Source organism: Agrobacterium sp. 5Ca50 (assembly GCF_055381905.1).
Window position 1 is genome coordinate 739022 of the sequence record NZ_AP026438.1, and the last position, 56362, is coordinate 795383.

At 54.3% G+C, this 56362-nt stretch carries 56 protein-coding genes and 1 tRNA gene (2 of these 57 cut by a window edge); 27 read left to right on the forward strand and 30 right to left on the reverse strand.

What is annotated here, in order from left to right:
- On the reverse strand, positions 1-493 hold the start of the coding sequence (gene pepN, locus ACZ5FM_RS03530) for an aminopeptidase N (RefSeq protein ID WP_464039736.1). Its footprint begins 2156 nt before the window's first position; only the first 493 of its 2649 coding nucleotides appear in the window; it begins with the start codon at positions 491-493; its stop codon lies off the left edge, out of view.
- A 569-nt stretch (positions 494-1062) separates the two neighbouring features.
- Between pepN and ACZ5FM_RS03535 the strand changes: the two genes are divergently transcribed.
- Together ACZ5FM_RS03535 and ACZ5FM_RS03540 are read left to right on the forward strand one after the other, a co-directional pair.
- The gene (locus ACZ5FM_RS03535; protein WP_250983025.1) at positions 1063-2001 is read left to right on the forward strand and encodes a DMT family transporter; all 939 of its coding nucleotides are present in this window, start codon (positions 1063-1065) and stop codon (positions 1999-2001) included.
- A 282-nt stretch (positions 2002-2283) separates the two neighbouring features.
- Positions 2284-3168 carry a hypothetical protein gene (locus ACZ5FM_RS03540; protein WP_464039737.1) on the forward strand — a complete coding sequence of 295 codons (885 nt, stop codon included), beginning with the start codon at positions 2284-2286 and terminating at the stop codon, positions 3166-3168.
- 143 nt (positions 3169-3311) lie between these two features.
- On the opposite strand, the gene ACZ5FM_RS03545 is transcribed toward ACZ5FM_RS03540, so the two are convergent.
- The 3 genes from ACZ5FM_RS03545 to ACZ5FM_RS03555 form a co-directional block, all read right to left on the reverse strand.
- Positions 3312-3503, reverse strand: a complete 192-nt coding sequence (locus ACZ5FM_RS03545; RefSeq protein ID WP_192487344.1) for a hypothetical protein — start codon at positions 3501-3503, stop codon at positions 3312-3314.
- 152 nt (positions 3504-3655) lie between these two features.
- Complete coding sequence (locus ACZ5FM_RS03550; RefSeq protein ID WP_464039738.1) at positions 3656-4528, reverse strand: uracil-DNA glycosylase; 873 nt, start codon at positions 4526-4528, stop codon at positions 3656-3658.
- A gap of 52 nt (positions 4529-4580) precedes the next feature.
- A complete protein-coding gene (locus ACZ5FM_RS03555) occupies positions 4581-5873 on the reverse strand; it encodes an Hsp70 family protein (protein WP_259145512.1) in 1293 nt (430 codons plus the stop codon).
- A 268-nt stretch (positions 5874-6141) separates the two neighbouring features.
- Between ACZ5FM_RS03555 and blaOXA the strand changes: the two genes are divergently transcribed.
- Entirely contained in the window at positions 6142-6957 is an 816-nt protein-coding gene (blaOXA, locus tag ACZ5FM_RS03560) for a class D beta-lactamase (RefSeq protein ID WP_464039739.1), read from the forward strand.
- Between the two features lies 1 nt (position 6958).
- Here the strand turns inward: blaOXA and ACZ5FM_RS03565 are convergent, their stop codons facing one another.
- The 4 genes from ACZ5FM_RS03565 to ACZ5FM_RS03580 form a co-directional block, all read right to left on the reverse strand.
- Complete coding sequence (locus tag ACZ5FM_RS03565; protein ID WP_464039740.1) at positions 6959-7162, reverse strand: hypothetical protein; 204 nt, start codon at positions 7160-7162, stop codon at positions 6959-6961.
- Positions 7163-7239: 77 nt separating this feature from the next.
- The gene (locus ACZ5FM_RS03570) at positions 7240-7980 is read right to left on the reverse strand and encodes a hypothetical protein (protein ID WP_464039741.1); all 741 of its coding nucleotides are present in this window, start codon (positions 7978-7980) and stop codon (positions 7240-7242) included.
- Positions 7981-8160: 180 nt separating this feature from the next.
- Positions 8161-8949, reverse strand: a complete 789-nt coding sequence (locus ACZ5FM_RS03575; RefSeq protein WP_464039742.1) for an SDR family oxidoreductase — start codon at positions 8947-8949, stop codon at positions 8161-8163.
- 86 nt (positions 8950-9035) lie between these two features.
- The gene (locus ACZ5FM_RS03580) at positions 9036-10430 is read right to left on the reverse strand and encodes an FAD-binding oxidoreductase (protein ID WP_464039743.1); all 1395 of its coding nucleotides are present in this window, start codon (positions 10428-10430) and stop codon (positions 9036-9038) included.
- A gap of 337 nt (positions 10431-10767) precedes the next feature.
- Here ACZ5FM_RS03580 and ACZ5FM_RS03585 point away from each other — a divergent pair, with 337 nt between their 5' ends.
- From ACZ5FM_RS03585 to ACZ5FM_RS03595, 3 genes are all read left to right on the forward strand, one after another.
- The gene (locus ACZ5FM_RS03585; protein WP_464039744.1) at positions 10768-12432 is read left to right on the forward strand and encodes an electron transfer flavoprotein-ubiquinone oxidoreductase; all 1665 of its coding nucleotides are present in this window, start codon (positions 10768-10770) and stop codon (positions 12430-12432) included.
- Between the two features lie 127 nt (positions 12433-12559).
- Positions 12560-13084 carry a GNAT family N-acetyltransferase gene (locus tag ACZ5FM_RS03590; protein ID WP_464039745.1) on the forward strand — a complete coding sequence of 175 codons (525 nt, stop codon included), beginning with the start codon at positions 12560-12562 and terminating at the stop codon, positions 13082-13084.
- Positions 13085-13191: 107 nt separating this feature from the next.
- A complete protein-coding gene (locus ACZ5FM_RS03595) occupies positions 13192-13944 on the forward strand; it encodes a pentapeptide repeat-containing protein (protein WP_250983014.1) in 753 nt (250 codons plus the stop codon).
- 44 nt (positions 13945-13988) lie between these two features.
- On the opposite strand, the gene ACZ5FM_RS03600 is transcribed toward ACZ5FM_RS03595, so the two are convergent.
- The gene (locus ACZ5FM_RS03600; protein ID WP_464039746.1) at positions 13989-15005 is read right to left on the reverse strand and encodes a zinc-binding alcohol dehydrogenase family protein; all 1017 of its coding nucleotides are present in this window, start codon (positions 15003-15005) and stop codon (positions 13989-13991) included.
- A gap of 102 nt (positions 15006-15107) precedes the next feature.
- Here ACZ5FM_RS03600 and ACZ5FM_RS03605 point away from each other — a divergent pair, with 102 nt between their 5' ends.
- Positions 15108-15500 (forward strand): winged helix-turn-helix transcriptional regulator, encoded by a 393-nt coding sequence (locus ACZ5FM_RS03605; protein ID WP_464039747.1) that lies wholly within the window; start codon positions 15108-15110, stop codon positions 15498-15500.
- A gap of 16 nt (positions 15501-15516) precedes the next feature.
- On the opposite strand, the gene mgtE is transcribed toward ACZ5FM_RS03605, so the two are convergent.
- Positions 15517-16890: a magnesium transporter gene (gene mgtE / locus ACZ5FM_RS03610; RefSeq protein ID WP_259145501.1), complete on the reverse strand. Its 1374-nt coding sequence runs from the start codon at positions 16888-16890 to the stop codon at positions 15517-15519.
- Positions 16891-17182: 292 nt separating this feature from the next.
- Positions 17183-18415, reverse strand: a complete 1233-nt coding sequence (locus ACZ5FM_RS03615) for an MFS transporter (RefSeq protein WP_409515523.1) — start codon at positions 18413-18415, stop codon at positions 17183-17185.
- Between the two features lie 226 nt (positions 18416-18641).
- On the opposite strand from ACZ5FM_RS03615, the gene ACZ5FM_RS03620 reads away from it, so the two are divergent.
- Complete coding sequence (locus ACZ5FM_RS03620) at positions 18642-19559, forward strand: diacylglycerol/lipid kinase family protein (RefSeq protein WP_259145500.1); 918 nt, start codon at positions 18642-18644, stop codon at positions 19557-19559.
- Between the two features lie 3 nt (positions 19560-19562).
- On the opposite strand, the gene ACZ5FM_RS03625 is transcribed toward ACZ5FM_RS03620, so the two are convergent.
- Positions 19563-20921 carry a glutamine synthetase family protein gene (locus tag ACZ5FM_RS03625; protein ID WP_259145499.1) on the reverse strand — a complete coding sequence of 453 codons (1359 nt, stop codon included), beginning with the start codon at positions 20919-20921 and terminating at the stop codon, positions 19563-19565.
- A 132-nt stretch (positions 20922-21053) separates the two neighbouring features.
- On the opposite strand from ACZ5FM_RS03625, the gene ACZ5FM_RS03630 reads away from it, so the two are divergent.
- Complete coding sequence (locus ACZ5FM_RS03630) at positions 21054-22424, forward strand: aspartate aminotransferase family protein (protein ID WP_464039749.1); 1371 nt, start codon at positions 21054-21056, stop codon at positions 22422-22424.
- Positions 22425-22488: 64 nt separating this feature from the next.
- On the opposite strand, the gene amn is transcribed toward ACZ5FM_RS03630, so the two are convergent.
- The 4 genes from amn to ACZ5FM_RS03650 all read right to left on the reverse strand — a co-directional run bounded on the left by amn (position 22489) and on the right by ACZ5FM_RS03650 (position 25041).
- Positions 22489-23994 carry an AMP nucleosidase gene (gene amn, locus ACZ5FM_RS03635; RefSeq protein ID WP_192487360.1) on the reverse strand — a complete coding sequence of 502 codons (1506 nt, stop codon included), beginning with the start codon at positions 23992-23994 and terminating at the stop codon, positions 22489-22491.
- Positions 23995-24115: 121 nt separating this feature from the next.
- Positions 24116-24292 carry a hypothetical protein gene (locus ACZ5FM_RS03640; RefSeq protein ID WP_275640764.1) on the reverse strand — a complete coding sequence of 59 codons (177 nt, stop codon included), beginning with the start codon at positions 24290-24292 and terminating at the stop codon, positions 24116-24118.
- A 15-nt stretch (positions 24293-24307) separates the two neighbouring features.
- Entirely contained in the window at positions 24308-24478 is a 171-nt protein-coding gene (locus tag ACZ5FM_RS03645; protein WP_259145496.1) for a hypothetical protein, read from the reverse strand.
- 230 nt (positions 24479-24708) lie between these two features.
- The gene (locus ACZ5FM_RS03650; protein ID WP_250983005.1) at positions 24709-25041 is read right to left on the reverse strand and encodes a DUF2147 domain-containing protein; all 333 of its coding nucleotides are present in this window, start codon (positions 25039-25041) and stop codon (positions 24709-24711) included.
- 508 nt (positions 25042-25549) lie between these two features.
- On the opposite strand from ACZ5FM_RS03650, the gene ACZ5FM_RS03655 reads away from it, so the two are divergent.
- The gene (locus ACZ5FM_RS03655; RefSeq protein ID WP_192487364.1) at positions 25550-25816 is read left to right on the forward strand and encodes a sel1 repeat family protein; all 267 of its coding nucleotides are present in this window, start codon (positions 25550-25552) and stop codon (positions 25814-25816) included.
- Between the two features lie 240 nt (positions 25817-26056).
- On the opposite strand, the gene ACZ5FM_RS03660 is transcribed toward ACZ5FM_RS03655, so the two are convergent.
- Together ACZ5FM_RS03660 and ACZ5FM_RS03665 are read right to left on the reverse strand one after the other, a co-directional pair.
- Positions 26057-27169, reverse strand: coding sequence for a pyridoxal phosphate-dependent aminotransferase (locus ACZ5FM_RS03660; RefSeq protein ID WP_464039750.1), 1113 nt, complete (start codon positions 27167-27169; stop codon positions 26057-26059).
- 198 nt (positions 27170-27367) lie between these two features.
- Complete coding sequence (locus ACZ5FM_RS03665; RefSeq protein ID WP_246787643.1) at positions 27368-27721, reverse strand: hypothetical protein; 354 nt, start codon at positions 27719-27721, stop codon at positions 27368-27370.
- 259 nt (positions 27722-27980) lie between these two features.
- On the opposite strand from ACZ5FM_RS03665, the gene ACZ5FM_RS03670 reads away from it, so the two are divergent.
- On the forward strand, positions 27981-29198 hold the full coding sequence (locus ACZ5FM_RS03670; protein ID WP_464039751.1) for an NAD(P)/FAD-dependent oxidoreductase: 1218 nt from the start codon (positions 27981-27983) through the stop codon (positions 29196-29198).
- Between the two features lie 10 nt (positions 29199-29208).
- A complete protein-coding gene (locus tag ACZ5FM_RS03675; RefSeq protein WP_464039753.1) occupies positions 29209-30012 on the forward strand; it encodes an aldolase/citrate lyase family protein in 804 nt (267 codons plus the stop codon).
- A gap of 58 nt (positions 30013-30070) precedes the next feature.
- Here ACZ5FM_RS03675 and ACZ5FM_RS03680 read toward each other — a convergent pair whose 3' ends face one another.
- From ACZ5FM_RS03680 to ACZ5FM_RS03700, 5 genes are all read right to left on the reverse strand, one after another.
- Positions 30071-30265, reverse strand: coding sequence for a hypothetical protein (locus tag ACZ5FM_RS03680; RefSeq protein WP_312943572.1), 195 nt, complete (start codon positions 30263-30265; stop codon positions 30071-30073).
- A gap of 81 nt (positions 30266-30346) precedes the next feature.
- Positions 30347-30682 carry a hypothetical protein gene (locus ACZ5FM_RS03685; protein ID WP_464039754.1) on the reverse strand — a complete coding sequence of 112 codons (336 nt, stop codon included), beginning with the start codon at positions 30680-30682 and terminating at the stop codon, positions 30347-30349.
- A gap of 187 nt (positions 30683-30869) precedes the next feature.
- Positions 30870-31796 carry a tyrosine-type recombinase/integrase gene (locus ACZ5FM_RS03690; RefSeq protein ID WP_464039755.1) on the reverse strand — a complete coding sequence of 309 codons (927 nt, stop codon included), beginning with the start codon at positions 31794-31796 and terminating at the stop codon, positions 30870-30872.
- A gap of 289 nt (positions 31797-32085) precedes the next feature.
- Complete coding sequence (locus ACZ5FM_RS03695) at positions 32086-33126, reverse strand: porin (protein ID WP_464039756.1); 1041 nt, start codon at positions 33124-33126, stop codon at positions 32086-32088.
- A gap of 190 nt (positions 33127-33316) precedes the next feature.
- A tRNA-Ser gene (locus tag ACZ5FM_RS03700) sits at positions 33317-33407 on the reverse strand.
- Positions 33408-34026: 619 nt separating this feature from the next.
- On the opposite strand from ACZ5FM_RS03700, the gene ACZ5FM_RS03705 reads away from it, so the two are divergent.
- The gene (locus ACZ5FM_RS03705; RefSeq protein ID WP_275640771.1) at positions 34027-35055 is read left to right on the forward strand and encodes a porin; all 1029 of its coding nucleotides are present in this window, start codon (positions 34027-34029) and stop codon (positions 35053-35055) included.
- Positions 35056-35360: 305 nt separating this feature from the next.
- Here the strand turns inward: ACZ5FM_RS03705 and ACZ5FM_RS03710 are convergent, their stop codons facing one another.
- The gene (locus ACZ5FM_RS03710; RefSeq protein ID WP_464039757.1) at positions 35361-37439 is read right to left on the reverse strand and encodes a lytic transglycosylase domain-containing protein; all 2079 of its coding nucleotides are present in this window, start codon (positions 37437-37439) and stop codon (positions 35361-35363) included.
- A 277-nt stretch (positions 37440-37716) separates the two neighbouring features.
- On the opposite strand from ACZ5FM_RS03710, the gene dapA reads away from it, so the two are divergent.
- Both dapA and smpB read left to right on the forward strand, forming a co-directional pair.
- Positions 37717-38601: a 4-hydroxy-tetrahydrodipicolinate synthase gene (gene dapA, locus ACZ5FM_RS03715; protein WP_464039758.1), complete on the forward strand. Its 885-nt coding sequence runs from the start codon at positions 37717-37719 to the stop codon at positions 38599-38601.
- A gap of 135 nt (positions 38602-38736) precedes the next feature.
- Entirely contained in the window at positions 38737-39219 is a 483-nt protein-coding gene (smpB, locus tag ACZ5FM_RS03720; RefSeq protein WP_192487374.1) for an SsrA-binding protein SmpB, read from the forward strand.
- 97 nt (positions 39220-39316) lie between these two features.
- Here smpB and ACZ5FM_RS03725 read toward each other — a convergent pair whose 3' ends face one another.
- The gene (locus tag ACZ5FM_RS03725) at positions 39317-40816 is read right to left on the reverse strand and encodes a methyl-accepting chemotaxis protein (RefSeq protein ID WP_464039759.1); all 1500 of its coding nucleotides are present in this window, start codon (positions 40814-40816) and stop codon (positions 39317-39319) included.
- A 449-nt stretch (positions 40817-41265) separates the two neighbouring features.
- On the reverse strand, positions 41266-41835 hold the full coding sequence (locus ACZ5FM_RS03730) for a LabA-like NYN domain-containing protein (RefSeq protein WP_250982992.1): 570 nt from the start codon (positions 41833-41835) through the stop codon (positions 41266-41268).
- A 293-nt stretch (positions 41836-42128) separates the two neighbouring features.
- Between ACZ5FM_RS03730 and rpoZ the strand changes: the two genes are divergently transcribed.
- The 11 genes from rpoZ to recO all read left to right on the forward strand — a co-directional run bounded on the left by rpoZ (position 42129) and on the right by recO (position 51002).
- Entirely contained in the window at positions 42129-42524 is a 396-nt protein-coding gene (gene rpoZ / locus ACZ5FM_RS03735) for a DNA-directed RNA polymerase subunit omega (protein WP_192487377.1), read from the forward strand.
- A 134-nt stretch (positions 42525-42658) separates the two neighbouring features.
- Positions 42659-44893 (forward strand): RelA/SpoT family protein, encoded by a 2235-nt coding sequence (locus ACZ5FM_RS03740; RefSeq protein ID WP_192487378.1) that lies wholly within the window; start codon positions 42659-42661, stop codon positions 44891-44893.
- Between the two features lie 189 nt (positions 44894-45082).
- Complete coding sequence (locus ACZ5FM_RS03745; protein WP_192487379.1) at positions 45083-45229, forward strand: DUF3563 domain-containing protein; 147 nt, start codon at positions 45083-45085, stop codon at positions 45227-45229.
- A gap of 124 nt (positions 45230-45353) precedes the next feature.
- Positions 45354-45887 (forward strand): DUF2062 domain-containing protein, encoded by a 534-nt coding sequence (locus ACZ5FM_RS03750; protein ID WP_464039760.1) that lies wholly within the window; start codon positions 45354-45356, stop codon positions 45885-45887.
- Positions 45884-46288, forward strand: coding sequence for a holo-ACP synthase (acpS, locus tag ACZ5FM_RS03755; RefSeq protein WP_192487381.1), 405 nt, complete (start codon positions 45884-45886; stop codon positions 46286-46288). The genes ACZ5FM_RS03750 and acpS overlap by 4 nt, the downstream gene beginning before the upstream one ends.
- Positions 46289-46413: 125 nt before the next feature.
- Positions 46414-47157: a signal peptidase I gene (lepB, locus tag ACZ5FM_RS03760; protein ID WP_192487382.1), complete on the forward strand. Its 744-nt coding sequence runs from the start codon at positions 46414-46416 to the stop codon at positions 47155-47157.
- On the forward strand, positions 47154-47873 hold the full coding sequence (gene rnc, locus ACZ5FM_RS03765; RefSeq protein ID WP_192487383.1) for a ribonuclease III: 720 nt from the start codon (positions 47154-47156) through the stop codon (positions 47871-47873). The genes lepB and rnc overlap by 4 nt, the downstream gene beginning before the upstream one ends.
- Before the next feature lie 9 nt (positions 47874-47882).
- Positions 47883-48830, forward strand: a complete 948-nt coding sequence (gene era / locus ACZ5FM_RS03770; RefSeq protein ID WP_250982991.1) for a GTPase Era — start codon at positions 47883-47885, stop codon at positions 48828-48830.
- 91 nt (positions 48831-48921) lie between these two features.
- Entirely contained in the window at positions 48922-49674 is a 753-nt protein-coding gene (locus ACZ5FM_RS03775) for a Crp/Fnr family transcriptional regulator (RefSeq protein WP_192487385.1), read from the forward strand.
- Positions 49675-49790: 116 nt separating this feature from the next.
- On the forward strand, positions 49791-50177 hold the full coding sequence (locus ACZ5FM_RS03780; RefSeq protein WP_250982990.1) for a response regulator: 387 nt from the start codon (positions 49791-49793) through the stop codon (positions 50175-50177).
- A 72-nt stretch (positions 50178-50249) separates the two neighbouring features.
- Complete coding sequence (gene recO, locus ACZ5FM_RS03785) at positions 50250-51002, forward strand: DNA repair protein RecO (protein ID WP_192487387.1); 753 nt, start codon at positions 50250-50252, stop codon at positions 51000-51002.
- On the opposite strand, the gene ACZ5FM_RS03790 is transcribed toward recO, so the two are convergent.
- Positions 50999-52213, reverse strand: a complete 1215-nt coding sequence (locus tag ACZ5FM_RS03790) for an MFS transporter (protein ID WP_464039761.1) — start codon at positions 52211-52213, stop codon at positions 50999-51001. The two genes, recO and ACZ5FM_RS03790, sit on opposite strands and share 4 nt — an antisense overlap.
- Before the next feature lie 159 nt (positions 52214-52372).
- Here ACZ5FM_RS03790 and ACZ5FM_RS03795 point away from each other — a divergent pair, with 159 nt between their 5' ends.
- Positions 52373-52813, forward strand: a complete 441-nt coding sequence (locus tag ACZ5FM_RS03795; protein ID WP_464039762.1) for a GNAT family N-acetyltransferase — start codon at positions 52373-52375, stop codon at positions 52811-52813.
- Between the two features lie 3 nt (positions 52814-52816).
- Here ACZ5FM_RS03795 and ACZ5FM_RS03800 read toward each other — a convergent pair whose 3' ends face one another.
- From ACZ5FM_RS03800 to ACZ5FM_RS03810, 3 genes are all read right to left on the reverse strand, one after another.
- Positions 52817-53662 (reverse strand): MOSC domain-containing protein, encoded by an 846-nt coding sequence (locus ACZ5FM_RS03800; protein WP_464039763.1) that lies wholly within the window; start codon positions 53660-53662, stop codon positions 52817-52819.
- 10 nt (positions 53663-53672) lie between these two features.
- Positions 53673-54314: an HD domain-containing protein gene (locus ACZ5FM_RS03805; RefSeq protein WP_464039764.1), complete on the reverse strand. Its 642-nt coding sequence runs from the start codon at positions 54312-54314 to the stop codon at positions 53673-53675.
- Between the two features lie 61 nt (positions 54315-54375).
- Positions 54376-56362 carry the 3' portion of a DUF2339 domain-containing protein gene (locus ACZ5FM_RS03810; RefSeq protein ID WP_464040415.1) on the reverse strand. The gene runs 845 nt beyond the window's last position, so the window shows 1987 of its 2832 coding nt (coding positions 846-2832); its start codon lies beyond the right edge, outside the window; the stop codon is at positions 54376-54378.

A 56362-nucleotide genomic window follows, 5' to 3' on the forward strand; every position in this document is an offset into this window, starting at 1 on the left:
TCGACAGCAATAGGGGATTGCCCTCTTTTTGCGAGATGATGGTGATCGTGTAAGGTGCCAATACATCCGGACGATCCGGGAAATAGGTGATGCGACGGAAGCCTTCTGCTTCACACTGCGTGCAATAAATGCCGCCAGTGCGGTAAAGGCCCATCAACTGGGTATTGGATGTCGGGTTGATATAGTTGGTGACGCAAATCTCGAACGGTTCGCTTTCCGGCAGATCACGGATTGTCAGGCTTTCCGGAGTTGCGTCATATTGTGCAGCAGGAACATCGATCTGATCCAGAAGCAGACCGGACAGAACAAGCTCGTCACCATCCAGTACCAGCGGCGCTTTTTCATCGACGCCTTCGCGCCGGTGAAAAATCAGACGCGCTTCGACTTTGGTGTTTTCAGGGTCGAGTTCAAAGGTGAGATCCACCCGTTCCAAAACAAAATCTGTTGGGCGGTAATCTGCCAGGTGAACGATCTGGCCCGTGTCTGTTCGCATGACTATTCCTGAATGAACTTATGTCTGCCGCTACCGGACATCATGGAACATGCCGCCCGAATGTAAAATTAATTTTGAGATTCACAATCATGTGAAAGGCGAAAAACATAATGTCCTTCGTAGTAGCTGCCAGACAATCTGTTCACGGAAAACCAGTGAATGTGCCTCGCATTGGCACATATTCACATCAAATGTTGAACGATTACTGAAATTATGTCTTTGCCCGAATAATAATTTGGCAAATCTATATGGAAGAGTAAGTCGAAGCAGACTTGACCTCTCAGGTAGCAAGTTCTTCGCGAAGCTTACTTCATTTTCGCTGTGTTGGCGGAGACAATATCCTGGCCATAGCATCGAACTTATGTCGCGCTGGAAAATGCCTTGAAAGCGACGATCAAAACACGCACCGCAACAGTTGCCGTAAATTTCCAAGCCTATTCATGGTTCGATAACACGTTTTGATGAAAGTGCGATCAAATATGGGTTATAGGTAAAATCCATTTCCGTGCGCCGCCGTCTCTGCTTGCTTCGATAGCGCGTTTTTTCCAGATGTCCTGAGTGCAATTCCGATGAGCGTGGCAGCAATAAATCCAATTCGCGGTATCAGTTTCAAGGTGCTGTCGGTGATGCTGTTTTTGATGATGCAGACCTGCATCAAATCGGCAGGCGCGGATATTCCGGCGGGACAGATTACCTTTTTTCGCTCGGCCTTCGCGCTGGTCCCCATTCTTATCTATCTTGCCTGGCTGAAGGATCTGCCAGGTGCCTTTTATACCCGTCATCCCTTCGGTCATTTCAAACGTGGCGTTCTCGGCATCCTGTCAATGGCCTGTGGTTTTTATGGCCTTGTGCATCTGCCAATGCCGGATGCCATCGCGCTTGGTTATGCCTCCCCGCTGATGGCGGTCATTTTTGCCGCCGTGTTGCTGCGTGAACAGGTGAGGGTCTATCGCTGGACGGCCGTTTTCGTCGGCATGATCGGCGTTATTGTTATTCTGTTTCCCAAGCTGACTTTGCTGCGGGAAGGTGGCTTTGGCAGCAGCGAAGGCATGGGCGCTCTCTCGGTCATGGCGGCGGCAGTGCTGGCAGGCATGGCGATGATCCAGGTGCGTCAGTTGGTCGTCAGTGAAAAGACCGCCACCATCGTTGTCTATTTCTCGATAACCGGAGCTGTGCTGTCGCTGTTCACCCTGCCATTCGGTTGGGTGTCACTCAGCGCCACCGATACGACGCTGCTCATCGCCTGTGGTATATTTGGTGGCGTGGCGCAGTTGTTCCTGACTGAGAGCTACCGCCATGCCGAGGTTTCGACCATTGCGCCGTTTGAATACAGCTCCATCATCATCGGGATCGGGATTTCCTATGTGATGTTCGGTGATATCCCGACATTCACCATGCTGGTGGGAACAGCTATCGTCATCTCGGCCGGTATCTTCATTATTTACCGCGAACATCGTCTCGGCCTGAGCCGCAAGGCAAGCAAGAAAGCCTCAACCCCACAGGGCTGATTTTCTTCACATAAATGCGTGGAGTTGTAACATAACTGTCTATTGCACCTGTTACCCGTTGTCCTGGTTGTTAAAATTTAGTTAAAAGATAATTCTAGGGTAATGCAATTTTGCTAATGCTTGTGTTGCAGGCTGGCAAAAGCGGGAAATGGGGTTGAGCGTGGTGAAGTGCACTCCTGCTTTTGCAGGCGGTGTAGTATCCTGTACGCTCATGATTGCGATGCATGCTTCAATCAGTGATTACGGTGAAACTGCCAGGTTCGTTGATGTCGGGAGGATATCTTGAAAAGATATACGCCCGCTGAACTTGTGGAGCATCCGGCATTCGTTAGCGGCTTGAGTGATCTGGCGCAGGTTTTGCGTACCGTCTTCGCGGAAGGTCCACGGATGGCCAAGATGCTGGCCGCCCACCAACGCTGGTTGTTAAGCCAGGCCGGAATGGCGTTGCATCTGGAAAACGGCGAGGCGGGCCTGACGATTGCCTCCCTGCGCGATCTGATCACGCCCCATGGCATTGCCAGCCGTAACACCGTTCAGAACTTTCTCGAGCAGTTGGAAATCTACCGCTTCATCGAAGTCGTCGGTAAAAATGGCCGCTATTATCCGCGTCGTTACCGCGCGACGGAAACCACCGAAGGCGCGATGTTCCGCTGGTACGCCAGCAATCTGATGGTGGTAGATGGCATGGATGGCGGCATGCGTGCGGCGCGGCTGATCAGCCAACCGCAATTGTTCCGGCTTGCTCATCCACGCGCCATTCGCAGTTGCATCGGATCCAAGGAATGGCGCGAACCGCCCGAAAACGTCGCAATGTTCATGTGGACGGAAGGCGGCGGTCTGGTGGTCGATGATTTTATCGCCCGCATCAAGAATGCCGATATAACCCAGAAACGCATCGATATCGGCTACGTCAACATTCCCGAACTGGCGACCGAGTTCATGATGTCGCGCACCCATTTCCAGCGCATGATGCGCAAGGCCATGGATATGGAGCTGGTCGGCTGGTCAGACGATGCGCCGCGTTCCGGCATGTGGATATCGAAGCAGTTTCTGCATGACTATGCCGGCTGGCAGGCTGTGAAGATCGCCCATGTCAACAATGCATTCGTAACGGTCGTGGAAAGCCACGGTGATGAGATGACTGTGCCGCAAGTAAATCGTGATTGACTGTGCGGTCTTGCTGGCCGTCGACGGTGCCAGTGCGCCAATGGCGCTTTATTCCTCAAAAAAGGTCCATAAAAACCAAAAGAGCGTCTTTCTGTCGAAAAACGCTCACGGTACCGCAATTTTTAAAACATGACGCCTTTAGATCAGCGTGCACGAAAATCCGCAAAAACCTGCGAAGGGCGCGTTACACCATGCTGAACAGCATAGGCACGGGCGGTAATCTGTTCGTTCGTTGCCGAACCGAAACGGTGGTAACCCTGACTGGAGCGGGGACCAACCCCTGCGAGCCTGAGTGTTTCAAAACCGGAGTGAACCGGACGAAAGCGAGTTGTCATAGCCTTGGTTCCTTAAACCTATTTCCTCCCAAGACATGAGGTGCTTATGACAGCGGTCGTCGGATTCGACAATCAGGGTAAATGCGGCGCTGTTATGCGTTAACCGCATGGCTATTTTCATAAAACATTTACAATGGTCAAAAACCAAGCATTTACATTTGAGCGAGGCGAGATTTAAAAGACAATAAATCCTGCCAGGCCAATGCTTTACTGGCTGGAGCGTTGAGCAATTCCTGCGGATGCAGGCTGGCAAGTGCCGGAATAATCACGCCACCAACGGGCACTTCACGCCACTGACCGCGCATTGTGTGGATGGTGCCGGTGCCGCCAAAGAAGAATCGCGCGGTGACGTTGCCTAAAAGCAACAGCAGTTTCGGCTCAAAAAGCGCGATCTGCCGCTCGATGAAGGGGCGGCAAATGTTCATTTCCGGCCCGGAAGGGGCGCGGTTGCCCGGCGGGCGCCATGGCACGGTGTTGGCAAGTGCGATCTGATTGCGGTCGAGATCGATCGCTGCCAGCATACGGTCGAGCAGCATGCCTGCCTTGCCAGAGAAAGGCAGACCATCGCGGTCGTCATCCGCATCCGGCATCGGGCCAATGATCATGACCTTGGAGCCCGGGGTACCCGTTGCAAACACGGTATTGCGCGCCCCGTTTTTAAGATTGCATCCGTTGAAGCTTTCAAGGGCAGTTTTCAACTCTTCCAGGGAACGGGCACTTTCGGCCGCAAATCGGGCCGCAGCCACCGCCTGTTCGTCTGGCACCGCCATATTAGGCATGGGGGGGGCCGCCGCTGCCGGACGTCCACCGGTCGTGGCAGATGGTTTGCCGGCATCGCTCCGTCCTGCCGTTTGGCCGGAGCGTGCGTTGTCCGTCTGCCGTACCTGCTGTTTGGCACGGCTTGCCTCAAACTCCGCAAACCGGTCAATGGCTGTATCCTCCAGCAACCAGTCAACGCCCGCATCTGCGTGAAAATGCAGAAGCGCGGCGAGTTCGGCAGGGGATAGGTCATTTGCGGATATCATGAGGTCAACATAATGATCTGGCGGCGTAGATCAAAGTAAAAAGCGTCTTTGGTTACGCCGTCCAACGCTCAATGTCGCCACTCTCGCCAATCATGGCCAGACCGTGCGCAATCGACAGCAATTCTCCGCCGCTTTCAATCTTATCGGCGTCGAAACGCTGCGTGAAGATTTTACGTACCGCAGGAACGAAGGATGTGCCGCCTGTCAGAAAGACCTTGTCGATGCTGGATGCATCGGTGTTGGTCTTGGTCAGGACTTCGTCGAGCGCATCTTCGATCTTGGCGAGATCGTCGCTGATCCAGGTGTCGAAATCGGCGCGGCGCACGGTCTTGCGGCCGGACTTTCCAAGCGGCGAGAAATTGAACTCCGCCTCTTCATGCTGCGACAGTGCCATCTTGGTGGCCGAAATGGCCTGATAGAGCGGATAACCTTCGTCATGTTCAACCAGATCGATGAACATTTCCAGCTTTTCCGGCTCTAGCGCAGAACGCACCAGTGATTTCAGATCGGTGAATTCTTTTGACGTTTTGAAGATCGACAGCTGGTTCCAGCGGCCGAAATTGACGTAGTAGCCGGCCGGTACATCGAGAACCTTGTCAAAGCTCTTGAACTGGCTGCCTTTGCCGATCTCTGGCGAGACCAGATTGTCAATCATGCGAAAATCGAAATGGTCGCCGGCAACACCGACACCGGAGTGACCGATCGGTTTTGCCGAAAGCTGGCCGCCATTGGTTTCAAAACGAATGAGTGAATAGTCGGTTGTACCGCCGCCGAAGTCGGCGACCAGAACATTCGCATCTTTCTTGAGGCTCTGGGCAAAATAGTAGGCGGCTGCCACCGGCTCGTAAACATAGTGGATGTTTGGGAAACCCATGCGAGTCAAGGCTTCATTATAGCGCTGCAGGGCAAGGTCTTCATTTGGGTTGGAGCCGGCAAACCGCACGGGACGACCAGCTACAACGGTGCCGATATCACCGTTCCAGTTATCGCCTGCATAGGTCTTCAGCTTGCGTAGGAAAACCTCCATCAAATCTTCGAAGGTCTGGCGCTTGGCGTAGATCAACGTGCCCTGGAAAAGCGAGGAGGCGGCAAATGTCTTGATCGACTGCAGGAAACGGCAATCACCGGCGTGATCGATGAATTGGCGAATGGCGGCCTGACCGGCTTCCACGTGCAATGCCGCAGCACCAAGCGACGGATCTTTCATAAAGGAAAGTGCGGTTCGCATGCTGTCTGTGTCACCGGCCATGCTGCTGAATTGCATGGAACGGCTCTGCGTGCCGTTTTCAGAGAGAGCCATGACCGTGTTGGTCGTGCCGAAGTCGAGGCCGAGCGCCCGTGCCATTGCGGTATCCTTTGTCGATAAAATAGCTGGCCGGACTGAACGATGTCAGTCCCGCAAATAAAAAGGCGTCAATTGACACCTGTGATTTTTGAAGAGGGCGGGTGATCGCATAGGAGATTGTGAATGGCAAGCATGGCGCATGCGTTTTCTTAAGTCATGCCGCAATAAAGCCACGGGGGTTGGCGCAATACGAAGATGGGGATGGACATGATTTGATGAAACGCACGGCGCTTGTTGTTTTGAGTAAAGCGCATCAGGAGGGCGACGTATGACGCAAACACTTTATAGTTCGGCATTGTTTTTTGGTTTGGTATCAGGCGTTTGTCTGAGTTTTGGTGCGGCCGGCGCGGCAGAACCGGTTCACTGCACGGTCATTCTGGATGTGGCGAGCCGGCAGGCTCTGCACCGCGAGGGGGATTGCGACAAGGCCTATGCACCTCAATCGACTTTCAAATTTCCTCTGGCGATCATGGGTTATGATGCCGGCATTCTGAAGGACGCCACAACGCCGCGATGGGACTACAAGGTCGAATGGAAAAGGCCGAAGCGCGAACAGCAATCGGTCGATCCGACGATTTGGGAAAAGGATTCCATCGTCTGGTATTCGCAGGAAATCACCCGAAAGCTCGGCAAGCAGAAATTCGCCGAATACGTCAAGGATTTTGAATATGGCAATGCCGATGTCAAAGGCGTACCCGGTCATACGGATGGGCTGACGGAATCCTGGCTAATGTCATCGCTGAGGATTTCTCCTGATCAGCAGGTCGATTTCATGCGCCGCTTCGTGAGTGGAAAAATACCGGCCTCCAAACAAGCCTATGACAATACAAAGGCGATCATCCCGCAATTTACCGCCGCTGATGGCTGGTTGATCCACGGTAAAACCGGTTCCGGTCGTATTCGCAACAAGGTCGGCAAGGCGGATGGTAATAACTGGCTTGGCTGGTTTGTCGGCTGGGCAGAAAAGGGCGATCAGCGGGTGGTCTTTGCCACGCTGAATGTCCGGGAATGGACAACCAAGGAACCGATCAGCTTTGCGACCCGTGACGCGCTGATTGCCGATCTGCCAAAGCTGGTAAAATAATTTAGCGGATAAAGCGCCGTGCCACGAAGATCATGGCCAGCCCGGCAATCGCCAAAAGTGCGCCGCGCAACATCCATGGGCTTTGATTGATCATGAAGCTGGAGGCGGGGTAGGGGAAATAACCGCTACCCTGCCCAATCCAGATTGCGCCGATAAGCGTTAGAAGAACCCCAAGGACGGTCAGCGAAATTCGAAGCACCTTCATGATAAACCCCGAAAGAGACAAGGTCTCTATCATAACCTGAAGCGGTCTATCGCGCCATGGTCACAATCTCCCGTCGTTTACGCTTCAGCGTAATAACGAACGATCAGATTTGTTTCGTTTTCAGTGTGGGTATCCTGCGAAGCCTTTGACGCCGTTCCTTCAAACGTGCTTTTTTCGATCGCGTCCAAAACACCACGAATGATCTGGTCTTTCTGGGCGGCGATTGCACGATTGCGCAAGGCTGTGAATGCGGCGTCATTAACCGCTCTGAAACTGCGCTCCAGCGCGGCGTCATTTTTCAAAACCAGTGTGTGAGAGGTGGGCGCTGACACAGACGAAACGGCTGTTGGTCTTGACTGAACCGGCGCGGCTTGCTGTTGCGGATTAGGGCCCGCTGCGGCAGGTGCCGTGGTGGCACTGTCAGCCTTGCTATCATTCTGCGCGCTATCGGTCTCGACAGTCGACGAGGGCGCTGCGTTGACCTGTTCACTGGGCTGAGATGCATCGGTCGGTTCCGGCGCTGAACCGGCGCTATCACCGTCTTCCGATATGTCGTTATCATCGACGGCGGAAGGCGGTTCCCCAGCCGCAGCTCCAGCGTCTGCCTCTGTGTCGCCATCGGGCTGAGTAGGCGCCGCAGAATAGGTGCCATCATCATCTTGTGCTGCGGTCTCTAGTGCCGTGTTTTCACCGGTTTGTGCATGTGTGCCCGGCGGCGTTTGCGAAGCCTGATTGCCGGAAGAGGAATTTGTGTTGCCGCTGTTGCCAAGAGACGTGTGCCCACTTGAAGAGGTGGGCGGCAGAAGTGTTTCGAGCATGAAAGGGGTACCAGAACTATGAATGCCCCCCGTCTAACCTCCCACCCCCCAAAATTTAGTGGAATTGGGTAGCGTTATTTTATTAAAATACTGAGGTAATTGCGTTTTCCACAGCACAAAACAAAAGCGCGCCACAACCATGCCGTGGCGCGCTTCAAAGGACTTTGAACGGATTTATCGTTAGATGGAGCTTGCCGCACCGCCATCAACCCGCAACATGGTGCCGGTAATGTAGCTTGCTCCCTGCGAGCACAGAAACGCACCTGCTGCACCAAACTCCTCAACCGTGCCAAGACGGGCAGCCGGGATAGTCTTGACGGACGATGAGCGGATTTCCTCGATGCTCTTGCCGGTGCGCTTGGCATTGGCGCCATCCAGTTCATCGATACGGTCGGTGTGAATACGGCCGGGCAGCAGCATGTTGGATGTGATGCCGAAACCTGCCACTTCGCTCGACAATGTCTTGCTCCAGCCAACCAGCGCGCCGCGCAATGTGTTGGACAGCGCCAGATTGGGGATCGGTTCAAAAACGCCTGACGAGGCGACGGTGACAATACGGCCCCAGCCTTGTTCCTTCATCTGCGGCAGGAAAGCGCCGGTCAGTGTGATGACGCGCAGCACCATCGACTGGAAGAAAGTCTCGAGCTTTTCGGCTGTGATTTCTTCGGCAGTGCCGGGTGTCGGGCCGCCGGTATTGTTGATCAGGATGTCGATGCCGCCGAGTTTCTGTTTAACGGCATCAACCATCTCCGCCACAAAATTTGCCTCGGAAATGTCACCACGAACCCAATCGGCTTTGCCTTTGCCAAGCGCGTTGAGAGCCTGGCAATTTGCTTCCAGCTTTTCGCTGGTGCGACCAACCAGCAATACATTAACGCCTTCCTTGACCAGCGCAGTGGCAATGCCAAGGCCAAGACCGCGTGAAGAGGCGAGAACCAGTGCGCGTTTGCCGGAAATACCGAAATCCATGTGTCATTCCTTATGAAATCGAGACGTCATTGTTTGTATAGGCTGCGCAGGTCACGATTTGAAGGTCGAGACCTGCTTTGGTGCATTTAGGCAAATGGCACTTTGCCGGGATTGAACAAACCATCGGGATCGAGAGCCCGCTTGATCTGTTTTGCCAGACTGCGTTTTACCGGGTCGGCATAATTTTCGTAACCATACCGTTTCTCAAAACCCACGCCATGTTCGGCCGAGAAGCTGCCGCCAATTTCGCGCACATCGGTATAGATCGCATCCTGAATGCGAATGAGTTCCGCTTCGTCTGGCTCATCACATTTGACCGTCAGATGCAGGTTGCCATCGGCAATATGGCCGTAGACATAAAGTTCGTAGTGCGGGTTGAGCACCTGAAACCGAGCATGTAGATCCGCGACATAGGCATCCAGCAGGGCAGGCGGTAAGGATACGTCGAAGGAGGGTGGATGGTTGTAGAACTGGTAATAGAAACCAGACTCCTCGCGCAGTACCCAGATTTGTTTGGCCTGGGTGCTGGACTGCGCGACGATGCCATCGAGAATACCGATTTCCTCCCAGATGTCGGCAAGGGCCGCTTCCAGATTGCCGCGAGCCGTTTCTGCATCTGTGGACGAAATCTCAACGATAAAGGCGCAGGCGCTCTCCGGCAGCCAGGAAAGGTCAAAATTGCGCAAGGCGGCATGGTCACGGATAAACAGCGGCCACATCATTTCTGCCGCTTCCAGCTTGAGGCCGGTCATGTCAGTGAGACGTTCGGCAATGGCCAGCGCGCTTTTGGCATTATTGACTGCCAGCATGGCGGTGGCGCGGTATGGCCGCAAAGTTTCAAGTTTCAGCACGAGGCGTGTGATGATACCGAACGCGCCTTCGCTTCCGATCAGTAACTGCTTGATGTCAGGCCCGGCACTGACTTTGACTACGCGGGTCAGGTCACTGAATATCGTACCATCAGGCATGACGGCCTCGATACCGAGTATCTGATGGCGCATGACGCCGTTGCGAAATGCCAGCAGTCCGCCTGCATTGGTGGCCGCCATGCCGCCAATTGTTGCCGTTCCGCGCGAAGGAAGGTCAATGCCGGTGGTAAGGCCGTATGCCGCTACCGCTTCTTGAAGGGCCTGCAACGTCATGCCCGCCTGCACTGTGACGGTCTTTTCTTCGATATTGATGCTATCAACGGCGTTCAGCCGTGATGTCGAGATGGCGATCTGCCCTTCATGGCTGACGCAACCACCAGCGAGACTGGTGCGCCCGCCATGAGGCACAATGTTGACGCCCTGTTCGCGACACCATGTCACCAGCGCAGCGAGGTCCACTGCACTAGAGGGAGACACCAGAATGCCAGCGCCAAAATTGTCTGGGTGTTCTCCGGGGTCGCGTCCTTGCAAGTCGGTATGTGTGGCTATGTGCATATCGGGGAACGCAAATTTCAGCTTCGCTGCAAGGGTGAGGGCGGACGTGTCTGACATTGGCGGTTCGCTTCGCGGCGTGAATTCAGTTGGCAAATCAATAGCAGCCTGCGGTCAGGCGTCCAATGCAGTTTGAAGAACCCACCGATTTTGATGGCGGGAAAGCTAATAGGCTGGCGTGATCATTTGCTTAAACGCGCCTTGACCGACGCTAAAACCGACCTTATTTGTATATTACGTGAACGTAAAAGTAATTTAATCGTCAGGTTGTCTGACAATAATGTGTGAATCGACATGACTTGCCGCATTCAGCGCTCGACAAGTGCTGTTTGCTTTGCCAAGAAAGAACCGAAAGACAGGGACGGGGTGGTCAACCCGGCGGGATTGAGAGGCTGATATGACAGAGCAACATGAACTTCCTGAACGCGAGTCGATGGAATTCGACGTTGTGATTGTGGGTGCAGGTCCTGCGGGTCTGTCGGCAGCAATTCGTTTGAAGCAGGTTAATCCGGACCTGTCGGTGGTTGTTCTGGAAAAGGGCGCCGAAGTTGGAGCCCATATCCTGTCCGGCGCGGTGGTTGATCCTATTGGTATCGACCGCCTGTTGCCCGGCTGGCGTGAGGAAGAGGGTCATCCGTTCAAGACCGAGGTGAAGGACGACCAGTTCCTGTTCTTGGGACCTGCGGGCTCAATTCGTCTGCCAAACTTCATGATGCCACCGCTGATGAGCAATCACGGCAATTACATCGTGTCGCTTGGTCTGGTCTGTCGTTGGCTGGCGGAAAAGGCGGAAGCTCTCGGTGTCGAGATCTATCCCGGTTTTGCTGCCAGCGAGGTTATCTATGGTGATGATGGCGCTGTCATTGGCGTTGCAACCGGTGACATGGGCATTGAAAGAAACGGCGAACCTGGCCCCAACTTCACGCGCGGCATGGCCCTGATGGGTAAATATGTGCTGATCGGTGAGGGTGTGCGTGGTTCTCTGGCCAAGCAGCTTATCTCGAAATTCGACCTGCAGAAGGACCGCGATGTCCAGAAGTTCGGTATTGGCATCAAGGAACTGTGGCAGGTAAAGCCTGAAAAGCACAAACAGGGGCTCGTGCAGCACTCGTTCGGCTGGCCGCTGGGCTTTAAAACCGGTGGCGGATCGTTCCTGTATCATCTGGAAGACAATCTGGTGGCCGTTGGTTTCGTGGTACACCTCAACTACAAGAACCCGTATCTCTATCCGTTTGAAGAGTTCCAGCGATTCAAGACCCATCCGGCAATCAGCGAAACCTTCGAGGGCGGTAAGCGCCTGTCCTATGGCGCCCGCGCCATCACCGAAGGCGGCTACCAGTCGGTGCCAAAACTTTCCTTCCCCGGTGGCGCACTGATCGGTTGCTCAGCCGGTCTGGTCAACGTGCCGCGCATCAAGGGCAGCCACAATGCCGTGCTGTCTGGCATGCTGGCGGCAGAAAAGATCGCCGACGCGATTGCCGCAGGCCGCGCCAATGATGAAGTTGTCGAGATCGAAAATGAATGGCGCCTGGGCGATATTGGCAAGGACCTGAAGCGGGTTCGCAACGTCAAACCACTGTGGTCCAGGTTCGGCACGTTGCTGGGCATTGGCCTGGGTGGTCTCGATATGTGGATCAACCAGATTTTCGGCTTGTCAATCTTCGGCACCCTGAAGCACGGAAAGACCGATGCGGAAAGCCTTGAGCCTGCTGCGAAACACAAGCCGATTGCCTATCCGCGACCAGATGGCGTGTTGACCTTTGATCGCATGTCATCGGTGTTTCTGTCTTCCACCAATCATGAGGAAGACCAGCCGGTGCATCTGCATGTCAAGGACATGGATTTGCAGAAGCGCTCCGAGCATGATGTCTATGCAGGTCCTTCGACACGTTACTGTCCGGCAGGCGTCTATGAATGGGTCGAAAAGGATGGCGAAGAAGTCTACGTGATCAACGCGCAGAACTGCGTTCACTGCAAGACCTGTGACATCAAGGACCCTAACCAGAATATCAACTGGGTTCCGCCACAAGGCGGCGAAGGGCCGGTTTACGCCAATATGTAAGATGGCCCGGCCCGCACGGACCGCCGCCAGCGAGGATGTTCGGCGAAGGGCCGGTTTACGCCAATATGTAAGATGGCCCGGCCCGCACGGACCGCCGTCAGTAAAGACAGAAGGCCAAGGTGTGAAAATGGATGATCTTGTCTCGTTTTCCACCCGGCCTGCGCGACGCGATGAAATAGAGACTTTGAGACAGATTGAGCTCGATGCCTTTTTTGCGCTTCGCGATGCTGGCGGTATTCCGGGCGAACCAAGCGCCACATCGGCTGACAGCCTTCGCGTCATGCTTGAAAATGGTCTTCTTGTCGTGGCCGCAAACAGTGAAGATCGCCCCTTGGGTTTTCTCGGTGCAACGCAGATCGGTGATGAACTCTACATCAATGAAATCGATGTCTGGAGGGCAGTGCAAGGCAAGGGGCTGGGCAAGGCTCTGATTGTCTGGGCTATCGAAGAGATGGAGCGACGCCGACTGCGACGTGCCACGCTGACCACCGACCGGTTTGTGCCGTTCAACGCACCGTTTTATGCCCGAAAGGGTTTCCGTGTGCTGGCAGATGATGAACTGTCGTCTCATCTGCGGCAAACACTGGATCACCAGATCGAATGTGGTCTTGATCCTGCCCGCCGGGTCGCCATGGCTTGGGATAACCACTAAATCCACAACAGCGTGCAACGGCCTGTTGAATTCCCTGCGTTTAACCATGACATGTGGGGAGGTGCTGATATAATGGTGTGGCGCATATCGCGTCCTGGGGTGGTGTTATGGACTTTGGTGTTAAATGCGGCGTTATCTCCTCTGGCCTTAAAAGCAGATGGCTATGGTCTGCTGTTGCGGCATGCGGTTTTCTATCGGTTATGACCTCAGCGCATTTCACTGCCGCAGCCGATTGCCGGTCTGATCCGGCCCCTGGCGTGGACTGGAGCCAGTGCAACAAGCGACTGCTGATGCTCGGTGGAAGCAATTTCGAAGGTGCCAACCTGCAGGGCACTGATTTCACCTATACAGACCTGCGTGAGTCGATTGTGAAATCGGTGAACTTCACCAAGGCGAAGCTGGTCAGAACTTCACTCGCAAATACCGATCTTGCAGGCGCAACCCTCAACAAGATTGAAGCCTACCGCAGCGATTTCACCAATGTGAAGGCCGACAAGGTGCCATTCGTGAACGCGGAAATGCAAAGAGCCGATTTTACCGGCGCACATCTCGCTGGCGCGGATTTTTCGAAGGCCGAACTCGGCCGGGCAAATTTTGAGAACGCGGTGCTGGATGACGTGCATTTCAGCATGGCAAACTTGTCTCGCGCGCGCTTCATCGGTGCAAAGCTTGGCGGCGCGGTGGATTTGCAGAACGCTTTTCTTTTCTTGGCACGTTTTGAAGGCGTCGACCTGTCGAAGGTCTCTGGATTATCTCAAGGCCAGCTTGATCTCGCCTGTGGTGATGCAAACACCAAGCTACCTGAAGGCCTTACGGCATCTAAAGAGTGGCCCTGCCATCCAGACGAAGACCCTTCATGATGTAAAAAATCCCCCTGACCAAAGGCTAGGGGGATTGAAGATCATCAGAAGCCGGACAGGACGATCTTGCCCTTTGCCGTACCGCTTTCAATCAGCGCATGGGCTTTTTTCATGTTGGCGGCATTGATGCTGCCATAGGTTTCCGTCAGCGTTGTTTTGATTTTCCCTGCATCGACAAGTTCTGCGACATGGCTCAACAGCTTGTGCTGCTCGATCATGTCAGGTGTCTGGAAGACGGCGCGTGCGAACATCATTTCCCAGTGCACCGACAGGCATTTACGCTTGAACGGCATGACGTCGAACCCGCCTTTGGGATCATCAATCAACGCAAAACGGCCCTGTGGTGCCAGCAAGGTCACGCTTTCGCCGCCATGAAGATCGCTCTGTGTGGTGGAAAACACGAAGGAAGGCGCGCCTATTCCAAGTGCCTCGACCTGCTTGGCTATCGGCTGGCTATGGTCGATGACATGGTGAGCGCCAAGTTCTTTTGCCCATTCTTTCGTTTCCGGACGTGACGCCGTTGCGATAACCGTCAGATCGGTCAACTGCCGCACCAGTTGGATGGCAATCGAGCCAACACCGCCGGCGCCACCAATGATGACGATGGCGTTAGCGCCACCGGAAACCGGCTCATTGATATCAAGGCGATCAAACAGGGTTTCATAGGCGGTGATGGCTGTCAGGGGCAGGGCAGCCGCCTCTTCAAAGCTCAGGCTTTTAGGCTTTGCGCCGACAATGCGCTCATCCACCAACTGAAATTCACTGTTGGAGCCCGGCCGGTTAATGACGCCAGCGTAATAGACCTCGTCTCCGGGCTTGAACAGGCTGACCTTGTCGCCGACCGCCTTGACCACACCCGCCGCATCGAAGCCGAGCACGCGGTGCTGGCCATCTTCAGGAACAGCACTTTTGCGTACCTTGGTATCAACGGGGTTCACCGATACCGCCTTGATCTCGACAAGCAGGTCGTGACCGGTGGCGACAGGAACTGGCAATTCAATGTCCAGAAGGGACGTTTCGGCAGTGATGGGTTGAGGGTTCAGATAACCGACGGCACGCATGTAAAGCCTCCTTGCTTGTTTGCATGCATGGTAATTGATACATATGAAATGAAACCGCAAGAATGCACAAATTCTGTATATACGCACAAAAAGGATACTGTGATGTCTCGTCCTCGTGCAAAATTGACTGGCAACTTTCCCGGCTGTCCCGTTGAATCCACGCTGAGTTTTCTCGATGGCAAGTGGAAGGGCGTCATCCTCTATCACCTGCTGAATGGCGGTACGCTTCGCTTCAACGAACTGCGTCGCCACATTCCAAGCGTCACCCAGCGCATGCTGACCAAGCAGTTGCGTGAGCTGGAAGAAGCAGGTCTGATTTCTCGCAAGGTTTTTCCCGTCGTGCCGCCTCGGGTGGACTATACGCTGACGCCACTGGGCCTCAGCATGCAGCCGGTTATCGCCGCCCTGAAAACCTGGGGTGATAGCCACGTCGTTTGCGAGAATGGCACGAAATACATCCGCACACCGGATGGCAGGAAGGAACTGGCAGCCTGAGCTGCCAGTCTTTTGATCAGAGCACGGTGCCGCTGAGGATCAGCAGCGCGACACTGAAGTAGATGACCAGACCCGTGACATCGACAAGGGTTGCCACGAAGGGTGCCGAGGCGCTTGCTGGATCCAGACGCAGTTTCTGCAGGATGAATGGCAGCATGGAACCACAGATCGAACCGAAGCTGACGATGCCTACCAGCGCGGAAAATACCGTGAAGCCAACCAGCAGCCAGTGTTCGCCGTAATCGTAAAAACCTGCCTTCTGCCATACGGTCAGCCGCAGGAAACCGATTGCTCCGAGTATGGTGCCCAGCATCAGGCCGGTTGGCAGTTCACGCAGCAGAACACGCCACCAGTCGGAAAGCTTTAGCTCTCCCAGCGCCAATGCACGAATGATCAGTGACGTTGCCTGCGAACCGGAATTGCCGCCGGAGCTCATGATCAGCGGAATGAACAGTGTCAGCACGACAGCCTTTTCCAACTCACCTTCAAAATGCTGCATGGCGCTTGCCGTCAGCATTTCACCGATAAACAGCGCAGCCAGCCATCCGGCACGTTTGCGGATCATCTCTGGAAAGCCGATTTTCATATAGGGCTTTCCAAGCGCCTCCATGCCACCGAATTTCTGGGCATCTTCGGTCGTATCGGCAATCATCGTGTCGATCACATCATCGACGGTCACAATGCCAAGAACATGTCCGTGCTCATCAACGACGGGCAGGGCCAGCAGGTTGTGCTTGCGGATCAGCTTGGCGACCACTTCCTGCGAGGCCAAGGGATCGATGAAAACAACACTTTCTGCCTGGGCGACCGACAGGATCGAGGCTTCTGGCTGACCGGTCAGCAGGCGGCGCAGTGTCACGACATTTGTCAAAACGCCGTCATGGCTCAGCACATAGATGGCGTAGACCGTTTCGCGCGAACGACCGACTGTGCGGATATGATCAAGCGTCTGCTCAACGGTCCAGTCATCAGGGACGCTGACAAACTCCGTGGTCATGATGCTGCCCGCAGTGCGGGGCGGATAGTTCATCAGATGCTGTATGGCGAGTGCCGTTGTGCGGTCCAGCCGTGAAGACAGCCGGGCGCGCTCACCGTCTTGCATTTCCTGCAAAAGGTCTGCGACACGATCGTTTGCCATGGTGTTCAGCAGGCGAACGGCAACGTCGACCGGCATCGCGTTGATGATGGCGGCGGCGTGATGCAGTTCTGGCCGAGCCAGAATGGCCACGGCTTTTGGCTGTGCCATGGTGGAAAGGGCAGATGCAGCCTGTGCTACGTCAAGCGTGTTCAGCTGGTCTACACGTTCTGCAATGGTGAGGCCTGTTGCATGGGTGCCGCGAAAGAGGCGTGCAGCCTTGCTGGCTCTCTGGGAGAGGGTGTGAAAGTTCATGATTGCTCACCTTTGTATCGATCCGCCGATTGCGGCAGATCGTGGTGAGCCGACAGGAGTCAGATCAGTGCACGAACGCCGTTCTCGGCAAAGGCAATCGACTACTACTGTCGCTAGACATCTAATGATGCTCCGGTTGAAATCCGCGCGATGAAAAACCATGCGCGTAAGGCATGTGTTGCGCCTGAAAAGGCCAATAGTCAAGAAGAGAATAATTACGTTTTTGCAAGGCTGCTTTGCTTTGGCACGCGTTTCGAAAAACGGTGCCAAAGCAATGCGCTAAGGGGTCAGTTCAGGCCGCTTTTGCGCGTTTGTCGATGGAGACGGAAATCGCAAAAACCACAAGGCCAGCGGCTGAGAGTGCAGCGCCGACATAACCGGTTGCAGCGTAGCCGTAGCCCCACGCAATCACCAGACCGCCGAGCCACGCGCCAAGCGCATTGGCGATGTTGAAGGCGGAGTGGTTGGAGGCGGCGGCCAGCGTCTGTGCATCCGCTGCAACGTCCATCAGGCGGGTCTGAGCAGCCGGGCCAGCTGCAAAGCTACAGCCAACAAGGAACACGCAAAGGCAAAGCATGAACCAGTTATCAGCTGTCAGCGAGAACAGTGTCATGACCAGAATGTTGAACACCAGCATGCCACCAATCGTGCCGGTCAGCGAAATATCGGCAAGGCGTGAACCGATGATGTTACCGACATTCATGCCGATGCCGAACAGCGCCAGAACGATGGAAACCGAAGCAAGAGGCATCATCGCAACATCCGTCGTTGTTTTGGAGATGTAGCTGAAAATCGAGAACATGCCGCCGAACCCGACCGAAACGATCAGCAGAGTCAGCCAGACCTGAACGCGTTTGAATGCACCAAGCTCACGCGCAATGCTGGCGCCTTCGGCAACCGTGTCGCGGGGCTGGAACAACCACACCAGGCCAACCGTCAAAAGCCCGATACCACCCACCAGCATGAAGGCTGCGCGCCAGCTCATCAACTGGCCGATAAATGTCGCCAGAGGTGTGCCAAGCAGTGTTGCAATGGTCAATCCCAGCATTACACGCCCGACAGCTCGGGTTCGTTTGTGAACGGGTGCCATGGAGGCGGCGACCAGAGCGGCAACACCGAAATAGGCGCCATGTGGCAAACCGGTTATGAATCGCAGTGCGGTGAAGGAGGCAAAGTCCGGAGCTACGGCACTCAGGATGTTGCCGATGGTAAATAGTCCCATCAGACACAGCAGCAACGTACGACGGCTGAGGCGTGCCGACAGAACCGCAATGATCGGAGCACCGACCACAACACCCAGTGCATAAGCGGTAATCACATATCCGGCCTGCGGAATGCTGACCCCATAGGTGCTGGCCACTTCCGGCAGCAGACCCATAATTGCGAATTCACCGGTACCGATACCAAAGCCGCCGGCAGCCAACGCAATTTCGATAAGCGCGATTGCAAGGGGCGATAACTTGGCCGCGTCACTCGCGGAACCGGATGATTGCGCACGTGTATCGTGCATGACGGACTCGGTCATGAGGAAACCTGATATGTGAACTGTATTCGGTGCGGGAGCTGCAACGATGCGCAGGGACTGGAAACTGGTCACCAAAATGACCTGATCTGACGTTTATCATTTGATTGTGCGGTGCGGTAGAGGTTTCGCATCAAAAATGGCATCAGACGATTTTTATCTGGAACAGAATTTCAAATTGGGTGTTTTCTCGCCGCGGCAACGGGCGGCCCGTCTGTGGGGAACAGAGATGAAGTTGATTGCTATATTCAACCGCGACGGCGGTACGTTCAAAACAACTGACATGACTGAATATTGCTCTCTGGTACAGACAACGTTCCGTGGGGCAGGGCATGATATTGAATGCCGCCTTGTCGAAGGCCCCAATATTGTCGAGGAAATGGAAAAGGCAGCGGCAACACCAGGGCTCGATGGCCTGATTGCCGGTGGCGGCGATGGCACCATCTCGGCTGCTGCCGGTATTGCATGGAAAAATGGCCTTGCACTCGGTGTCGTTCCCGCCGGTACCATGAACCTGTTTGCCCGTTCGCTAAAGCTGCCGCTTGATATAAGGGCGGTCGTTGACGTGCTGGCGGAAGGTAATGTGCGTGACGTGGACATTGCCAGCGTCAACGGACGCCCTTTTGTACACCAGTTTTCCGCTGGTCTGCATGCCCGCATGGTGCGTTATCGCAACAACATGGCCTTTGCCTCAAGGCTCGGCAAAATACAGGCGAGTGCCCGTGCGGCGCTGGGTGTCGTGCTCAATCCACCGGTCTTCGATGTCGAATATATGGTCGATGGCGTGACGCGCCACCGGGAGGTCTGCGCCATTTCTGTCTCCAACAATGAGTTTGGCGAACATCCCTTTCTGGTACCGGATGATGTTGCCGGTGGTCATCTGGGTTTTTATCTGGCCGACGTCATGACGCCACCGGGCGTCGTACGGCTGGCCTTTGATATCTTGCGAGGCAAGCTGAAGGAAAATGCTGCGGTCACCTCAATGACCACGCCGGAACTGGAGCTGCATTTTCCCAAACGCCGCCGCGATGTGCGCTGCGTTATCGATGGCGAGTTGCTGCCGATGGAACGGGATGTGCTGATCAAGCTGCATCCCGGGGAATTGAAGGTGTTCACGTCCCCGGTTATCCAGCAGGCTGCTGCCTGACGATCATAGTCTCGGCAGGTAAGTCCGGTAATCGAAGTCCGATACCGTCTGAAGATAGGTGATGGCTTCCTTGCGTTTGGTATCGGCAAACAGCTTTTGATAGGCCGCGCCAAACGTATCGGCGATAAAAGCCGATGCCGCAAAATCCTCGACGGCTGTCAGAAAATCGTGGGTCAGCTTGCTCTGGGATTGTGCTACGCCGCCGGGTTCGGTTGCCGGACCGGGATCAAGATCATTTTCGATGCCGCGTAACATTCCCCCTAGAATGGCCGTCAGTAGCAGATGCGGATTGGCGTCTGCACCGGCAACCCGGTGTTCAATGCGCGCTGCCGGACCGTGCGTATCGGGGATACGAACAGAGGTACCACGATGGGCAAAGCCCCAGTCAATATCGACCGGTGCGAATGAGCCGGGCTGGAAACGCCGGTAGGAATTGGCAAAAGGTGCAAAGATCAGTTGCGCATCCCGCATGGTTTCCAACATACCGGCACAGACGGATTTCAGCCGTGTTGGCTCACCGCCTTTCGCGTCGAGTATGTTGTTTCCTTCTCCATCAAGAATGCTGATGTGGACATGCAGCCCTGATCCGGCCTGATCCGAATAGGGCTTGGCCATACATGTCGACTTCAGGCCATGATGTTTGGCAGCCTGTTCGGCAATCCGCTTCAGATAAATGCAGTCGTCGGCGGCCGCCAATGCATCCGGCCTGTGCAGCAGGTTTACTTCAAACTGGCCAGGGCCGAATTCTGCTGTTGTTGCATCAGCGGGCAGTCCTTGTATCTTGGCCCAGGCATTCAGCGTTTGCAGATAATCGTCCATAATGTCTGTGGCGCCCATATCGTAGAGCTGCGCACCGGTCGCTTCGCCCTTGTAGGCAAGCCGGGCAGGCGGGCGCGGTTTGCCGGTTGCACGCCAGTCATCCTCAACAAGATAAAATTCAAGCTCGGTCGCGACAACCGGTGTGAGGTCAAGCTGCGCGTAACGTTCCAGCATGCGTGACAGGATGGCGCGCGGGTCCATGAAGCTTGGTCCACCATCCATGTCGTGCATGGTGGCCAACACCTGCGCTGAACCCTCTGGTGCCCAAGGCATCGGCGCCAAGCTGCGCTTGTCTGGCACACACACGCCATCAGGATCACCCAGCGTTAGCGACAGGCCAGTAAATTCGTCATTGTCATCACCCCAGATATCCAGCGACTGCGTGGAGGCGGGAAGTCGGACGGAGCCTTCCCATATTTTTTTCTCGGCTTTGAGCGGAATGCGTTTGCCTCTGAGATCACCATTCATGCCAACAAGCAGCAGCTCTATGCGTGGCTGCATTTCAACAAAATGGCTAGGGAGTACGGTTTCTCTGCGGGTCATTTTGGTATTTCGGCTTTCTCGTCTGATCGTAGAACGTGCAACGATAAGCTTAAACACACCGCCTTGCCAAACGCATTTCATAACGCCATGCTCGCTCCAGCAACATGACTGGGAAAATCGGTGGTAACTGGCATGAATGAAATGAGTAAAACCCTTTCCAACCTCGCAGCCGTCGATGCTGCTCACCATCTTCATCCTTTTTCAGACATGGGTAAGCTCAACGAGGCCGGAACTCGGATTATCGAGCGTGCCGAGGGCGTCTACATCTTTGACAGCAACGGCAAGAAATATCTCGATGCCTTTGCTGGCCTGTGGTGCGTGAACATCGGTTACGGCCGCAAGGAAATGGCGGAGGCGGTTTCTCGCCAGATGAACGAGCTACCCTATTACAACAGCTTTTTCGGTACCACGACCCCGCCAACCACCTTGCTGGCGCAGAAGATCGCCTCCCACACCGGCGGTCATATGAACCATGTGTTCTTCACCAATTCCGGCTCGGAAGCCACCGATACCTGGTTCCGCATGGCACGTGTTTACTGGAAGGCACTGGGCCATCCACAAAAGACCAAGATCATCGCGCGCCGCAATGGTTATCACGGTTCCACCGTGGCCGGTGCCTCGCTTGGCGGCATGAAGTGGATGCACGAGCAGGGCAACCTTCCGATTGAGGGCATCGCCCATATCGGCCAACCCTACTGGTATGCTGAAGGCGGTGATCTATCTCCCGCCGAGTTTGGCTTGAAAATGGCCAGCGAACTTGAAGCGAAGATCGATGAGCTGGGCGAAGACAATGTCGCAGCTTTCGTTGCTGAACCCATTCAGGGCGCGGGCGGTGTTATTGTGCCGCCAGATACCTATTGGCCGGAAATTGCCCGCATCTGCAAGGCGCGCAACATTCTGCTGGTATCCGACGAGGTCATCTGCGGTTTCGGCCGGCTCGGTTCATGGTTCGGTTTCCAGCATTTCGGTTACCAACCGGACCTCGCGCCGGTCGCCAAGGGACTGTCTTCTGGCTACCTGCCGATTGGCGGTGTGTTGGTGTCGGACCGTGTGGCGGAAGTGATGATCAAAGAAGTCGGTGACTTCAATCACGGCTTTACCTATTCCGGTCATCCGACATGCGCGGCGGCTGCGTTGGAAAATATCCGCATTCTGGAAGATGAGGGTCTGGTTGAGCGCGTTAGAGACGACATTGGGCCTTATTTTACTAAGGCATGGCAGAGCCTGGCCGATCATGAAATCGTCGGTGAGGCGGTCAATGTCGGTTTGATGGGCGGTTTACAGCTTGCTGTCGATAAAACCACGCGCCAGCGTTTTGCCAAACCGGACGATGTCGGCATTGTCGTGCGCAATCACTGCCTTGAAAACGGGTTGGTCATGCGTGCCACCGGCGACCGCATGCTGGCCTCACCAGCATTGACAATCAGCCATTCGGAAGTGGACCGCATTATCGAAACACTGCGCAAGGGGCTGGACCACCTTCGCGATACCGTCAAGGAATAAGACATTCCTTCTGGCGCTTAAGGAAAACCCCGCTTCATTGAAGCGGGGTTTTGTCTTTCTGGAATTATTGGAAGGCCGTTTCATAGAAACTGCGCAGCTTGCGGGAGTGCAGTTTTTCCGGCGGCATGGCCGCCAGCTTCTGCACCGCACGAATGCCGATCTGAAGATGTTGGGCAACCTGCGTTTTATAAAATGCGGTTGCCATGCCCGGCAGTTTCAACTCGCCATGCAGCGGTTTGTCTGAAACGCAAAGCAAGGTGCCGTAGGGAACACGGAAACGGAAACCATTGGCGGCAATGGTTGCCGATTCCATATCCAGTGCGATGGCGCGCGATTGCGAAAGCCGTTTGACTGGACCAGCCTGATCGCGCAGTTCCCAGTTACGGTTGTCAATCGTGGCAACGGTGCCGGTCCGCATGATGCGCTTCAGCTCAAAACCTTCGTAACCGGTAACTTCGGCCACAGCTGCCTCGAGTGCAACCTGCACTTCCGCCAATGCCGGAATTGGCACCCACACTGGGATATCATCATCCAGAACATGGTCTTCGCGCACATAGGCATGGGCCAGCACATAGTCGCCGAGGCGCTGGCTGTTGCGCAGGCCAGCGCAGTGACCAACCATCAGCCATGCATGCGGACGAAGGACGGCAATATGGTCGGTAATCGTCTTGGCGTTGGATGGTCCAACCCCAATATTGACCAGCGTGATACCAGCATGCCCCTTCTTTTTCAGATGGTAGGCAGGCATCTGTGGCAACCGCGACAGGGTCATGTCGGTTTCCGGGCGGTCTGAACCGGCATGGGTGATGATGTTGCCGGGTTCGACGAACTCCGTATAACCTTCACCGCCCTTGGCCATCAGGTCGCGCGCCCAGTTGGCAAACTCATCAATGTAGAATTGGTAGTTGGTGAACAGAACGAAGTTCTGGAAATGGTTTGCGCTCGTGGCCGTATAATGACTCAGACGCGCCAGCGAATAATCGACACGCTGTGCGGTGAACGGCGCCAGCGGCGCAGGCTCGCCGGATACCTGATCATATTCACCATTGGCGATCAGGTCGTCTGTATTGTTGAGATCCGGCGTATCGAACAGATCGCGCAGCGGCACATCGGAAAGAGACGATGTGGCGGAGGCCTCGACATGGGCGCCTTCGCCAAATGCGAAATGCAGCGGAATGGGCGTGGCCGATTCCGATACTGTAATCGGAACATTGTGGTTGCGCATCAACAGCTCAAGCTGCTCTTTCAGATAATGCCTGAACAGATGCGGACGGGTGATTGTTGTGGTGTAAATGCCGGGCGAAGTGACATGGCCGTAGGACAGGCGGGAATCCGCATGGCCAAAGCTGGTCGTTTCCATGCTGACCTGCGGATAGCAGGCGCGGTAACGGCCGGTTATCGGCGCACCCGCCGCAAGTGCGGTAAACGCATCAATCAAAAATTTGGTGTTGCGTTCGTAAAGCGCGGTCAGGGCCTCGACCGCCTCTTTGTGATCTGTAAAGACCTGCGGCGCATAGGGCTCAGGGCTTATGAAAGTAAGGGCTGATATAGAAGGGATTCGTGTGCTCATGAGGCATTATAGATACGCTATTGAGACACGCAAGCGACAGCACGCAGCAATGAAGTACAACGAGACTGTTATTTTTTATCTGTGAGTCCGGCGATCTCCACGGCCTGCAAACCCTGATGTTTTAGCCGAGTGCGCCGCGCTGCAGGCTCATCAAAAGAACAAAGCCAGCGCCTTTGTTCATCGCGCTACGTTCATTTTCTTTCATGGCGGCAAGCCCGGCAATGGGGCCGAGAAACATGGTGGCGATGAGAGCCAGACGAACACTGCTGTAAACCGCGCCGGAGAAGGTCTTGGTCATGGTATTTCGTCCTTCTCACAGAATGGTCGTGCAGTTGGTCTGGATGGATTGGGTGCAGGGCGTAATGGTGCCAATTTGCATACGCTGGAAATTACGGTGCGGATTGATGGCAAGTGCCGCAAACGACATCGCAAAAATGGCCATCAGCAAGGTAATGATCGTTAGACGCCGTATCAGAATTGCCATTGTCCGCTCCCCTTTGCGAATGTGATGCTATGGTTTTGCCACATTCGGTCTGAACCATTGCTGAGAGCCAAATTCATCTCGCGTTCAGAAGCATTAACAGGGCTGATAAGTGCAGATGTGCGCTTAACCATAAGGATTGCGCGGGCAATTTTCGGGGACTTTAAGCAAAGTGAGCCAGAATGGCAGGCGGTGCCATCCTGGCTCTTTCCCGTTATTGAACAGAAAACGTTCTAAAGCCTTGTCCAGGTCTGCGACTTGCACAGAACCTTTAGAACGCATCCTTTCATTTTCAGGGAATTGCCGGAAACACTGCCTGAACCACTATAGGTCTTGTCATTTGCAGGATCGGTGATTTCGCCGGAATACTCATTGCCGCTGCCGCTCATACGGCCAATCTGCTTGCCCGCATGTTTTCCAGTTTTCAGCGTTACGCAGAAAGCAGAGCCGCAAGAAGCGATCGTTGCCGTTTCACCGCTTTGGGTTTTCCAGTTTCCTTCGATATTTTCAGCCGCTAATGCCTGACCCGAAATCAGCAGTGCAGCAAGAAGTGCAATCCGTTTCATAAATCCTCCTCCGGTGTTTGACGGCCAAGCGCGCGCACGTGCCATCAACATCGTGTTCCTCCACACGAGTGGGCAATTTATAGTTTACGTTCACGTAAAAGGAAAGAAGGTTTGCTGCCGCTGACAGTGGTTTTCCACCCAGATAAACGCGGTGATTTATGCAAACGGAAAAATGGATGCTGTTTTTAAAGTTAGCAAAGGGTTGAAATCGGCCGGTAAAATTTTCGTAAAATTTTCGCGAAATCCCTTAATTCTCAGGCATAGCCATATTTAACAAAAACTCAAATTTACCAACTGTTTGGACTTTGTTTGTCTCAAATTAATCATGCATTTTAAGCGTCCGTTGAAGCGGCTTTGGCATAGTAAGCCCATCAAACGAGCAGGGAATAACCCGCCAAACCGGAAGGATACGCAAAGCCGCAGAAGACGGCGCGATCCTTTCGGAAGCCCGGATAAGGGGCAGCACAACGACTGAACCAAAACAGGCTTTAACAGGGATAGAAAAACAATGGCACGCTTTGAAATTCGCGATATCGAAACAGCAGCAATGGGCGGTGAAGCCCGCGCCGATGTGTTTTGCAATCTGGGTCTTATCTATGCCACAGGGCGCGGATGTGACGTTGATGTGGTTGCAGCCCACAAGTGGCTGAACATTGCAGCAATCAAAGGATCCGAGCGCGCAGCAAGCCTGCGTGCCGACCTGGCCCGCAATATGAGCAAGGCCGACCTGGCTGCGGCACTGCGTGCTGCACGTGAATGGATGACCATTCATTAATTGATCAGGCCAGAAAGGCCAAAACGAGATACCCAAGGGAGGGTAGAACGAAGATAACTCGCAAGAGGAACGCGGCGGGGAATTTGGGACGGACTGACAACACGCAAATGCTGAAGGGCAAATCCATTTGCGAAAATGTTGCAGAAAACCGAAGCTTGGCTGACACATCAAACCGCGACTGGCAGGAACAAGGCCAGCGCGGTTTTTTCTTGTTCAATGTTGCGTATGGAGCTGGCCGTATCAGGCCAGCTTTTTCAGCACTTTCGGCAGTGCTTCTTCGAAGAGATCAAGCGACGATTGAATGCCAGCGCTGACGCGAATGCAGCGGTTAAGCGGTGCAACTCCCGGCATGCGGATGAACACGCCGTGTTCCATCAGGCCATCAACGATAGCCTTGGCATAAACGCCGTCGCGACCACAATCGATGGTGACAAAATTGGTGGCGGAGGCCAGCGGCGACAGGGCATTGGCCTTGGCAATTGCCGAGATACGCGTGCGAGCCCCATCAATTTTCTGCACGACCTCATGCAGATAGGCCTGGTCATTCAGCGCGGCCAGTGCTGCGGCGACGGAAACCCGTGCCATGCCGAAGTGGTTGCGAATTTTGTCAAATGCCTGCACGTTTCCAAGTGTGCCGATCGCATAACCGACCCGGGCACCTGCCAGGCCATATGCCTTTGAGAACGTGCGCATTCTCAAGATATTCGGCAGGCCGATAAGTGCTTTAACGTCAGGCGTTGCACCCTTGGGTGCGGTTTCACAATAGGCTTCATCTAGAATGAGAAGACAATTGTCCGGCAAGGACTTCGCGAAATTCTCGACCTCGTTTGCGTTCCACCAGCTGCCCATCGGGTTATCTGGGTTGGCGAAGTAGACCAGCGGTGCGTTTTCACGCTTCACGGTATCAAGCAGACCATTTAGATCTTCGCGGTCATCCACATAAGGTGTTGTGACCAGGCGTCCGCCAAAACCGTTGATGTGGTAATTGAAGGTTGGGTACCCGCCAAATGACGTGACGACAGGGGTGCCGGGCTCAACGATAAGCCGGGCAATCTCACCCAACATACCATCCACGCCGCTGCCGACCGCAATATTGTCGCGCGATACGCCATGATGGATGGCCAGCGCTTCCTTCAGTTCAAAATTTTCCGGGTCGGCATACATCCACGTTTCAGTTGCCGCATTGCGCATAGCCTCCAGAACAGACGGCGCCGGGCCGAAGCTGCTTTCATTGGCGCCGATACGGGCTTTTACGGCCAAATGGCGATTACGCTCTATGGCTTCAGGCCCAACGAAGGGAACGGTTGATGGTAGGCTGGCGGCGAGGGGCGTAAAGCGGGAAAATGCGGACATTACAGACTATTCCGGTATCGATTTGAAATCGATGACACAATAGGTTGAAAACCATCCCGTGCAAGCCAAGTTTTTGTTGAAACTGTACGGACGTCAATGACTTTTGCGTCATACGACACCGCACAAATTTGCCCAAAATACAAAAAGCGAAGGTCATCAGGAATGACCTCCGCCTTGATCTTTTCAATGTGTCTGCACTTACAGGCTGGCGTCGAAACTCAGTCTCTGCACGTGGTGCAGGAATTCAGGATCGATCAGCATATTGAAGCCGATCACCGCTTTTTCTTCTTCGCGGCGGATCAGAGTGCAGCCAATTTCATCACGAATTCCGAGCAATTCGAGGAAGAAGTTATTGGGAATTTCCACCTCAGGGCTGACTTCGAGTTCAGCGCCGTAGAGTGAAATCGTCCTGACCAGGCAACGTACGCTGTCCTTGGTGCTCAGGTGGCGGCCGAGTACCACGATCTTGCCGGGGCGATCGATCGTGAACTTCTCGTACATCTCATCCTGAGGAACCGATTGCCGTGGATCAATTGTTACGTTCAATGGCATGACAACCTCCCATGATTGCCCATTATTTATATATGAAGGTACGCCCCAAGCATTGCTCCAAGCTTAATTGAATTTCTAAAATACAAAACAATGTGCATGATTTTGCCACACAACGACGCTCAGAATTGCTTCTGCGCAGTTGTTCTGTGTGGTTGGCTCCACGGGAGTTGACGCAAGGCGTACGCAGCGTTACGCCTTTGTCATGTAAGAAGCATGCGGTTCTGTTGAGGCCGAATCGTGATGTGGGGGAGTTGGTGTTGTGAGTGGCAGATTGGTCATTGTGGGGGCAGGGCAGGCGGCCTTCGCACTTGCTTCTAAACTGAGAGGGTTAAAGGATGATCGGCCCATCACAATCCTCGGCTCAGAAGATGTCCTGCCTTACCAACGTCCACCCTTATCCAAGAAATATCTTCTCGGTGACATGACCTTCGATCGGCTGCTATTTCGCCCTGAGCATTGGTACGCCGACCATAATGTTGAAATCAGAACGTCGGCGTGGGTTGAGGAAATCGACCGCACTGCAAAGACCGTTCGTCTGCAGGATGGCAGCACCGTAGTTTATGAAACACTGGTTTTGGCAACCGGGGCCGAACCGCGCAGTCTGCCACCTGGCATCGGTGGTGATTTGCAAGGCATTTTTACGGTTCGCGACAAGCACGACGCGGATCGCCTGATGAAAGAGATGCGTCCCGGCCGCCGCCTGCTGATTGTTGGAGGCGGTTACATCGGACTTGAGGCTGCGGCTGTTGCCCGCCATCTCGGCCTTGACGTCACATTGATTGAAATGGCGGATCGTATCCTTCAACGCGTTGCGGCGCGTGAAACTGCCGATGCCATCAGGGGAATCCACGTCTCGCATGGTGTTTCCATCAGGGAAAAAACCGGTTTGGTTCGTCTGAATGGCGACAACGGTCACGTGAAAACCGCGGAACTGTCAGACGGTTCTGTCATTGATGTGGATTTTGTGATTGCCGGTATCGGCGTGACGCCCAATGACCGCCTGGCGCGCGAAGCCGGGCTGGATGTCGCCAATGGCGTGGTTGTGGATGCCTTTACCCGCACATCGGACAGTTCAATTCATGCATTGGGCGATTGCGCAGTCTTGCCTTGGCAGGGCACGCAGATCCGGCTTGAATCCGTACAGAATGCAGTTGAGCAGGCAGAAGCCGCTGCTATCGTCTTGACCGGTGAGGATCGTCCCTATGATCCAAAACCGTGGTTCTGGTCCGATCAGTATGATGTAAAGCTTCAGATCGCCGGATTTAATGCTGGTTATGACGAAACCCTGGTGCGTGTCGGCACACGTGAGGGTAGTCTTTCCATTTGGTATTTCCGTCAGGGCCAGTTCATCGCCGTCGATGCGATCAATGATGCCAAAGCCTATGTCACTGGTAAAAAGATGCTCGAAAGCGGCATCAATCCGGACCGTATGATTCTTGCCGATACCTCAGCTGATCTCAAGCAGCTTCTTGTTTAAAGGAAAGTGCATGCCCGTCTCTGAAAATCGTTTCAAAACAGCCATTAAATCCGGAAAACCACAGATTGGTCTGTGGCTGGACACGGGTGAGGCAATCGCTGCCGAGATTGCCGGAACCTCAGGATTTGACTGGCTTGTCATTGATGGTGAGCACGGTCCGAATGACCTGCGCAGCATTATCGAACAGCTAAGGGCACTCTCCAGTTCTCCCGCAGAGCCCGTCGTACGTGTTCCCGTCGGTGACACCTGGATCATCAAGCAAATGCTCGATGCTGGCGCTCGCACACTTCTGGTGCCGATGGTTGATTCGGCGGAGCAGGCGAGAGAACTTGTGCGTGCAATTCATTACCCGCCCCACGGCATTCGTGGAGTAGGGGCAGCAGTTGCGCGTGCGTCAGCTTTCAACACGATTGATGACTATGCTGAAACGGCGGCTGAAGGTCTGTGTCTGCTGGTGCAGGTTGAAACCCGTGCAGCCATTGCCGATCTCGATAATATTCTCGCTATTGAAGGTGTCGACGGTGTGTTTATCGGCCCCGCGGACTTGGCAGCGGATCTTGGATATCTTGGTCGGATGGATGCACCGGAAGTGCAAGAGGTGATTGAAAATGCCATTACCAAGATTGTCTCAGCAGGTAAGGCGGCTGGTATCCTGACCTTCAATGAGACTTTCAACCGCCGTTACCTTGAACTCGGCGCGACTTTCGTTGCTGTTGGCGCGGATGTGTTCGAGTTTGCTACTGCGCTTAGAAACCTGTCTGCTCGCTATAAGGCGGGCTCTTCAGCGACAAAAAGCCCGGCCAAGGGATATTAAAGGACGAGACGGAGTATAAAATGACTTCGTCAACTGCCCCCCGATAGGGGTTTCTGCTTCAGTCATCATTGCTGGCGTTCAGTTTTTCCGGTGGAATGCCCTGATCGCCAGAATGCAAATAGCCCTCATTTAACAGCCAGTTGCGCAGGATCTGCCGTATAGCGTCATCTCGGTGCATCTGCCGCGATGACGCAAAGGACATCAATGCTTCCTCGAGTTCCGGCTCGAATACTTTCGTCTTGTCCGTTTGCATGATTGGTATTCCTCCCCGCTTTCTAAATCCCAACGTCAAAAAGGGGCGGTAAACGCCCCTTTGATATCGTGTCTTGCGGTCTTACGGCAGACGCCAGCGCGATGTAGGCTGGTTCGAGTTGCTGTTGGCGATAAAATAGCCAAGCGCAAATCCGATAACGCCAACTGTCGTCAAAAGCGATGTCGCTGTACCTGGGTTTTCCTTGACCGCTTCGACGACATTGTAGCCTTGTTCACGTACATTCTGGGCTGCTTTGCGCACCCGGCCGCTGGCGTCGTCAACGACTTCAGCAGCGGTTTCAGAAAAACTTCCGGCTCGTGCCGACACTGACTTTGTCAGTGAATCAATCTGCGACCGCAGTTCTGCAATCTGGGTTTCAATCGTGTCTTCCACGACATTGAGTTTGGTTTGTGCCATTACCAATCACCTCATATGGTTACGGGGAAAGAACGGCCGGACCTACTATTTGGTTCCACTGGGGGATCGTATTTGTCGGGTTGTATTTTGGTTTGAAGTGAAAAGCATTCGACCTGCCGCGCGCCAAACAGGGCAGGGCAGGTCGAATCTATTTCAAGCGGACAGCCGGTAAACTGTAGCGTATGATTTACTTAACGTGCCGTTCCAAGACGGGCAGGCACATATCGAGATCGTGTGACGCCAGATGCGCATAACGCATTGTCATCTGGAGTGTCTGATGGCCGAGCCACATTTGCACACGCCTGATATCAATGCCGCCCTGAACCAGCCGCGACGCACATGTATGTCGCAAGATGTGCGGAACAACATTGTCATCACTTCCAAGCCCGACCGTGTGGCGAGCCGCGTGCCAGCTTGTCCGGAACCGTTGCTGATCAATGCCGGCAAACGGACCTTTCCCGCGCTTCTCAGATGCAAAAACCGCATCATAGGCACGTGCAGTCAGCGGTACTGATCGGCTACGGCCGGATTTGGTCACCCAGAATGTTGCACGTCTTTCGACGATATCACCCCATTGTAGCCCCAGACCTTCTCCAAGACGTGCGCCGGTATCGACGAGAAAAATACAAAGTCGTTGATAGACGTCTGATTCTTTTCCGATGGCCTCAAAAAGGCGTCGCTCTTCTTCATGATCAAGAAAGCGAATACGCCCGGCCTTTTCCTTCTCTCGCCGGAATTCCGGCAAGCTGTGGATATCCCCCATTTTATGCGCCTTGCGTAGCAACTTTCGCAGCGCAGCCATCTTTCTGTTGATGGTGGCATTGCTGTTGCCGCGATTACGCAGCTTTCCAATCAGGCCATCCAGCATATCCTGAGAAAATACAGTAAATAACGGATTTTCTAAAATTTCATGCAATTCGCCAATGAAATTATTGACGTTGTATTTATGGCTTCCAGGCTGCCACAGAATGTCCCCGTAGCGCTCGAGCAAACCTTTTAATGAAATTTCCCTGACGAGCTTTGCTGCTGTCGTTAAATTGTAACGATATGGGAAATCATAGGACGCATAGTCCCTCGAAATACCCGTATCTTTGGCCGCGTTTAATTGCTGCATAAAATATGCTCCTTTACCCCCTTTCCGCCAATGACCATGGCCGGTTAAAATTTCATAAAATGCAAACTATCTTCGCATTTTAGGACGTTTCGATTTTTATGCGCCCGCAACAAAAACGGACCCATAAAGCAGCCGATGCATTTCCCGCTTCCCCAAGCATGTCGGCCTTTGTGAGCGAAGATGAATAATCCGTAATGAAAAATTCACCACGCTTACGAATTGAGCAAGTGATGTAGCTCAAAACGAAGAAGCCCGGCATTGCTGCCGGGCTTCACTGACATTAGTCAGATTAGAACGAACGGGTCAGGCGAACCCAACCAGACGTGTTGTCGTCGCCATCGTCTGGGCTTACGTAGTCAACAGTCGCGCCGACCTTAAGACCCTTTGCGAGCTGGTATTCAGCCAGCAAGCCAACGCCCCAGATGTCGTTGTTGGACTGTGTGCTCCAGTAAGCAGCAGACGGAGTGATCGTCAGCTTGTCTGTAGCCTTGAGAGCGTACGAACCGGAAACAGTCCACTCGTATGTCGAACCACCGAAGCCGTCTACGTATGCGGTGTCGCCGGAAGCCCAGCCAACAGCAACGTTCAGTTCGCCTGGGCCAACTGGAGCAACGAGAGTTGCGTACAGAGCGCCTTCTTCGGTTTCGAGGTCGTAAACGCCGCGCAGAGCGAGGTTTGCTGCACCGAAGTCAACCTGTGCGTAGCCTTCAAGGCCAAGCTCAGAGCCAGCTGCACCTGTGTATTCGCCAGACAGGTCGTCTACACCGAGACCGATGCGGAACGAGCCAGCGTCGTACAGGTAGCTGATGGTGTTGAAGTTGGAAGCATCAGCAAAAGCGTCGAGTTCACCGTTGATGCCGGTGTCATCCCACCATGTCAAAGCCTTACCAGCCTTCAGGCCACCGATTGTGATGTAACCCTGCTCGAGTTCAACATTGTTAACGCCATCGCGTGGGGCGTAGTTGCCCTGCAGACGGATGTATGTGCCGATGGTGCCGAGCTCAGAGTCTGTCTTCGTGTCGAAGAATACGCGAGCACGAGTTGCAGTGTTCCAGTCGCTGGTGCGTGGGCCGGTTGCTACGCCATCTACTACAGGGCCACTACGGCCGCCGATGTCTTCACCGAAAGCTACGGTGAAACGAACTTCACCACCGATGCGCAGGCAGGTTTCGGTGCCTGGGATGTAGAAGTAGCCAGCGCCGAAAGCGTCGCAAACGCGAACGTATTCCAGGGGCTCTGGCTCAGCAGCGACGATAGCGTCAGCGGCCTGTGCGCCAGAAACTGCTGCGAGAGCTGCAGCGGAGCCGATGAGAAGGCTCTTGATGTTCATATTGACCTCCAGTCAAGTTTGACTAGAGGTGTCAAAAATCACCAAAAATTGCAGAAAAATGCCGGTTTTTGCAGAGTTCTTTGCTTTTGGAGATTTCAGCGAGAGAAAAATGTGCCCGAAGAAAAACAGGAGATGAATGCGAAGTCGCATCGCGTATAATGAGGGGAATTATTTTGGGAAATCAAAATGATGGCGGAGAGGATGGGATTCGAACCCACGATACGCTTTTGACGTATACTCCCTTAGCAGGGGAGCGCCTTCGACCACTCGGCCACCTCTCCGGTGCGGCCTGATTATTGCGTAACTTTTTTGAATGCAAGGCCTTTTATCATTATCAACGAAAAACACTGCGCTTTCTTCACAGGGAGAGGCCTCATGCGCGCGTCATATATAGGATGGTGCGTTTACAGGACGGATTTTGAAAAGAATCACCCAACACTCCAGCAACAGAATCGTGGATGATTCTCAAAATTTTGTGGTGAGACAGCTGTTAGGACCTGTGAACCAGCTGCGTGCGATCAGCTGCCCGTGACCGCTTGGCCATCGAAAACACCAGGCTTTTAGCCCTGGAAACCCCTGAAAACGTGCTGAAAGAATACGAAACCTCGAAATGTCCTCCTGTTAAGTGACGGATTCAAAATGTTTTTATTAAGAAGTCGTAAACCTTTTCCACTGCCGGAACCATGTTTTGTGTCCTTTGCGCAACAGCGTGGGATGAAGCAACACAGGAAAGTGCGTTTACGTGAAGATGGTGATTGCATGCGCGGGTTCGTTTTGTATTTTCAACATCAGGAAGCGCGGCGGTGGATCGTCCGTTTCTTAAATCGACGGGAATGGGGCAGGGAATGCTGTCCTTCAGCTAAGAACCCAGACCCTTGTGAAACTTGACTGGAGGTCAATATGAACATCAAGAGCCTTCTCATCGGCTCCGCTGCAGCTCTCGCAGCAGTTTCTGGCGCACAGGCCGCTGACGCTATCGTCGCTGCTGAGCCAGAGCCCCTGGAATACGTTCGCGTTTGCGACGCTTTCGGCGCTGGCTACTTCTACATCCCAGGCACTGAAACCTGCCTGCGCATCGGTGGTGAAGTTCGTTTCACCGTTGGTTTCGGTGAAGACGTTGGTGCAGACGAAACTAGCGACTGGTACTCCGCTACTCGTGGCCGCGTATTCTTCGACACGAAGTCTGACTCCGAACTCGGCACCATCGGCACATACATCCGTCTGCAGGGCAACTACAGCTCTGAAGGTGGCGTTCCTTCCTCTGGCGTTTCGCTCGAGCAGGCTTACATCACTGTTGGCGGCCTGAAGGCTGGTAAGGCTCTCACATGGTGGGATGACATCGGTATCAACGGCGAACTCGACGCTTTCGATAACGCAACCAACTTCAACACCATCAGCTACCTGTACGACGCTGGCGCGTTCCGCATCGGTCTCGGTGTAGACGACATCTCCAACGTTTGGGTTGGCGCTCCTGGCAACGAAATCGGCTTCCAGGCTTATGCCCAGGTTGACTTCGGCGCTTCGAACCTCGCTCTGCGCGGCGTTTACGACACTGAAGCTGAAGAAGGCGCATTGTACGCAACTCTCGTTGCTCCAATCGGCCCAGGCGAACTGAACATCGGCGCTGGTTGGTCTTCTGGCGTTAACGCCTACGTTGGTTCTTACCGCGACCTCGGCCTCACTTCTGGCTGGTCTTACGAGTGGACTGTTTCCGCCTCTTACGCCCTCAAGGCTACAGACAAGCTGACGATCACTCCATCGGCTGCTTACTGGGAAACCGAAAACAACGACGACATCTGGGGCGTTGGCTTGCTGGCTGAATACCAGCTCGCAACTGGCCTGAAGGTCGGCGCGACTGTCGACTACAAGGACTCCGACCTGCTCGGCGACAACACTTCTGGTTGGGTTCGTCTGACCCGTTCGTTCTAATCTGACGTTGAGTCGATTAGTGAAAGCCCGGCAGCAATGCCGGGCTTTTATGCTTTGAAAGATGTGTCGCTTGTAAAGTTGAGGTTGTCGGTATGCCTGCGGCAGTGCCGCGCACCTGCGTTCGCTGGTTTCAATATAAGGACAGCCCCATATATTGCTGCGCCACAGCGTCTCTATGATGCTCGACGAATTTCGATGCGAATGCGCTCGATAGCGCACGACATTAAAGACACTGAAAAGTGACAGTCAAAAAAATGGGGACGGAGCATTTGGCAACGTTTTGATTCGTTGTGAGATGACTGTGCTTAACGACCGTTTCTCAGGTCGTAGACAATGTCGGACTTCTGCCCCAGCCTTGTTTTGTAGACCTGATAATTCTCCATCACCCGCTGCACGTAATTGCGGGTTTCAGGGAAGGGGATACGTTCAATCCAGTCAACAACCTCATCGATCGGCTTGCCGCGCGGGTCGCCGTAGCGCGTAATCCATTCGGGAACACGTTTTGGCCCGGCATTATATGCAATGAAGGTCAGGATGTAGGATCCGCCAAACGCATCGATTTGTTCGCCGAGGTAATGAGCGCCGAGCGTCGCATTATATCCTGCGTCACTTGTCAGCTTCGCTGGCGTAAAGGTCAGGCCATGGCGGTTTGCAACGCCTTTGGCTGTTCCTGGCAGAAGCTGCAGCAGGCCACGGGCATCGGCCGGCGATATAGCGGCCGGGTTAAACGCGCTTTCCTGTCTGGCAATCGCATAGGCCAAAGCCTTGCCGGAGCCGGCAATGTTGGCGCTGTCAGGGATGACGCCAAGCGGATAGGCCAGTGCTGCAGCGTCGATACCGCGTGAAAAGGCGGTTTTGCCAATCTGCAGCGATACCTGATGGTTACCGTTACGCTCGGCACGTGCCGCCAGAATTGCAAGTTCGCCGGCACTGTCCAATTGTTGAGAAAGCGCCCGGTACAGGCTGTCAGCTCTCCAGTTGTATCCGGCGGCCTCGAGACGGTCTATTGCCCGCACCGCTTCGCGAGAGGCAAATACCTGTCTGTCAGTATTACTAGGGGTTGGGTAAGTGACATTGAGCGTTTTCACGCCGATTCGTGCCGCCGCTAACTGACCATAAAACGTGCCGGGATGGTTCGCCGCTCTCGCAAAATAGTCGCGTGCATTTCCTGGCGCGCCAGCTTCTGCGGCACGGCCAAGCCAGTAATAGGCACGGGATGCGGAGAGAGGGCGATTGGACGTATCAAGCAGCTTCTGGAAATGTTTTTCGGCGGTCTTGGGATCATTCAGCGCACGCAGCGCGTACCAACCGGCATGAAACTCTGCGTCCGCAACATCGGTTGGAGATGTGGCGGCGTGGTTTGCAACGATACGATAGGCCTGCCTGAAATCCCCAAGATCAGTCAGGCCGCGAGCGATGATACGCTGCTCGTTCCACCATTCCCCGGGATTGACGAGTTTTGCCTTGTCCTGTGGCATTTGCTCGAGCAGCTTGGCAGCTTCAGGATATTTCTGCTGGCTGCGCAAATATTCGACGCGGGCAAACAGATAGGCCGTATCACTCCCCCATGATTTGTCCACGGCGCTGAGCAGTGACGGCGCATTGCTGGAGCGCTGCAAAACGGCAGCCCAAGCCTTGTAAAGCGACTGCGCCCTGCCGAGATCTCCGAATCGCTTAGCCTGACTAATCCGGCTGCGATACATCAGGTAATCCATGCGGGCCTTGTGATCAGCGCTGGTCAGCAGAGATGAAAACTCGTGTAAGACCTGATCCTCAAGATCCTTGTCCATACCCTCGCGCAGCCAGATACGGCGAATATTGGCCGCGGCTTCATTTGCCTTGCCGGTGGCCATCAAAGCCCGCGAAAGAATAATGGCGCCTTCGGCTGTCTCCGGCTGGCTTTTGCCGAATGATGCCAGAACCTGAGCTGTCGGTGGATTTTCGCGCAGCAGCGCCCGTTCCGAGTTGGAGCGGAATGCTGCAACACCCGGCCAGCCCTTTAGCTCGCGTTGTGCTGTAGCGATTTCAGAGGAAGGTACTTCTTTCATGCCGGAAACGGCAATCGCCCAAGTCAGAATGTGCCGGTCCAGACTGTCTGCTGCCAAACCGTTGCGAATCGCGATGGCGCGAGCCGCATCACGAGATGATAGGGCATCCAGTCCGCTTTTCAGGTCGGACACATCACCGGGTCGGCTCGTGCGGGGAATAGCACCGGTAATAATTTCAGGATTGGGGGCTGCAAACGGGGCAGGGGCATTGGGACGAACGTAAGGCAGTGGCGCCGATGTCGGCAGGGTAGCGGCGTCCGGCACAGGTGATGCAAAGGCATGCCACACACCTGCGCTTAAACTCGCCGCCAAAAAGGTTATCGCCGTCTTCTTCATTCCGTCACTCGCAACTTTGGAAATTCACCTTCCATTAACCGCCTGCTGCATTAACGAAACCTTACTCCACTGCTTCAAATTCGATCAAATATCTTTGAGCGAACCGTGCAGGCGTAATCAGACCAGTTTGAGAAATAAAACTGTCACATGATTTTGTTTTTAGCAGAAAATAGCGCCCTTGCATGCTTGTCGGTTGGTAAGACCGGAACTAATGTGTGGCGGTTTTAACCATGGAAATGCGGCTGAAGCGTGGATAGCCAGTCGCAAGGAGCTTTGTATGTTCAAGGGATCCATTCCCGCCCTCATTACTCCGTTTACCGCCTCAGGCGAGGTAGATGAAACGGCTTTCGCCGCTCACGTCGAGTGGCAGATTGCGGAAGGCAGCAGCGGCCTTGTGCCGGTTGGCACGACGGGAGAGTCGCCAACCCTTTCCCATGACGAGCACAAACGTGTCGTCGAGCTGTGTGTGGAGGTCGCGGACAAACGGGTTCCAGTGATCGCAGGTGCCGGTTCTAACAACACCAGCGAAGCCATCGAGCTTGCAAAGCACGCGCAGGACGTTGGTGCTGACGCAGTGCTGGTGGTGACACCTTATTATAACAAACCAACGCAGAAGGGGCTCGTCGCTCACTTCTCGGCTATTGCCGAAGCTGTGAGCCTGCCTATCGTCATTTACAACATTCCGCCGCGCTCAGTCATCGACATGAGCCCGGAGACGATGGGTGCGCTTGCCAAGGCACACAAAAACATTGTCGGCGTTAAAGACGCTACTGGTAAGATTGAACGTGTATCCGAGCAGCGCATTTGCTGCGGCAAGGACTTTGTTCAGCTATCCGGTGAAGATGCCACAGCGCTTGGCTTTAACGCTCATGGTGGTGTTGGCTGCATTTCGGTCACTGCAAACGTTGCTCCCCGCTTGAGCGCAGAGTTCCAAGCCGCCATGCTGGCTGGCAACTATGCTCTCGCACTGGATTATCAGGATCGTCTGATGCCGCTGCACAAGGCAATCTTCATGGAGCCAGGCGTTTGTGGTGCAAAATATGCACTTTCGAGAATTCGTGGCATCAACCGCACCGTCCGCTCTCCGCTGATGAGTTCGCTGGAGCCAGCGACCGAAAGCGCAATCGACGCCGCGCTGAAACACGCAGGACTTATCAATTGATATCAACTGGTGGAGGCGCGTTGTGTTGCGCGCCTTCACATTCCGACATGCCTGCACTAAATAAGGCGTATAAAGCCGTTTGCGCATACAACGCGACGACATAACAAAAAAACGACAAAAGGCGGATCGGATTCCATGGCTCCCAAAGGCAGTCAGCGCACGGTAAAGAAGATTGTCGCGGAAAACCGCAAGGCACGCTTCAATTACGAGATTATTGATACCTACGAAGTCGGCTTGGTACTCACGGGCACCGAGGTCAAATCGCTGCGTGAAGGCAAGGCAAACATCGCTGAATCCTATGCGTCGGATGAAGGTGATGAAATTTGGCTGATCAACTCGCATTTGCCGGAATATCTGCAGGCCAATCGGTTCAATCATGAGCCGCGCCGCCGTCGCAAGCTGCTGCTGACCAAGCGTGAAATCAATCGCCTGCGTTCTGCCATCAATCGTGATGGCATGACACTTATTCCGCTCAAGATTTATTTTAATGATCGTGGCCGCGCCAAGATGGAGCTTGCGCTAGGGAAGGGCAAGAAGTTGCACGACAAGCGCGAGACGGAGAAGGAACGCGATTGGAATCGCCAGAAGTCCCGACTACTCAAGGGTGATTCCCGCTAAGGCTTCGTATCCTGAAGGATGCCATTAAAGGCAGGCTTGAGATAAAAAAAAGGGCTCCAAAACCTACGTTTTGGAGCCCTTCTTGTTTTGTTGTACCTTAAGCTGCGCGGTAAACCGGTTGTTCGAAGCTCATCTGGGTAGAGACCTTGAAGCGGGAAACAAGATCCGCAAGGCTGCTGCTGATATCGCTGAGGCCATGTGTTGCTGCATTGGTTTCTTCAACCATCGCAGCATTCTGCTGCGTCAACTGGTCCATGCTTGCAACGGCGGTGTGAATTTCCTGAATGCCAGCCGCCTGTTCCTGGGCAGCTGTCGAAATCGCACCGATATGCTCTTGAATGCTGTCGACTTTTTCACCAATGGAATGCAGGGCTTCACCGGTCTTGTTGACGAGAGAAACACCGTGCAACACATCCGCGAAGGACTTGTCGATCAGGGTCTTGATTTCCTTGGCAGCAGAGGCGGAGCGTTGTGCCAGTTCACGGACTTCCTGGGCAACCACGGCAAATCCCTTGCCGGCTTCGCCAGCGCGCGCCGCTTCAACACCGGCATTGAGTGCCAGAAGGTTTGTCTGGAAAGAAATTTCGTCGATTACGCTGATGATCTGGGTGATCTTCTGCGAAGAATCTTCAATTGCCCCCATTGCCTGAACGGTCTCGGCCACAATATCTCGTGATTTATTGGCTTGCTGAGCCGAACTGCGCACAATATCTTCGGCCTCACGCGTACGCTGGGCAGACTGGCGGGAAATTGTGGTGATTTGCTCGATCGCGGTCGAGGTTTCTTCGAGCGCTGCAGCCTGTTGTTCTGTTCTGCGCGCCATATCGTCCGTCGATGTTGTCAATTCACGCGTATTGGCAGAAATCTTGTGTGTCTCGACGACGATGTTGGAAAAGGCTTTGGAAAGATTGCTGACAGCCTGGTTGTAGTTATCGCGCAGTGATTCAAACTGCAGCGCAAGGGTTGCATCAATCTTGGTGGCGAGATCACCACTGGCCAATTTATTCAGGGCCTGGTTGAGAACTGCCAGAGCATTTTCCTGTTCAGCTTTCATCTGCTGCTGCTGAATTTCCGCTTTTTCACGTTCTTCAGCCAGCGCATCAAGATACACAGTGATGGAGTAATCCATGTCGAGCAGGGCGGCTTTGAGCACAACGGAGATGTCGCGCGTCAGTGCCTTGGCCTTGCTGTCGTAGAGAAAGCCTTTCAGCTGGTTTTCGATTAGCGCCTTAACAATGCCTTCGACAACAAGCGCATAGGCGCCGATATACCAGCGTGGTTCAAGTCCCAGCTTGGCATGGGTGTGGCCTATAGCACTGACGGCCTTGACGTAATCTTCGTCGAAACGACCGGTGGCGATGCGCGACCAGTGTTTGACCTGCATGCTCTTCGCGTGTGCAATATGCGCATCATTGGCGAAGAACTTTGCGGTATGGGGAACCGTCTTTGCCTTGTTGTAGAATGTATCCAGAGAGCTGCTCAGCGAATCTGTGATAACAGGCATGATGTTGTGAAGATCACGCTTTTGGTTTGCGGCGATTCCCAAAAAGGAAAGTCGTTCTTCCAGTGCCTGATAACTGTTCTGCTTGCCACTCATGAATTTAACTCGTTCATTTGCCCGAGGAGAAGAGTCTCCTGGTCCCGTGGCGTGACAAGGCCACAATTAGGTTTAATCAATTCCTAACAAAGGTTTTGATGAAATAGGCAGTGTGGAGGAGATAGTGCCAAGTATCCTCGGTTGCATCGCATATTTCTCATGCATCCAAGCGCAGCGGTTATCTTGCCCAAGTGTCCAGCAAGAATATAGATGGTTAGGTTAAGTTAAAAAAATTTTTTGCAGCAATTTGACTTTGAGCAAATTGAATGTGTGCTTAGTTTTATTCTGTTATTGTTTTGATTGCAGAAAATAATGCGGATTAAACAAAAACTATAAAATCTATTATGTGGAAATGCAGAGAATGTAAAAATGATACCGCACTGTCAAAGCACTAGGCTGTTCGACAGTGCGGTCTTGTGAAGATGAAGTATAAATTCCAGAACAAGATTTTATTCCTGAATTGCGCCTTCGGTAACACGCTGTGGTTTTTCCGACGGGTCACGGCCAATCTCTGCTTTCAAGGATACGAGATCGATGAAGTGATCTGCTTGGCGGCGCAGGTCGTCAGCAATCATTGGTGGCTGTGTTGCCATGGTGGAAACGACGGAAACCTTGCGGCCTCTACGCTGCAGGGCATCGACGAGTGTGGTGAAATCACCATCACCAGAAAATATGACAAGATGGTCGACAGTGCTGGATTGCTCCATGGCATCGACAGCCAGTTCAATGTCCATATTGCCTTTGATTTTACGGCGGCCCATGGAATCGGTGAATTCCTTGGCAGGTTTGGTCACAACTTTGTAGCCGTTGTAATCAAGCCAGTCGATCAATGGTCGGATGGATGAATATTCCTGATCTTCAATAAGGGCCGTGTAATAATACGCACGCAGAAGGTAACCTCGTTTCTGGAAAGCTTTTAGCAGCTTGCGGTAGTCAATATCAAAGCCGAGATTTTTAGAAGCTGCGTAGAGATTTGCGCCGTCGATGAAGAGAGCAATTTTCTCTCGGGGATCGAACATGTATGGTTGGTCCTTCCTCATAAATGCGGGCCAGAAATGCTGACCAGGATTTCAAAACCGGTAGTAGCAAATCACTTTAGTTACTCATCATACATTATGAGCACGTCATATAAAGTTCATTATTCGAGGTTTAGCTTTATTCCAAGTCAATTATGGCTGATAATTCACCTAAAAGCGCAAACAATGCGCAAATCCTACTAAAGTTACGCCCATTCACGAAAAACTTGAATTTTGTGCCCAATCACTGTATCGGGCAAGCATACAAGCGATATAACGACCGCAAAGGACAGGCAATGGCCCGTGTCACAGTAGAAGATTGCATTGATAAGGTAGACAACCGTTTTGAGCTGGTGCTTCTCGCAAGCCACCGCGCACGGCAGATCTCTCAGGGCTCGCAGATCACGATTGATCGCGACAACGACAAGAACCCGGTCGTGGCTCTGCGCGAAATTGCTGACGAAACCCTGTCTCCTGACGACCTGAAGGAAGACCTGATCCACTCGCTGCAGAAGCATGTTGAAGTGGATGAGCCAGAGCCCGATCCAGCTGCTGTTGCGGCAAATGCTGCATCTTCCGACAGCGAAGAGGATGACCAGCCAGAAGCGATCACATTCGACCAGATGTCGGAAGAGGATCTGCTGGCCGGTATCGAAGGCCTCGTTCCGCCGGAAAAAAGCGACGATTATTGATTCTCTTATGTCGGCCAGGGCAGGCGGTTACCGTCTGTAAATCTTTGCTGTCATAATTTGATCCCATATGATGCAGAATTGTGCGCCAATCGAATAGATTGGCGCGCTTTCTTTTTAATGGCGGTTGGTTTCCAATGATGAGGCAATACGAACTCGTTGAGCGGGTTCAAAAATACAAGCCGGATGCAAACGAGGCGCTGCTGAACAAAGCCTATGTTTATGCGATGCAAAAACATGGCCAGCAGAAACGCGCCAACGGTGACCCCTACATTTCGCATCCGCTTGAAGTTGCCGCCATTCTCACAGAAATGCACCTCGATGAATCAACCATCGCTGTTGCTCTCCTGCATGACACAATTGAAGATACCTCTGCCACCCGTCAGGAAATCGACGAGCTGTTCGGCGAGGATATCGGCCGCCTTGTTGAAGGTCTGACAAAGCTCAAGAAGCTGGATCTGGTCAGCAAGAAGGCCAAGCAGGCGGAAAACCTGCGCAAGCTGTTGCTGGCCATCTCCGACGACGTGCGGGTGTTGCTGGTCAAGCTGGCCGACCGTCTGCACAACATGCGCACGATGGAGTACATGCCTGCGGACAAACGCAGCCGTATTTCCGAAGAAACCATGGAAATCTATGCGCCGCTTGCCGGCCGCATGGGTATGCAGGATATGCGTGACGAGCTGGAGGATCTGTCCTTCCGTTATCTCAATCCTGAGGCCTACGAGACCGTGACAAAGCGACTCAGTGAGCTTGAGGAGCGCAATCAGGGTCTCGTCAAGAAGATTGAGGACGAACTGCGTGATCTGCTGGTAGCGAACGGAATAATCGGTGCCATGGTCAAGGGGCGGCAGAAAAAGCCCTATTCGGTTTTCCGCAAGATGCAGTCGAAGTCACTGTCGTTCGAGCAGCTTTCTGACGTTTACGGCTTCCGTCTTCTGGTCGGTGATATCCCGTCTTGTTACCGTGCCTTGGGCATTGTGCATACGCGCTGGCGCGTGGTGCCTGGCCGCTTCAAGGATTATATCTCGACGCCGAAGCAGAACGACTACCGCTCTATCCACACCACCATTGTTGGCCCGTCTCGTCAGCGTATTGAGCTGCAGATCAGAACCAAGCGCATGCACGAGATTGCCGAGTTCGGCATCGCTGCGCATTCACTGTACAAGGATGGCGAAAACGGCGAGGGGGATTTGCTCTCTCCAGAATCCAACGCCTATTCCTGGCTGCGTCACACAATCGAGGCGCTTGCCGAAGGCGACAATCCGGAAGAGTTTCTGGAGCACACCAAGCTCGAACTTTTCCAGGATCAGGTGTTCTGCTTCACGCCAAAGGGCAAGCTGATTGCGCTACCGCGTGGTGCAACGCCCATCGACTTCGCTTATGCGGTTCACACCAACATCGGTGACACGACCGTAGGTGCGAAGATCAACGGCCGTATCATGCCTTTGGTAACGCGCCTTAATAACGGTGATGAAGTCGAGATCATTCGCTCAGGCGTGCAGGTGCCTCCTGCCGCTTGGGAAGAGATTGTGGTGACCGGTAAGGCGCGTGCCGCCATTCGCCGTGCAACCCGTATGGCCATCCGCAAACAATATGCAGGCCTTGGCTACCGTATCCTGGAGCGCACCTTTGAGCGCGCAGGCAAGGCTTTCTCCCGCGATGCGCTGAAACCAGCCCTGCATCGTTTGGCGCAGAAGGACGTTGAAGACGCGATCGCGCTTGTTGGTCGTGGTGAAATGTCGTCGCTCGACGTGTTGCGTGCGGTTTATCCTGATTATCAGGACGAGCGCGTCACCGTAAAACTGAATGGCGATGACGGCTGGTTTAACATGCGCAGCGCATCCGGCATGGTCTTCAAGATCCCCGGCAAGTCGCGTTCTGTTTTGGAAGACGATGGTGCGGCAGAGATTGCCGAAGGACCTGATCCTTTGCCGATCCGCGGTCTGTCCGGAAATGTTGACGTACATTTCGGTTCGGCTGGTGCCGTGCCGGGTGATCGTATCGTCGGCATCATGGAAAAGGGCAAGGGTATTACCATCTACCCCATCCAGTCGCCGGCCTTGCAGCGCTTCGATGATGAGCCGGAACGCTGGATTGATGTGCGCTGGGATCTGGACGAGGCCAACAAGTCGCGCTTCATGGCGCGTCTGATGATCAATGCTTTGAATGAGCCCGGCACGCTTGCCTCTGTTGCGCAATCCATCGCCACGCTCGACGTCAACATTCGCAGCCTTAACATGATCCGCATCGGTACGGACTTCTCCGAGCTGTCGCTGGATGTCGAAGTCTGGGATTTGCGTCAGTTGAATCAGCTTCAGTCGCAGTTGAAAGACCTCGATTGCGTCTCAACCGTGACACGTGCCTTCGATTGAGGCAGAAATTGCACGCAAAATAGACATTAATGCCGTTGTTATGCGTTGAGTGCATACCAGCGGCCTTTTCATGTCTGTAGTCAAGTTGCTCGTGCAGGACTATCTTCCAGATCAGAAAACAGGAACAAAGTTTCCGACGCCTTGGTGAAAACTCAATTCAGGGCCGGTTTGGAAGAAAAGGAAAAGATCATGTTTAGTCCTATTCGTAAGATTGCTCGTGCTGTTCGTGGTAAGACTGTCCAGGAACGCGAGTTTGACTACCTCAATGCTTCGATGTCGCAGGTTGATCTTGAGTTTCGTCAGCGCGAAATCGATCGCGGCCTGTTCCGCCGTTAATCTAGTCAGGTTTAACGGCAAGGCCTCTATGGATTGCATTTTGTAACAAACGCCGCTTGGCGGTTTTGAAACGATGCAATAAGCTAATCAGATGCCATTTCGCCGGAAAAAACCTGCTGGATTTGTGGAAAGATTGCGCGCGCTGATTTGGCCGCGCAAAGGGTTTAAGCGTTCGTTTCGCTATCTGGCGCTGCGACTTTCACGCCTCTCGGCGTCGCCGCATTCAATTGCGGCAGGCTTTGCCATCGGTGTTGCCGTTGCGTGGACGCCATTTCTGGGTGTCCACATTATTCTGGCATTGGCTGTGGGCTTCATATTGCGTGTCAGTCTTGTGGCTGCGGCACTGGGAACGGCGGTTGCCAATCCTTTGACACTTCCCTTCATCTGGGCATCCACATGGGAAATCGGTCGCCTGCTTTTGCGTAGGGACGAAACGGCTGCCACAAATAATCTCGATCTGGGTTCACTTATCCACCATGTCAGTTTCCGCGAACTCTGGCAGCCCGTGCTGGAGCCGATGATTGTCGGATCGGCGCTTCCTGCTCTGTTAAGCGCCTTCATTGCCTATTTCGGTGTCTTTTTTCTGCTGCGCGCCATGCGCCGTCAGCGTCAGCAAGCACTTTCTTTCTCCAATAATGATACAGGAATTTCTGCATGATAATCGGCATCGGCAGTGATCTCATCGACATTCGCCGGGTCGAGAAGTCTATTGAACGTTTTGGCGAACGTTTCACCCACCGGTGTTTCACGCCCATTGAACGGGCCAAATCCGACGGACGGAAAAACCGGGCTGCGTCCTATGCCAAACGTTTTGCAGCCAAGGAGGCCTGTTCCAAGGCTTTAGGCACCGGGCTTTCGCATGGCGTGTTCTGGACCGACATGGGTGTTATCAATCTGCCGGGTGGAAAACCGACCATGGCCCTGACTGGCGGGGCAGGTGAACATCTGGCAAAATTGCTGCCGGCAGGCCACGAAGCATTCATCCATCTAACGATCACAGATGAATTTCCTTACGCTCAAGCATTCGTGATTATTGAGGCGAGGCCCGTCAGCGCTTGAGCAATTTCCGCCAGGCAGTGGTGAAATTGCCGCCACGGTCTGGCATTGAAGAAGAATACTTTCCTTTACGCTGGAAAGGTTCTAGAGAAGTCTTCGATTTTAGGAACGAGCAGGCAGGTCTTTAAGTGTCCGATAAAGCTGAAAAGAAGCAGAGCGCCCTTTGGGAAAACATCAAGGTCATCGTGCAGGCACTGCTGCTTGCGATGGTTATTCGTACGGTTCTGTTTCAGCCTTTCACCATTCCGTCCGGCTCGATGATGCCGACGCTGCTGGTTGGCGACTATCTGTTCGTGAACAAGTTCTCCTATGGCTATTCGAAATATTCGCTGCCATTTTCGCCAAACCTGTTTTCGGGCCGCATTTTTGCAAGCGAGCCGGAGCGTGGTGACATCATCGTATTCCGTCTGCCGCCAAACCCGGAAGTGGATTACATCAAGCGTCTCGTCGGCCTGCCGGGCGACCGTATTCAGGTGACCAATGGCGTGCTGTTCATCAATGGCAAGCCGGTTCCAAAGCAGCCTGACGGCACCTTCACCTCTGATTACCGCCTTGATCCAGGCTCTGACGTTCCGGTATTCCGTGAAACGCTCGATAACGGCGTGACCTATGACACGCTGGATCAGGTGCAGGATTCGCGCGGCGATAACACCCGTGAATTTGTCGTGCCGGAAGGCCACTACTTCTTCATGGGCGATAACCGTGACAACTCTCTCGACAGCCGTTTTGACGTCGGATTTGTTCCCGCGGAAAACCTGATCGGCCGCGCCAGCATCATCTTCTTCTCGCTAGGCAACGACACATCCTTCCGTGAATTCTGGAAATGGCCTGCCAACATGCGTTGGGACAGACTGTTCAAGGCTGTGGAATGAGCAAGGCAAAACCTCTTTCGCCAGAGGAAATTGGCCGTATCGAAGCTCTCATCGGTCACGTATTCACAGAAAAGGCGCGGCTTGACCGCGCCTTGACGCATGCAAGTGCCCGTTCTGCTTCCGCCGGAAATTATGAGAGACTGGAATTTCTGGGCGACCGCGTTCTGGGCCTGTGTGTTGCAGAACTTCTGTTTTCCACTTTCCGCTCTGCTGCGGAAGGTGAGCTGTCCGTTCGTTTGAACCAGCTGGTCAGCGCAGAATCCTGCGCCGCCATCGCCGATGAAATGGGCCTGCATCAATTCATTCGTACCGGCGCCGACGTCAAAAAATTGACCGGCAAAAGCATGCTGAATGTTCGTGCCGACGTTGTGGAAAGCCTGATTGCCGCGATCTATCTCGACGGCGGGCTGGATGCTTCGCGACGCTTCATTCTCAAGTTTTGGCAGAAGCGTGCCACCCGCATTGATGCCGGTCGCCGTGACGCCAAAACCGAACTTCAGGAATGGGCGCACGCCCGTTTTGCTGTCACCCCATCTTACAGGGTTGACGATCGCAGCGGACCGGATCACGATCCACGCTTTACAGTGACTGTGGAAATTCCCGGCGTCGCACCGGAAACGGGTGTTGAACGCTCGAAACGCGCAGCAGAACAGGTTGCCGCCACCAAATTACTCGAACGAGAAGGCGTCTGGCACAAAACGCCCGCCGCAGACTGATTGGACATTATGACCGAACATGAAAACACTGAAGGCCTGGGCGACGAAACCGTTGCCGCCGGGCCAACCCATTCCGGGTTTGTTGCGCTTATCGGCCCGACCAACGCCGGCAAATCGACGCTGGTAAACCGGCTGGTCGGTGCAAAGGTGTCCATCGTCAGCCACAAGGTGCAGACGACACGCGCCGTGATGCGTGGCATCGCCATTCATAACAATGCCCAGATCGTGTTCATGGACACGCCTGGCATTTTCAAACCACGCCGTAAGCTGGACCGCGCCATGGTGACGTCGGCCTGGGGTGGTGCCAAGGATGCGGATGTCATTCTGTTGCTGATCGACAGTGAGCGCGGTCTTAAAGGCGATGCGGAAGCCATTCTCACCGGCCTCAAAGATGTGCCACAGCCAAAGATCCTGTGCCTCAACAAGATCGACCAGGTGCAACGCGAAGATCTTCTGAAGCTGGCGGCCGCTGCCAATGCCGAAGTGAATTTCGAGCGCACCTTCATGATTTCGGCCACCAATGGTTCCGGCTGTGATGACCTGATGGATTATCTGGCGGAAAAGCTGCCGGAAGGCCCTTGGTATTATCCGGAAGACCAGATTTCCGATCTGCCGATGCGCCAGCTGGCTGCTGAAATCACCCGTGAAAAGCTGTTCCTGCGTCTGCATCAGGAGCTTCCTTATGCATCGCATGTCGAAACCGAAAAGTGGGAAGAGCGCAAGGATGGTTCTGTTCGCATCGAACAGGTGATCTATGTCGAGCGCGACAGCCAGAAAAAAATCGCCCTTGGCAAAAACGGCGATGCGATCAAGGCAATTTCAACCGCGTCCCGAAAGGAACTGTCTGAGATCCTCGAGCAGACGGTGCATCTCTTCCTATTCGTGAAGGTGCGCGAGAACTGGGGCAATGACCCGGAACGCTTCCGCGAAATGGGTCTGGAATTCCCAAGGGGATAAGGCTGATTTTCAACGGGACGGTTGGAACAATTTTTAAGTGTACGAGTTGGTAATCGCATAACTTAATTGTTCACAACCGTTCTGAGGATCAATGGCCCCTCGAAGTCCAGCTGGATCGTCAACCACCCCATGTGAAAAGTGTCCCTTGCGGCACATGCCGCATTTTCGAGATTTTTCTGGTAGTGAACTCGCATTTGTATCTCGTTTCAAAACCGGTGAACTGACCGTTGAACCTGGCGCGCTGATCCTGATGGAAGGATCGCACAGCGCCCACCTTTATACCGTGCTCGACGGTTGGGGATTTCGCTACAAGACGCTGGAGGATGGGCGCCGGCAAATCCTCAATTACCTCATGCCTGGCGATCTTGTCGGTCTTCAGGGCACGGTTATGGGAGAGATGCAGCATTCTGTCGAAGCGCTCTCTCCGGTCACCTTGTGCGTTTTTGAACGTGGCAGGCTGAACAACCTTTTCACCGATCATCCGACGCTTGCCTATGACCTGACCTGGATTGCCGCCAGTGAGGAGAGAATGCTGGACAGTCACTTGCTCAGCATCGGTCGACGCACTGCGCTGGAGCGTGCCGCCTACCTGATTGCATTTCTTTACAGCAAGGCGCGTGCGGTCAATCTGCTTGGTAAGGAAGATACTCTGCCGGTCACCCAGCAACATGTGGCCGATACGCTGGGCCTGTCGATCGTGCATACCAACAAGACCCTGCGCAAACTCTCCGATCGCAATCTGTTGCGCTGGACGGACAAAGGCTGTCTCGTGCTGGATGAGGCAGGTCTGGCGGCGGTTGCGGGTTGGGACGGTGACGACAAACAGAGTCGGCCGTTTATCTGAGCTAACGCCCAGGAACATGTCTTTTTTAAATGACGTCGTGGTCCGTATTTGCGATTCCATAATACGGGTCGCAGTGTTGCGAGGGCCGGGCAGACGGGTGAGGATAGAGAAAAGATATGGTGCGGCAACGAGCTCTCGTGCTGGAAGATGAATATCTCGTCGCGCTGGATATCGAGACAACCTTGCTTGGTATGGGGTTCGATACGGTTGACATCGCGACATCTATTGCAGGCGCAGTTACGGCTCTGGAAACGCACATTTATGATTGCGTGTTTCTGGACGTGAACATCGCAGGAGAAAACAGCTTTGATCTGGCGCGTGCGCTGGGCGAGCGGCAAATTCCCTTCGGCTTTATCAGCGGTTACAACGATACGAGTGGCTTCCCCGAGGATTTGAAGCAGGCGGTAGTGCTGGGCAAACCGTTTGATGACGGCGAATTTGCGACCTTTGTGTCCGGCATTCTCGGCAAACATGAAAAACGCGCCTCGTCTGAGGCGCGATAGTCTGTAAAGCAATTTCGCTTCACGGGCCGATGCTGTAGAGTGACTTGAATCAGCATAGCGGCAGTTTATTCCATGCAGTGGCAGGACGAGGCAATCATTCTTGGCGTGAAGCGCCACGGCGAAACGAGTGTTATCGCCGAGGTGATGAGCCGTTCGCGTGGCCGCCATTTGGGCATGGTTCGGTCCGGTCGTTCCCGTAGCATGCAGCCGGTGTTGCAGCCGGGCAATCTGGTTGATGTGACCTGGCGTGCGCGTCTGCATGACCATCTTGGTGAATACCGCATGGAGCCGGTGCGCTTGCGCGCCGCCCAGTTGATGGAAACCGCAACGGCGGTCTATGGTGTGCAGGCCATGGGTGCGCTTCTCAGATTGTTGCCCGAACGTGATCCGCATCCGCATCTGTTTGAAGCGATGAATGTGATTCTTGAAAACATGACCAATCCCGCCGATGCCGGGGAACTGTTCGTGCGGTTTGAGCTCGCCGTGCTGAACGATCTCGGTTTTGGACTGGATTTGAGTGAGTGTGCCGCAACCGGCACGCGCGACGAACTTGTCTATGTCTCACCCAAAACCGGGCGTGCTGTGTGTCGTGCTGCCGGTCAACCCTATGCAGACCGAATGTTGATGTTGCCGCCGTTCCTTGGGCATCAGGGCAGAGCTGCCGCCACCTGTGAGAGCCTGACCGCCGCTTTCCGACTGACCGGTCATTTCCTCAACCGCCATGTTTATGAGCCGCGTGGCCTAAACGACAATGCCGCCCGAGACGGTTTCGTCCAGGCGGCATTAAAAGCGTTGATGGCTGTCCAGCAGCCAGTGCTGGATTAGGCGATCGCTGGTCGCTCAACCGCCTGTTCGCGGATTGGCCAGTGAACAATGGCTGCAAAGATACCCATTCCGACACCAAGCCACCATACGAGATCGTAAGACCCGAGAATATCGTAGAGGTAGCCGCCCATCCAGACGCCAAGGAATGAGCCGATCTGGTGCGAGAGAAACACCACGCCACCGAGCATGCCCAAATGACGCGTGCCGAACATAATGGCGACCAGTGCATTGGTTGGCGGAACGGTGGACAGCCACAACAGACCCATCACGGCAGCGAAAATGACAACTGAAAGCGGCGTCTGCGGCAGCAGCAGAAAGGCCGTCACGGCAATCGAGCGGCCAATATAGATATAGGCAAGGAAATAAGGCTTGGAGTAACGCTGGCTGATGTAACCTGCCGCCAGCGAGCCGATGACGTTGAAGAAACCGATCAGTGCCATGGCAATGACAGCGTAACGTGGTTCAATGCCGATATCACCGAGATAGGCCGGGAAGTGGGCGGTGATAAAGGCCACCTGAAAACCGCAGACAAAAAAGCCGGTTGTCAGCAACAAATAACTTTTGTGGCCAAGAGCTTCCCGCAGGGCCTCGCCAGCCGTTTGCTTAAACTGCGCCTGTGACTGCGTGCCGGATGTGGCGTTGCCGCGCAGCGGCCATGCCAGCAATGGCACGATGAGCATCATTGCACCGATATAGACAAGGCTGTCGGACCAGCCATAGGCCGAAATCAGGCCTTGGCTGATGGGCGCAAACAGGAACATGCCGGCAGAACCGGCGGCCGTTCCGATACCAAACGCCATCGCGCGCTGCTGCGGCGTCACATTGCGGGCAAAGGCCGACAGGATGACGCTGAACGAACCGGCGGCAATGCCAAGGCCGACCAGTACGCCGCCGCCAAAATGCAGCCAGAAGGGTGATGTGCCAAAAGACATGCACACCAGACCCGCAGCGTAAAGAATGCCGGACAGAATAAGCACACGGCCTGTTCCATATTTATCGGCAAGCGCACCGAAAAACGGCTGGCCGATGCCCCAGAACAGGTTCTGCAACGCCATGGCAAGCCCAAAGGTCGAGCGATCCCAGCCAGTGTCCTGCAACATTGGCAGCTGGAAAAAGCCCATGGCCGAGCGCGGGCCAAAGGTCATGACAGCAATCAGCGATCCGGCAATGATGATGAGCCAGGGCATCGGCTGGCGGATAGAATCGGGCATTCAGTAATCTCCTGATAGGCGCCCATATTAGCTTTCATCATATTTTCGCGCCAATCAGTTTTGTTGAGGTTGTGCATAATGCGCGTTGATGGAAACTGCATTTGGTGTCAAAAGCATCGCCACCATTCTATGTTGTATTTAAAAGGAAAATCTCAGCCAATGATATGTGTTCGCCGTGCCCGCTCTGCTGATGTCGACGCCATTTTTGATATCCGGACGAGTGTAACGCAGAACCATCTGACGCATGAACAACTGCTGGAGATGGGCATCTCGCAGGATGTGGTGACCGAAACGCTGGAGAGTGCAGAATGCGGCTGGATTGCCGAGGTGGACGGGCAGCCGGCTGCCTTCGCCATCGTGGACTTTGAAGACGCCTCGGTATTTGCGTTGTTCGTGAAACCGTCATTTGAAGGCCGTGGCCTTGGCAATCTACTGATGGATAAAGCCGAGAAAGCCCTGTTTGCCAGCCATGAAACCATCTGGCTGGAGACGGATGCATCCCCGGATATTCGCGCCAATGGCTTTTACCAGAAACGCAACTGGATTGCCGTTGGCGTCGATGACAAGAGTGATGTTCGTTACGAGAAAAAGCGCGGTTGAGGTTTAACCGCGCTTCTTGATTGCCCAGCCGTCATTGCGGCTTTCGATAATGGTTGCCGTGTCACCCACGGCAATCTGGCCTTCACCACGCGGTGTGACGTTCCAACCGAAAAGCGGGCCGGGCACACGGCGGTCGGCCGACATGCGCAACCGTCCCATCGCCTTCATTGGCGACGCACCCTCGCGCGAACCAGTCAACTGGTCCTGAGTGGTCATGATGCAGCGGGCACAGGGTTTGACCAGATCAAAACGGATGCCGTTGATGTCCAATGCTGCCCAGCGGTCTTCCGCCCATGGCTCATCCGTGTCGAGCACGATGTTGGGACGGAAACGATCCATGCCAATACCATCTTCGCCATTGGCGGCCATGTTTTCATTGAGTGCAGCCAACGACGCAGTTGTCGTGACGAGGATCTGATAGCCGTCGGCAAAGGTGACGGGCGTTTCATCGCCAGCCCATTCTTCAGAGGCGATACGCGTGGACGCCTCATCAAAAAACACCAGCTTGAGTTCGGTGCCCATCCATCCTGACAGCACGGTGTTGATCTCGTCCGGCGCCACGGCCGCATTGACTGTCGATTTCCATACCACAACATCCATGCGCTCTGGCGAGGGCAGGGCGAGAATCTCGCCATCCGTGTCGGTGGACAGGCGCAGTCCGCTGCCGGACTGCAAGGCGGTAATCCGCGCGATGGATGGCAATTCGCGTTGGGTAATGAACTGACCGGAAGCATGCACAAACATCGCGCGGCGATCGCCGGGCAAACCCTCCCAGGTGATAGGGCTTTGCGAAAGCGGAATGCCGCGCGCACTTTTCAGCGGGTAGATATTCAGCGCCGATATGCGCATGCAAACCTCCTCAGATTTCATCCAGAAACAGATCCAGCACCTGCTGTAGTCTGTCATGCCGTTCCTTGGCCAGCGCCCTTCCGGTTTCCGTCTTGAAACCGTCGGCCAGCTTGAACAACTTCGTCTGGAAGTGGTCTATTGCAAATGTCCTGTCGTCAAGGGGGCGTTCTCTGGCGAGCGGGTCTTGCGGGTCATAAAGTGCTGAACCCAACCGACCAGCAATATAGAAACACCGGGCTGCCCCCACCATGCCAATGGCGTCCAGCCTGTCCGCATCCTGCAGGATTTTTGCTTCCAGCGTCTGCGGCTCCAGATTGGCGGAAAAACTGTGCGTGGTAATGGCGTGTTTTACCGCCTCGATATCTGCGGTCTGCCAATTCAGCGCCAGCAATATGCCTTCGGCCTTTTCCGCTGCTAGTCGTGAGGCCTGTGCCCGCAGCGGTGAGTTCTTCTCAACGGCCACGCAATCATGCAGCAACACACTTGCCACCAGAACAGGTCCATTGCCGCCTTCGGTCGCATGAATACGCATTGCGTTGCGAAACACCCGGTGGATATGGGCCAGATCATGCGAGCCGTCATCGCCGTCGGTTGCGTGAGGAATCAAATGCTCGGCAAGCGAAGCGAAGGGGGCGAAGGATTGGGCCTGCATATGTTCTTTCCTTGGAATTTTTCCGCTGTTTAGAACCAAGTGCAGGCCATGGCAATCTGCATCACGTCTTGCTTTCGGCGAGAACTGCCGCCGCTGATTTTCCGGTCAGTATCTTCTGGTAGAACAGACCAATTCCGATCAGCACCACACCCAGGCCAATGAAGGAGAGGGCACGCAGCACACCTTCAAGGTTGCTCATGTCAATAAGGAAGGCTTTGGCAACCGCCAGCAGCACTAGACCTGCGGAAGCAAGGCGCAGGCTCTTGGCATCAAATTTCGAGCCGAGCGCCAGCAGCAGAACGCCGATTGCCAGCCATACAACCGAATAGGTGTAGGTTTCGCTCTGCAGGAAGCCTTTCCAGCTGGCGATATTTTCGCCCTGCCAGAAACGGCGCACCGACAGCGTTGCCCAGGCAAACAGAAGTGCTGCACCAGACAGTGCCAGCATCACCACATAGGCAAACGGGCGTTTGCCGCGCGCGTAGTAGGCAAGTCCGCCATAGGCGATCCCGGGCAACAGATAACCGATCAGCAGCAGGTTGAGGAACGGCCATGGTCCCGTATTTTCACCGCTGAAATAGGGGTTCAGTGTGCCGAAATGCATGGTCAGAACATTGACCATGGCAATGGCACCGGCAATCATCGAGCCAATACGGAAGATCGGGCTTGGTGATTTCAGGTCGAGCGTCATCAACACGCCGGACATGCCGATGGTCAAAAGCGTATAGATCGACTGTTCACCAAGTGTCGGAACCGCGTCGTTCAGTATGCCGCCATTCATGGCGTGTCGAACGAGGATGGCAATCGCCAGCAGGCCCATAAGGCTGGCAATGGCCTGCAGGAAGTTCTTGATGCGGTTTTCCGGCCAGTTGCGCAGCAGGTAAGCGGCAGCGATGGCCAGCACCGCGGGAATGCCATAGCCGGGCAGCAGCGCGTTGAATACCGGCGTCAGCCCAAGGTTTTGTGGTCCGACGATTGTCGGTTCCCAGGCGATGCGGCCAAGAACGCCGACGCTGGCGATGGCCATGATCCATGGCAGGGCGTCCCATGTGCGCCAACGTGTGGCCAGAACATAGACAAAGCCCAGCACGGAAAGCAGTACGGTTGTTGCCAAACCATCGGTCAGCGTATGCAGGGTAAAGACGAAGGCGATAAATGAGCCTGTCACCAGCAGGTTGAGCGGCATCCGATAAGCTGCATCCTTGTCCTGCCTGTGCAGCCACTCCGCCCCGGCAATCAGGATAAGGCCAAGTGCCAGACCATAGGCTGCGTGCAGCCAGTCGCGGGTCAGGTTACCATATTCAACAAAGCTAATTGTGCCGAGCCATACGGGGATGATGGCTGCAATGCCGGCCCAAAGCAACGCAAAGTCAGGATCTTGCTCGCCCTTGCGCTTGAGGAAGGCAAAGCTGCACAGCAGGAAAATGGCGCCAAGGCCGAGTGCGATGGCAATATCGGTACCATTGCCCTGTGCGACTGCCGGCAGGGCAATGTTGGTGCCGGTAATCATTCCCGAGAAATAGAATACGCTACGGGTGGTCAGTGTGACGATGGCAAGGGCGCCAAGTGCGGAAAATACCGCAGGCCAGACCGCAAAATGCCGGCTGGCACCGAGCGCCGCGAGGGCAGCGATCACACTTGCCGTGGCAAAGCTTGGATGAATATTTGTCGACGCGGCTGTCAGGACCATGGCCATGGCAGGCAGGATCGCCGCCAGTGATGCGGTCAGGCTGATAGCGATCGGGTGGCGCGCTGCCAGTTTCAGCATGCGCACGGACAATCTGTCAGGTGCGGTGTTCTGCGGCGGATCCGTCTCTGCGACGCTTTCCTGTTGTTGCAGTTGTCCATCAAACGCCTTGCCCGGCCAGAGGAAGATGGTTCCAGCCAGCATTGCTAGCAAGGCAAGTGTCGGTGGTGTCAGGTCAACGATATCGCTGGCGCCGATATAACCAAGCGCCCAGAGACCAAGGCCGGCATTGGCAAGTGCCGGGACAATTTTCCAGTTCTGGCTGCGGCAGGCGAATGCGGTGGCGGCCCAGGAAATGGTC

Excerpts from the sequence above, each read along its gene's own strand:
- rpoZ (WP_192487377.1), top strand. The coding sequence starts at position 42,129 with ATGGCCCGTGTCACAGTAGAAGATTGCATTGATAAGGTAGACAACCGT.
- amn (WP_192487360.1), bottom strand. The coding sequence starts at position 23,994 with ATGAGCACACGAATCCCTTCTATATCAGCCCTTACTTTCATAAGCCCT.
- ACZ5FM_RS03650 (WP_250983005.1), bottom strand. The coding sequence starts at position 25,041 with ATGAAACGGATTGCACTTCTTGCTGCACTGCTGATTTCGGGTCAGGCA.
- ACZ5FM_RS03705 (WP_275640771.1), top strand. The coding sequence starts at position 34,027 with ATGAACATCAAGAGCCTTCTCATCGGCTCCGCTGCAGCTCTCGCAGCA.
- ACZ5FM_RS03790 (WP_464039761.1), bottom strand. The coding sequence starts at position 52,213 with ATGCCCGATTCTATCCGCCAGCCGATGCCCTGGCTCATCATCATTGCC.
- ACZ5FM_RS03630 (WP_464039749.1), top strand. The coding sequence starts at position 21,054 with ATGAATGAAATGAGTAAAACCCTTTCCAACCTCGCAGCCGTCGATGCT.
- ACZ5FM_RS03655 (WP_192487364.1), top strand. The coding sequence starts at position 25,550 with ATGGCACGCTTTGAAATTCGCGATATCGAAACAGCAGCAATGGGCGGT.
- ACZ5FM_RS03685 (WP_464039754.1), bottom strand. The coding sequence starts at position 30,682 with ATGGCACAAACCAAACTCAATGTCGTGGAAGACACGATTGAAACCCAG.
- ACZ5FM_RS03780 (WP_250982990.1), top strand. The coding sequence starts at position 49,791 with ATGGTGCGGCAACGAGCTCTCGTGCTGGAAGATGAATATCTCGTCGCG.
- ACZ5FM_RS03800 (WP_464039763.1), bottom strand. The coding sequence starts at position 53,662 with ATGCGCATATCGGCGCTGAATATCTACCCGCTGAAAAGTGCGCGCGGC.
- dapA (WP_464039758.1), top strand. The coding sequence starts at position 37,717 with ATGTTCAAGGGATCCATTCCCGCCCTCATTACTCCGTTTACCGCCTCA.
- ACZ5FM_RS03665 (WP_246787643.1), bottom strand. The coding sequence starts at position 27,721 with ATGCCATTGAACGTAACAATTGATCCACGGCAATCGGTTCCTCAGGAT.
- mgtE (WP_259145501.1), bottom strand. The coding sequence starts at position 16,890 with ATGAACTTTCACACCCTCTCCCAGAGAGCCAGCAAGGCTGCACGCCTC.
- ACZ5FM_RS03730 (WP_250982992.1), bottom strand. The coding sequence starts at position 41,835 with ATGTTCGATCCCCGAGAGAAAATTGCTCTCTTCATCGACGGCGCAAAT.
- smpB (WP_192487374.1), top strand. The coding sequence starts at position 38,737 with ATGGCTCCCAAAGGCAGTCAGCGCACGGTAAAGAAGATTGTCGCGGAA.
- ACZ5FM_RS03690 (WP_464039755.1), bottom strand. The coding sequence starts at position 31,796 with ATGCAGCAATTAAACGCGGCCAAAGATACGGGTATTTCGAGGGACTAT.
- ACZ5FM_RS03595 (WP_250983014.1), top strand. The coding sequence starts at position 13,192 with ATGGACTTTGGTGTTAAATGCGGCGTTATCTCCTCTGGCCTTAAAAGC.
- ACZ5FM_RS03590 (WP_464039745.1), top strand. The coding sequence starts at position 12,560 with ATGGATGATCTTGTCTCGTTTTCCACCCGGCCTGCGCGACGCGATGAA.
- ACZ5FM_RS03710 (WP_464039757.1), bottom strand. The coding sequence starts at position 37,439 with ATGAAGAAGACGGCGATAACCTTTTTGGCGGCGAGTTTAAGCGCAGGT.
- ACZ5FM_RS03535 (WP_250983025.1), top strand. The coding sequence starts at position 1,063 with ATGAGCGTGGCAGCAATAAATCCAATTCGCGGTATCAGTTTCAAGGTG.
- ACZ5FM_RS03565 (WP_464039740.1), bottom strand. The coding sequence starts at position 7,162 with ATGAAGGTGCTTCGAATTTCGCTGACCGTCCTTGGGGTTCTTCTAACG.
- rnc (WP_192487383.1), top strand. The coding sequence starts at position 47,154 with ATGAGCAAGGCAAAACCTCTTTCGCCAGAGGAAATTGGCCGTATCGAA.
- ACZ5FM_RS03805 (WP_464039764.1), bottom strand. The coding sequence starts at position 54,314 with ATGCAGGCCCAATCCTTCGCCCCCTTCGCTTCGCTTGCCGAGCATTTG.
- recO (WP_192487387.1), top strand. The coding sequence starts at position 50,250 with ATGCAGTGGCAGGACGAGGCAATCATTCTTGGCGTGAAGCGCCACGGC.
- ACZ5FM_RS03625 (WP_259145499.1), bottom strand. The coding sequence starts at position 20,921 with ATGACCCGCAGAGAAACCGTACTCCCTAGCCATTTTGTTGAAATGCAG.
- acpS (WP_192487381.1), top strand. The coding sequence starts at position 45,884 with ATGATAATCGGCATCGGCAGTGATCTCATCGACATTCGCCGGGTCGAG.
- ACZ5FM_RS03745 (WP_192487379.1), top strand. The coding sequence starts at position 45,083 with ATGTTTAGTCCTATTCGTAAGATTGCTCGTGCTGTTCGTGGTAAGACT.
- ACZ5FM_RS03575 (WP_464039742.1), bottom strand. The coding sequence starts at position 8,949 with ATGGATTTCGGTATTTCCGGCAAACGCGCACTGGTTCTCGCCTCTTCA.
- ACZ5FM_RS03725 (WP_464039759.1), bottom strand. The coding sequence starts at position 40,816 with ATGAGTGGCAAGCAGAACAGTTATCAGGCACTGGAAGAACGACTTTCC.
- ACZ5FM_RS03570 (WP_464039741.1), bottom strand. The coding sequence starts at position 7,980 with ATGCTCGAAACACTTCTGCCGCCCACCTCTTCAAGTGGGCACACGTCT.
- ACZ5FM_RS03775 (WP_192487385.1), top strand. The coding sequence starts at position 48,922 with ATGGCCCCTCGAAGTCCAGCTGGATCGTCAACCACCCCATGTGAAAAG.
- ACZ5FM_RS03615 (WP_409515523.1), bottom strand. The coding sequence starts at position 18,415 with ATGACCGAGTCCGTCATGCACGATACACGTGCGCAATCATCCGGTTCC.
- ACZ5FM_RS03740 (WP_192487378.1), top strand. The coding sequence starts at position 42,659 with ATGATGAGGCAATACGAACTCGTTGAGCGGGTTCAAAAATACAAGCCG.
- ACZ5FM_RS03545 (WP_192487344.1), bottom strand. The coding sequence starts at position 3,503 with ATGACAACTCGCTTTCGTCCGGTTCACTCCGGTTTTGAAACACTCAGG.
- ACZ5FM_RS03555 (WP_259145512.1), bottom strand. The coding sequence starts at position 5,873 with ATGGCACGGGCGCTCGGCCTCGACTTCGGCACGACCAACACGGTCATG.
- blaOXA (WP_464039739.1), top strand. The coding sequence starts at position 6,142 with ATGACGCAAACACTTTATAGTTCGGCATTGTTTTTTGGTTTGGTATCA.
- ACZ5FM_RS03795 (WP_464039762.1), top strand. The coding sequence starts at position 52,373 with ATGATATGTGTTCGCCGTGCCCGCTCTGCTGATGTCGACGCCATTTTT.
- ACZ5FM_RS03585 (WP_464039744.1), top strand. The coding sequence starts at position 10,768 with ATGACAGAGCAACATGAACTTCCTGAACGCGAGTCGATGGAATTCGAC.
- ACZ5FM_RS03680 (WP_312943572.1), bottom strand. The coding sequence starts at position 30,265 with ATGCAAACGGACAAGACGAAAGTATTCGAGCCGGAACTCGAGGAAGCA.
- ACZ5FM_RS03675 (WP_464039753.1), top strand. The coding sequence starts at position 29,209 with ATGCCCGTCTCTGAAAATCGTTTCAAAACAGCCATTAAATCCGGAAAA.
- ACZ5FM_RS03600 (WP_464039746.1), bottom strand. The coding sequence starts at position 15,005 with ATGCGTGCCGTCGGTTATCTGAACCCTCAACCCATCACTGCCGAAACG.
- era (WP_250982991.1), top strand. The coding sequence starts at position 47,883 with ATGACCGAACATGAAAACACTGAAGGCCTGGGCGACGAAACCGTTGCC.
- ACZ5FM_RS03645 (WP_259145496.1), bottom strand. The coding sequence starts at position 24,478 with ATGGCAATTCTGATACGGCGTCTAACGATCATTACCTTGCTGATGGCC.
- ACZ5FM_RS03550 (WP_464039738.1), bottom strand. The coding sequence starts at position 4,528 with ATGATATCCGCAAATGACCTATCCCCTGCCGAACTCGCCGCGCTTCTG.
- ACZ5FM_RS03660 (WP_464039750.1), bottom strand. The coding sequence starts at position 27,169 with ATGTCCGCATTTTCCCGCTTTACGCCCCTCGCCGCCAGCCTACCATCA.
- ACZ5FM_RS03640 (WP_275640764.1), bottom strand. The coding sequence starts at position 24,292 with ATGACCAAGACCTTCTCCGGCGCGGTTTACAGCAGTGTTCGTCTGGCT.
- ACZ5FM_RS03695 (WP_464039756.1), bottom strand. The coding sequence starts at position 33,126 with ATGAACATCAAGAGCCTTCTCATCGGCTCCGCTGCAGCTCTCGCAGCA.
- ACZ5FM_RS03620 (WP_259145500.1), top strand. The coding sequence starts at position 18,642 with ATGAAGTTGATTGCTATATTCAACCGCGACGGCGGTACGTTCAAAACA.
- ACZ5FM_RS03605 (WP_464039747.1), top strand. The coding sequence starts at position 15,108 with ATGTCTCGTCCTCGTGCAAAATTGACTGGCAACTTTCCCGGCTGTCCC.
- ACZ5FM_RS03580 (WP_464039743.1), bottom strand. The coding sequence starts at position 10,430 with ATGTCAGACACGTCCGCCCTCACCCTTGCAGCGAAGCTGAAATTTGCG.